Here is a 40,826-nt window from a genome sequence, read left to right as displayed (position 1 = left end):
TAGCGAGGAAGGAGTTCTTTCCGGCGGATTTAGCGGAGATCTACCGCTGTCGGTGGGAAGTTGAGTTGCTGTTCCGGGAGCTGAAGACGCAGTACGAATTGGACGAGTTCGACACGAGTGACGAACATGTGGTGAGGATCTTATTGTACGCAGCGCTGCTGTCGCTGCTTGTAAGCCGCGATCTGTTGGATCTAGTCACTGAGCAGGCGGATGATGAGCTTGTGTTTCCGACAGAGCGCTGGGCGGCGACCTTCCGGTCGCACGCCCAGCTCATTCTCCACGAACTCGGTGAGTTCCTCGGCTATTCACCACCGCCGCTGCTCGACCGGCTGATCGAAGACGCTCAAAAGATCCACAAGCAACGACCAATCTTACAAGAGACGCTCGCTACCACTACACAACCGAGGTGTGAGGCTTAACTAAAGACGGATGCTCGGGTTGACAATCCCGCTGGCTGCGTCGAGCTCTGCTCCCCTGTTTCGCTCCAAGACTGATCCCATTCTCGTTGGACGTCTGCCGACCCCGGCTACTCCCCGCCGCCGCGCTGACACCTGGCTCCGCCCCGACGAGCTTCCTGGCTCCGCCCCGGTTGAACCGCCGGCGGCAACCCATCGAGAATTCATCTCCCGCCCACTCCCTTCTTTCTCCATCCACCAATGCCCCCGCGCTCTTTCGCTCCCCGCGCCTTGCGTTGGACGTCTGCTTGCACACCCACCCCTACTCCTCTCGCTCACTCAACCTCTCTCGCTTGACGTCGTCCTGTTCGCTCCACCTGCTCCTTGTTCGACCTTCTCCTTCCTCGCCCAACCCACCACCCTCCTTCCCTGTTCTTCCTCCACCCACCGTCCTCTCTGTTCGCCCCTCCCGCTTCCTATTCTCCCGCTGCCCAATCCTCCCCTCCCTTCCTGTTCGTCCCTGTTCGGTCTGGTCTCCAGTTCCCTTCGTTCGCAGCCTATGTTGTGTTGTCGTTGCTTCCCGCTCCTATGTATGGTCTCCAGCTGGCACTTGCTATCGACACCACCGTTCCTGTCACACTCCCATCCCCCCTCCCCCTGGATCTCGTATTCGTACCTGTGCCTGATCGTCGACGGCCCCACCCCTCGCTCTCACTCTCACTCTCACCCTCACTCTCGCTCCCACTCTCACTGTCGCTGTCATCGCTGCCGTCACCCTCAACACCCACCTCTCATTCTCGCACTCTCGCTGTCGCCCCACGCCTAGTGTATCGCCGCCGTCTCCATCTCCAGTGGCGCCCGCCCCGAACCCATCGCTGTCGTTGTCGCTGCCGCCCCACCACTTGCCGCTCCACCAATTCTGTCACTCTCCGCCCACCGCCCTCCCCTCACCCCCACCTCGCATCTCGCATCTCGTCTCGCTTTCCACCCCGCCGACACCTCGCTTCCCGTCTTGCTTCTCGCCCTTCCCCCAACCCCCTTGCTTCCACTCCACCCGCCAACTCGTCGTCCCATCCACAGTCTCCTCTCCTTGGCTTGCCGACCACGTCGTCGTCGCTCCGCCGCCACTACTCCAAGCCACCCCTCCACCATTGCCACTCGCTACTCGCTACTCGACTACCGACCACGTCACTCGCCAAGCAGTCGCTCCCAATCCACCTCGCCAATCGTCTATCGCCCACCGTCCACCATCAGTCGCTCATCGCCTACCGTCCATCGCCAATCGTCAGTCGCCCATCGTCTATCGCCCACCGTCAGTCAAATCCTCGAACCTGCGTCGCCAAGACACACCCCGCCGCTAACACCCCCACTCCACCTTCGCCAATCCACCTCCTTCATCCTCGCCAGTAACCAACGTCCAACTCCACCAATCTCAATCCAACCCCACCACTATAACGAATCGTCAACTCCACCACCAATCCCGATCCCCAACTCCACCTCCATAACCAATCGCATCACCCAGGGTTCCCCACTGTCAACAATCTGGGAGTCCACTCCCTCGCCACGCACCCATCTCCCCCACTCGCTACGCCCATCCCCCGGCTCCGCCTGACTCATCCGATATCCGACTCCCACCTCAAACTTCACCCCCTTGAACCCTAATTGTGTGAATTCCGCTGAACATGTTACACAAGCAGAGATTAGCGTATAGCACCTCTAAAGACCTCTCGTTGCGTGGCTGAACGTGTGTACTCGATTTCGGGGGTGGTAATTTCATGACAATCCCCCTGTAATGGCGCCGCCGTCCTGTCATTATGCGAGTTATCGGATAGAATATATAAGTACGTATGGATGCCCGGAATTCCACTGCCGTCCTGTAATGACAGTGGATTTTCGCGTAATTCAGGGTGTCAGTGCCACCCCCATGAAATCGGGCGCCGTATTGTCATTACAGTATTCAGTGTCAGCCCCCCGAGTCCGACCGCTATCTGGTGATTATACGATGGTAGTTGCTGGTCGCGGAGGTGCCATAGCGTTCAGTGTCACCCCCATGAATTCGGACGCCATCCTGTATTTATTGGTTTCAGTACTCACCCCCCCTAATTGCACTGCCATCCTGTCATTACGTGATTTTGCATGTCTAGATCTGCGTCGATTTGTGTGTCAATATAACCACCCTGAATTCGACCGCCATCCTGTCATTATGCCGTTCAGTGTTGCATGGTTGAATCGTACTCCCGTCTTGTAATTAGCCCTCGAAAACACCACGGAAACCATATTGAATCTGGTAGATTCGGCGATTGCGGTGGGGGTTGGTTGCCGATAGTTACGAGCGAGACAGCCAGAGATAGTGCCGGGTGAGCTCTGGAGATGGACTGGCGAGAACTCGCATTCGGTCGTGGGCGTGTTCGTGGGCGATTGTCGTTCGTTGTGTGCAGGTTGTGGAATCGGGGTGTCGTTGAGGTTTCTCACGTCCGTCGTCGTTGAAGAGTCGTTACTGTGTTCGGTTCTCGTGCGTACGGGAGCGTTGTGGGAACGGTGTACTGCCAGAACTGGCGGTGCAACTGCCAGCTCAGATTCGGCGGGTTCGATCTTATCGCTCGCGACTAGTACACGCCAGCCGCATCGTGTCGAACACTGGATGGTGGCTGCTGGAGTACGGGCTCGGCATTCTTCTGTGCGGACTGCGCCGTGCATCGCCCCCGAAGTCGTACGGAGAACCATCGACTGTGCTGGTGGCGTTCATTCGTCGTGGTTGTGGGGTCGTGTATCAATTGAAGACGAAACACGGGATTCGCTCTTGTAATCATCTCCTTCTCATTCCGCTTATTCGAGAGATATGCCAGTAGATGACCCCTTACTGCTGTTTGACCGATTGATACGTCCTCCACGCGCGTGCAAAGCCGACCAACTACAGAATCCACGCCCGAAAGTAGGTAGAGACTGCCAATAGTGAGGCACTCAACCTTACCAGGTCGTTTCAACGAAAATTGGAAATACTTGGTAAGGTGCTTAAAAAGTGGTTCTAAAAATATGGTAGTATTGGATAATAGACCACATACACACAAAATACTTGTATTCTAGTTTTGAAGGATAAATATGGGGAAAATAGAAGTCCCAGAAAGTGTTCTGTCGTTAGTCGAGAAGTCTGATTCGATTACGGAAGAACGCCTGATAACCATCTGGGCAATCACGCTCTGGTACAACGGTGTCGGAATCCAACACGGCTCAAACCTCTACCACATCAGTACCTCCAAACCACCGACGCTTCAGGCGTTACTCGACTGCTCCGACAAAGAATGGGAGACAATATTCAAGCCTGAACTCGAATTTCTCTTGCAGGGCGGTGCGGTTACTGAGAAGACAATCCTCAGACGCAACGTCACTTGGGCACCAACAGACACTTTCCTTAAATTGAGTGCTGGATTCTTTGCTGACTATCTTGAACAAATTGTCGTTCCGCATTCCGCATTTAACATGAATAAGGGCCATATTGGGGATCCGCTTGAATCATTACCTCATCGTACTGCTGTTGAACAAGCGTTATCGTGGCTTAATGCAGCGGGATATCAGTGGGCGCTCTACCCGGGACAGACCGGACATCCACGAGCAGACGTCCACGGAAAAGGCCCGATACATCCTTCTCTTCATGACACAATGATGGATTCAGAGATTGAAGTCATCTCCAATCACAACAATAAGGAGATGTACGTCAAAAAGTACGCGATGTTCGCGGAACGATCCGGAAATTCAACTTGGATATTCGAAAATAGAAAGGTAGCCACTAAAATCATCAACCACCTCTCCGAAACTAATATATCCAATTGGGTAGATGACGAGTATCTTCCCTGTGATATTGATAACGCCCCGCTAAGCAATCCAGAGAATTACGCCATTAAGACACTGAATCGGTACCTCAAGCAGAGTCGAGAAAACCCACAACTCGCGTGTCCGGGAATGGATCATATTCAAACTATTACGGGAATCTACGAAAGTCGTCATGACGAATCCATACGGCGCCCCGTCACCATCTGGAATACGAATACCAATGAGATCGAGCTTCTTATGCCGGATTATCGGACGACAAGCATTACGCTCGAGGAACTAAATGCCGGCGCTAAACTACGGTTGACATCCTCCTCCGCCTGAAGCTGGAGGAATCCCAAGCGTTGGGGTCTTAGGGTTTGCAGACTTCCTGCTCTCTCGGTGTGAACCGGCCGCTCTCGCGATCGAACAGGGAGACACCGGGCTGTACCAACCAGCCGTTACTCATATCCCCCGTTGGGGGACTTTGAGTTATCTTTCGCCGACGCTCTTCCGTAGGAGATTGTTGATACAGTTCCCCCAAAGGGTTCGAGGATAGAAACTGACCGTTAGACTGCTTAGCGACCTAGTTCGTATCTAGTTCGGTCTGTAGCACAATCGCAAGATAGCTCTACATCAACAATGTGCTACGCATGAGCGACATGCGATTATCAGCAGACGTCCGTTCGACATTAACTCCCGGATATCAAAGAGATTTAAGATGTCTAAGAAAACTAAAGCCGGCGGACCGATCCAAACGGAAACATCCCGAGTGGATTCGTCGCGAACTAGAGACCCCCAACAATCGGTGACCATTCCTCATCGACCCTATGCTGGGGCCTGGGCCAGTAACCGGCCATTCCAGATTCTATCATAATTTCATCATACGCTCCGCTCGGAGTTTCTCGTGGACGTTCAAACCTGTGTTCTATTCTAATATATTACTTACTCTGGATTTTACGGAGTAGGCTAATCCATCGATTTCGACGAGTATCAGCCTGCTATCAACGATATGGCCCATAGATATGTCCGTATACACTTTACGTGGAATTTCGAGGGTTTTCGCAGTTGCTCAGACGCTTTACAGAGTTCCAAAAAACAGATTACGGAGTTTCCAAGATCAAATTGCGGACTTTTAGTAATATATGTGTCATAGATTTCGTTCGATAAAGCAGACTGCTACCGTTACACTTCATTTGACGATAATGGGTCTTTTAGACATCTAAAATGTCTTCTAGGTCTTTGCCGGTTAATCCTGCTTGTATCACCGCTGGATAGTAATCCCGATTCTTCTCAAGTCCTTCGTCATGCTGGCGCTTGTGTTTTGCATTTAGTTCATCATACCGGATGTCGAGTTCGCGCCAAACATCATCTGGTAGATACATTAAAACACTCTTCCGGTCCTTAATGGGTTCTTCAGGAATCGTGGGATCCAATTCCTCTACATTACTGTTCTGATCTTCGTTATTATTCTGATCTCCAGCATCGTCTCCGCTAGACGTGTTATCCGTCTGTCCCTCACCACTCTCATCTGTGCTTTGTGACACGACAGAGGTTCCAGATGAGAATTTATTGAAAAGATCTGAGCGCTCATCACGATCTGTCATAGCACACCCTCCAAATTCACTACAGTATCTGAAGAACTATCTTTCCGGAACATTAAGCGCGCGTTGTCTATTAGATTCCTCACTGAATGCGGGTAGTTCACAAGGATAAAGTCATAGTCTTCTTTGAAAGCTAATCCAAGTTGTTGATGAACGCGCATCGTATCTGTAAGGTATGTTTTTAAATCGAAGTCATGCTGCAAGCAGTGGGGTGTCGTAATCTCTAATTCCATGTATCTTAGAGATCATAGATCCCTGAGATAGTTTAATCCTTCGACCAACCGTTTACCAGTTTATTGATGCTTAAATGAAGACTGTTTTTCAAACTAACTACTAAGTTGAGTACTTCAAACCAAACGTTGTTGTCTAATTATATGTTGGGCAAGTTTTAACTTGTCTATATACAATTGTCCAATATGTATGGAGAAAAAGACCTAACCAATTTCATTGACGGACTTGATGAGCTGGAGGGCAAAGAGAGGGTTATGGCAGATATTAGCCGCTGGGCCTCTAGTAGTCAAGTTGACATTTTCTGGAGGCTAGATACGAACCGATACCCTTCATTTACTCCAGTAGGGAAACCTGAGCCGGATATGCTGATTAATAGCGCGAAAGAACTCTATGCAGTATGTGTGGTTCACGGCGAAGGAAATAGTGAAAGCATACGCGAAGCCTTTTGCAAGGCTGTCAACATCTGGGAACGAATGGTAACCGATCCTCCCAAGTATAAACAAGAGAATATCGATAGAGTCCCATCAGCGGTTCTTGTTGCGACAGAACAGAGTCTAAATGGACATCTATTTAGTGGGGATAGAAACAGAGAACATTTTGTGGAATTTTCGGAGGATCGGCAAGAAGCAGCTGATCGGGGATTCCTTCCACAACGCGAATTTGCTGCAACTCAGGAAGCCACTCGCTCTGCGTGGGCATTCACCAAAGATCGCGGTGAGTCAGACAAAACCGGTGTGGGAGCATTACTATCTTCCCGTCTTGATAACAAAGAAGATAATCAGAATGAAGATCCTAGTCCCGCCGCTTTTTACTACTTGGCTGGGGAATCACAACCTCATAGATGGGAGTCTATTCCATGGTTCAGGTAAGCACCTCCAACGAGTTGATCACGAGATCAAACAGGGGGCAGGTCCCACGACCTGATGGGCGTCTCCCCTTGAACTCGTAGATTCGTCCAGAGTTCGAGGATATTCGAAGGGCTGTAACATCAGGCGAAACTCCTTGATGGAGAGTTTCGAGTAGTGTTACCGCTGCTGGAGGAACGTTGTGAGTGGTTGGTTTACGGTTCGCTCTTATGTAGAGCTGTGGAAAGACGATTTAACCGGAACTAATTCTGCTATTTTCTGGCGGTTTGAACGCTAACTAAGTCGCGCAGCGTAAAGCCACTACACGTAGACGGCCTCTTTCCGTGTTTCTACATAAGAGCGTACGGTTTAACCAACAAAACCATGCTTCTTGCCTCTATGTTGGTTAATACAGATCGGCCCATGTCCTACGAGCCACCGACGCCCCCAGCGGACCTCCCCACGGATGTCGTCGACACACTCGACGGTTACTCGCCCGAACTGCTCCGAGACGTTGCCTGCTATGCCGAGGAGCTCGCCGAGCATCGCAAGCGCGAGGCCCGCCTTGCCGAAGCGGAGGAGGAAGACGAGGTTGACGAGCAACCCGATGATGTCCCGACAAAGGCGACGATCACGATCAAGGAGATCAACGACAACCGCTACTACTACTGGCAGTGGCGGGAAGGCGAGAAGGTGCGCTCAAAGTATAAAGGACCGGTCAGTCCAGACGGTTAGCTAGTCTGGTTCTCTCGTGAACAGCCCCCCTGATTCGAAGTGAGCTTATTCGCTTCTCAGAAGATTTGACACCCCTAATTTGGAATGAGCTTCAGTAGAAGGGTTATATGTGGAACGAACCTCATAATGCTGGATTAAATCTCGTAGGTTCCGTTGTGAAGTTCTGAAAGCCGTTCATCGCTCTCTACAACTGCCTTCATCACTACATCTTTGTCCTTGATAAGCTGGTGTTCCAGATAGACACCCTGCTTGTGTCCACCACCGATCTGGTGAGACTCAGAGATCCCCATTAGCGCGAACGTGCTGAGAATCTGGCTCACTCGATCATATGAGAGAGGATCAACACCGACGTCACCACAGGTCGTCTCGTATTGACTGTAGATACCAGAGGTGCGGAAGCGGCGATTATTCGAGCCAGTCAAGCGGCCGAGAGTGTAGAGAACGAGTTTAGACTGTGGTGAGGTACTCTCGATCGTTTCCTTGACTCGATTAACCTCTGCACGCTTGACTGCTTTGTCGACATGTTCTGGACTAACGACCTCGGCACCGGCGTCGTCAGCGATGTCACCAGCAATCCGTAGGACGTCAACTGCCTTTCTCGCATCACCGTGTTCATCCGCCGACCGGTCGGCAGTCTCGGTTATGACGCCGTCTTGAACGACACCATCATGGAACGCGTCTCGTCGATATTCCAGGATCTGCTCGATTTGATCGCTTTGGTATGGTTCAAAGACGAAGTCCGTCGTCCGCATCGAACTCTGAACGCGTGCGTTGAGTTTTTGTCCGAAATCGATATCGTTGCTGATAGCAATGATCCCGATATATGCATCGGTGTGACCAGCTTCTCGAGCCCGCGAGAGTTCATGGAGGAGCCCCTCAGCGTTATCAACCATGTCGATCTCGTCAAGGATGACAATGAGCCCATCGTAGTACTCGTCGATAATGTCGTAGGCGTAATCGTAGTACTCGGCGGAACCTAAACCGATACGAGGGATATCTATATCAGAATCAGATTTGTCGCTTAGCGCACGAGCGATTGTTCGGGCCACTCGTGTTTCGGTATTATTCTTCTTGCACTCAACGTAGACGCTAGCAGCAGGAACGTTACGTGCCGTGGCAGTATCAACGAGACGGTCGGACACGTGACGGCTGACAAGTGATTTTCCAGTCCCGGTTTCGCCATAGATGACGACGTGGTTTGGTTGTGATCCGTGAATGAGGTGTCGGATTTCTCCAGCTACCGATTGGATTTCCGTGTCACGACCGACGATGCGATCAGGGCCAGGAACGGTTCCAATTGAGAGTAAATCTCGATCTGCCCAGATATGAGTTGAAGAACCGTCTTCATCGCCCTCCCGAACGAACAACGGGTCATTTGCCGGATCGTCCGAGTCTTGTCGTTGGATTTCCTCCGAGGCCGACGAGATTTCAGAAGTAGAACGGCTCTCTCTGTTTGTATCGAAATCATCCAGCTGCTGGTCCGTGATAGACGAATCACCTCCACCACCTGGTTCTTCATTGTCTGTCATAGATTCATCCTGGGAAGGAACCTACTTAGTCGTTACTCCCCTCGTTCGGAATGAGATTTGTTGGATATCGGGACTAAACAGCGGAAAGTCGATAGGTGACACCACCATACCCGATGGTACCCGATTCAGAGTGAGCTATTTCCTATAGTAGTATCTGGAAGTCTTTGTAGTGGCAGCCATCGTAGATAGGCGAGCTTAGTCGGTTCTTGAGGATATGGTGAGAGATGTGAGTAGACACTTCTGGAGATTACTATAGAACGAGAGGATTGCCAGCAGCTCAAATGATCAGCGGGTTCAGATCAACCCCCTCGTTCGGAATGAGGTAGTACGAGTTGGTCCATCAGCCAAGGATTGGGAATGCTGTAGAGGCCCCCTGATTCGGAGTGAGCTATACACCGAACTAATGGGCTTAATCAGGATAGATGTAGATTGGAGTTGGAAGGACACACCCCCCTGATTCGGAATGAGATCCCGTAAGACTGACCGTATGGGCGCGATCTTCTAACAACCAACTAGGCGGTCCTTAACTAGGACGAGTCATTCTCTCCAAATCGTAAGACAGCGTAGGCTTTCAAGGATTAACCGCCTAGTTACAACCCTAGCTTTATTACCTAGTTAGACTAAAATCTCACTAAGTAGAATACAGCACTAGTCAGAAGTATTCGTGAATACGCCTAACACTGGAAGTATAGCTCTTCTATCTCTTGAATTGAAATAGTAAACCATACGTCGAGGGCGTATATCCGATTAATCCATTACTGCAACCTTCTTATCGGGTGGAAATTCGCCTTCTAATCAGGCGGTATGGAGGGTATCATCTCATTCCGAACGAGGGGGGTGTGTGGTTCCACTCGTATCTTGTTGTAACTACAGGGGTAGAATGAGGTGATCTTAGTCGTTCGTGTCTTAGCCAGCCTTCGTCGAGTATCCGACCGACCCCATTCCAGAAATGAAATGATACTCTCGACAGCTCGGACCAGTTCCACCTCATAATACGATGAATCATACTGGTTCATATCTTCGTGAGCAAGGGCGACACGCTCTTGTGACGCCTTCTCGTCGTCGACGCCTACGAGATTTCGACGCGGGTCAACAATCCCGGAAACGACAATCCGCGGGTCATCGAACCGCTGGACCACGAGCAGTCCGGACTCGGTGAATTCAGTTCGGGGTAGCTGTCGAGTTCCTCGTCGTTACTGCATTGGCGATGCAGCTACCGAATCGACGAGTGAATACTCTCGATCTCGACTCGTCCCTTCCGCTTTGAGGAGGTTGTACTGCTCCATCTTCGAGAGGTACGTCCGGACGGTCCGTTTCGTTTGAGGGTCATCGACGTCCTCGGAATAGCTCTCGTGGATCTTGCTCGGCCCGACCGGGCCGTGCTCGCGCACGATGTCGTAGACGACGCGCTGATGTGGCGTGAGTGGATCGATGCTCTTCTGCTTAATCTGGGCCCGGGCATCCTCGGCGGCGTTCAGGAGGATGTCGTCGGTGATGCGCTGAACTCATACACCCAAACATACAGAGAGAACATTAAAACCCACTAATGTAGCAATAGACGCGCTCTAGACTAGGATTTCCTAGATCGGTATCCTATATATCTCACCTAAACCATTCGTCTCTGCGGATGTAACCGTGACCGCCTTGATGCTGGTCATCGGATGTATATCCAAGACAACCCTCGTAGGAAGGGCCATTTTAACCCCCACATACGGGGAATAGTTCGGCGGTGAGTGCCGTTGGGTCGTATTCGGCGAAGACGGTGGTTTCGAGGTATGTTCGGTAGTCGTCTTTCCAGGTTTCCCAGTGGTTTGCGCCCCAGTGGTCGCGGGGGTTCTCGGTGTCGTAGGCGTCGTTGTCTGCGGCGGTGTTGAACGCGTCAAGCACTGGCCGGAGACCGGACAGTTCGATCTCATCGCCGTGTGCGGCCATGGCGTCCCAGCCGGCGAAGGCATCATCCGTGGGGGTGTCCATGTCGAACGCTGTTCGGAGGGTGGGTTGGTCGAGTGTCTCTGTTAGGTAGAGGAACTGTTCGAGTTCTTCCGAGAGCGGGACTTCATAGGCCGTGTTTGCCGTGACGTGGCCGACGGTGTCCGTGTAGCAGTCTCGGACGGTGGCAAAATTGTCAGCGCTCGCGGTGTACGTCTGTGGGTTTCCGAGACCGAATGTAGTGAATGCGCTCCCGACCCAGTTATTGATGATTGGACGGTCTGATGGGTTGAGTCGGCCATACAGCTCCCAGAGGCCGTGTTCGGCAAACGCTGGGACGTGGCGTTCCCAGGCGTCGTCGTAGGCTGTGGCTGTCTGCATCGATTCGATGAGACTGGCAAGCTCGTCAATAGAGCCGCGCCAGTTGTCTAGAATTGCGTCAGCCCCGCCGTAGATTGCGTTCCGAAGGATATCCGGCGACCAGACGCCCTCGAATGTTTCCGCGGACGGAGTGTCGATAAATTTCGTCGCGCGGTCTTGGAGTTGCCTGGACCGCGTAGGCGCGGTGAAGTCGTAGTGGTCTCCGGCTGGGGCGTTACTGCCGGTCACAGCCCACGCGTTGACGAGGGCTTCGTGGCGAGGGCCAAACCGAACCATTTGAACTCATAAGCATCACCGTATCAGCCATATAACTAGCGATTACCAGAAACCACCAGAAGGACTCAATTGGCCGGTTGGTTGTGACAGGTGTGGCTAAGGCCACCAATCCAAAACACTCCCCACAGCGCAGCAGAAACCCACCTTGACGCATAAATTCCCTGCTAGTTCTAGTGAAATAATAATGGGGTAGGGATGCGTATCTATTCCCAAAAGTTAATTCTCTCCGCTCCCGGCCTGATAGCTATGGACTGGGTGAACGTGATTGTTGCCGGCTTATGACTTGTTCAAGCTGTTTTAGCGGTAGCGAAGCAAAATTCCACTTATTTTACTAGTGGGATTAAGCCGGTATCTGGGAATCCATCCACGATCGTACTACGGCTAAGGTAGGTATTTCTACTTCATTGGGTTATATAGATCAATTAGTACCGCTGAAGGCCCCCCTCTCTCATCTGAGGTTAATGCCTGACATTAGCCTCCCGGAGTCAGCATTTCGATGGGCAGTAGAACCAGGTGCCTCTCCTAACGATCCGTTATTCGTTGCTCACCTCTCGCGACCGAGGACTGACGATCCGACGACTCTCGCCGTTATCGCGGATTCACATCTAACCTCGTCTGATGACGGAACGTGGAAAGTATATCATCGAAGTAAAAAACACCTCAAAGACGCTATCGTTGATATCAATCACCGGAACGTTGCTGGCGTTCTCATCGCCGGTGATCTCACGAAAGACGGGACTGCATCCGAATTTCGGCACGCACGGGAACTGCTGGATACGCTTCGGTTCCCCGTTGTAGCTATCCCGGGAAACCACGATGTACCGGCCTCGAGGGGAAATGCGCACGCAACACCGCCGATTGCTCGGTTCGATTCCGGATATGATTGCGAACTCGCCCCGTTCGTGTATGATGTCGATAATATCGATCTCGTTGGTCTCGATTCCGTGACGGCGACTGACAAGTCTTCGGATCGCACACATGGTGGATCTATTCCGGCAAATCAGATCTCGTGGATTAAGAACGTCCTTGCGCGCGTTAAGTGTCCGATTGTCGCGAGCCATCATAATCTCACGGACCGCCTGCGTGAGATCAGTCCCGACAGTCCCGATATCTATCAACTAGGTAACGCCGAAGCGGTGGCCAACGTCCTTAACGAGGGTGGCGTTAAAATACTGTTGAGTGGTCACGCACATTATCCGACGGTAGCGCACACCTCTGGAATCTATGAAATCATCGTCCCAGCGACGTGTTCGTTCCCACAGGGGTATGCCCTCGTTCACATCGGGACAGACGGAACAAAGATTGAGTTCGTACCAATCGCCGACAGAGCGGGGCTCAAAGAGGCTTGGCGGTTCGCACGCGCTGACAATCGTGAATACTTATTGCGCGCTGCAACGGCGACGTACCCGATCCGCACGGAGTGAGTATTACGGTATTGAGTCCGAGGTGCAGAGTTCGATCAGACGCTCATATAGGGCCTGTTCCGTGCCGACCGTCTCGTCCGCGTGTCGGAGCGGTTGTCCGCGATGGTGTGCGTATCCAAGACAGTACAGCCCAGCCCGAGTTGCGGCGGTGACCCCGTGTTCAGAATCCTCAATGGCGATACACGTGTCGGCGGTCGCGCCGAGCTGGGTGAGAGTGTGATTATATATCGCTGGTTCAGGCTTGCTTGGACCCGGTACGTCATCGCCTGCGACGACAATATCGAAGTACTCGCCGAGATCGAACCGGTCTACGACCATCTCTACCCACCGCCGATTTGAGGCGGAAACGAGGCCGAGACGTACGTCTTTCTCGATCGCGTTGGTGAGTACTTGCTCGTAGTCGTCGAAGAGAGAAACCCGTTCGCGGTAGATCTCCTCTGCGTGTTCCTCGAGCAGGGAGACATACGTTTCCTTCAACAGTTCTACGTCGTTCCGTTCGGCGAGATACGCGTATTCGTCGTGGGCGTTCAGGCCGACGAGGTTGGAGACATCGACCTCGTTGACCCCAAGCGCTTCGGTGATCACTCTTGCCCTAACGTCGTTCCAATAACCCACGGAATCAACCAAGACACCGTCCATATCAAAGATCAGCGCATCCATCACGTCAAACGGTAGTCCAGTCGCCATTAATATTCGCTGGGATTAGGGTTATAATATACTATATTCGGGCACATATACCACGAACCGTTCTGAGAGATATATGACATTCCCCAGCACAATGTAGATATATTATAAAATCTCTACATATAGGCCGCTGTCGATTCAAGTGATGGGAGACGAACTCACTCGTCCCTGGAATTTCGTATCGCGGCGGAAATTTATTACCTCGATGGGGGGTGCGAGTGCGGCAGCACTCGCTGGGTGCAGCTCGGGCGGAAGTAGCGAGGGGGGTGATGACGTTGCTGATGAGGTCATAATCACCGGGCCGCTGGACGGCTGGGCTAACTACGGACAGCTCCGGGAGCGGTTCATGGAAAAGTACCCGGATATTGAGTGGCCCGAGGGAACGAAAAACAGCGGCCAGTCGCTGAACGCGCTCCGAAACGAAGCGAACAATCCGAACCACGATGTCGCACATCTAGGAACTACCGACGGTCTAAAAGCGGCAAACGAAGAGCTACTCCAATCCTACGCACCTGCCAACGTCGAGGAGGTTTCCGACGGGCTGGTTGACGATCAAAACCGATGGACGACAGCCTACTTCGGGACGATTGCGATGGCCGTCAACACCGAATTGGTCGACTCGGTCCCGTCCGGGTTTGAGGATCTACTCGATGAGGCGTACAACGACACGATCTCGTTTTATAACCCGAGTTCGGCGTTCAACGGGTTTGTCGCCTTCACCAATATGAACCTCGCGATGGGCGGCTCACTGGACGATTACGATCCCGGAATCGAGTACCTCAACGAACTTCACGAGATGGGGAATATCGCTGGGGTCCCTAATCAGGGGCTCCAGACGAGCTTCCTCCAGGGACAGTTCCCGATTTACATCGCCTACGATTTCAACATGTATCAGGCGAAGTACCAATCGGACATGGATCCCGACCAAGTCGAGATCGTTATCCCGGAGGAGGTCTCGATTCAGGTGCCGTACGTGATCGGGTTAGTAAACGACGCCCCCCGCCCGGAAGCCGGAAAACGCCTTATCGATCACCACCTGAGCGATGCGGGGCAAACGATCTTCGCCGAGGCTTTCGTCAATCCGTCCCGTCCCATTGAATACCCCGACGAGATCGTCGAGCAACGTCTCCCGGATTCGGCGTATGAGTCTTCGGAGGCGATCGACTACCAGCGCCTCGTGGAGGTACAGGAAAGCGCCCGCGAGCGATACGTCAGCGAGGTAGCCTGAGCGGGCTATGCCCGGCCAATCTGTCGGTACCGAAACAGTCGAGTCCCCACGGCTTCGGCAGCGACTGCGATCGCTCGAATTGGCGCTGCCGTTCGCGCTCTCGCTCCCCCTGGCCGCGTTATATCTGCTGTTCTTGGGGCTGCCGATCGCGACGGTCGTCCAGTTGAGCCTCCAAGGGGAGACACCGTGGAGCAACTACGTGACGGTCTTCACCGAGTCGGCATATCGAAATTCCATTTTGACCAGCCTACAGATAGCAGTTACCGTCACCGTCATCACGACTGTACTCGGGCTTATCGTTGCGTACTTTCTGGCGAAAAACGAGTTTCGCGGAAAACGGATTGTCATCTCGATTATCAACTTCCCGACGAGCCTGCCGGGAATCCTCATCGCGTGGGGGATAATCGTTCTTGTCGGACGACAGGGAGTATTCAGCCTGCTCGGCAGCGCGATCACCGGGGCTCGTTCCGGTGCATTCGCGTTCGCCCTAGGGTACTGGGGGTTACTCCTCGGGTATACGTATTTTACGCTCCCTCGTGTCACGATGACGTTGCTCTCATCGCTCGAAAATATAAACCCAGAACTCGAAGAAACCGCGTACAACCTCGGCGCAAACCGGCTTCAGACGTTCCGATATGTGGTACTCCCTGAGATCATGCCGGGCATCGCAAGCGGGGTCGTGCTCGCATTCAGCATCAATATGGTCGCATTCGGGACTGCTCTCCTCCTTGCAGCCGGGAAAGTTTCTGTCCTCCCGTTACAGATTTACTCGGTGGTCTTGGGGTTCGGTGATTACAATTTAGCATCGGCGATGGCAATCGTACTGACGGTCATCACCCTCGGCGTCATCATGAGCTACGGGTACGTGTTCGGAGGTAGCATCTATGAGTGAGGCTCATTTCAGCGGAACAGTTCCTGACCGTTTAGTATCGCTGTTCTTCTACACTGTGATCGCACTTACCGTTCTGTTTGTTTTGCTACCGATCTTGGTGATTGTTCTGTACTCATTCGTCGGATCGCTTTCGGGTAACCTCCTTAACTCATTCACGACGAAATATTACCGGGAGGTGTTCTCTTCGGGGTTGGATCCGCTGATCCTCAGCTTCCAGTTGGCGATCGCGACAACCGTTATCGATATTCTCTTGGGTGTTCCCGCGGCATACACACTCGACCGCTACGATTTCGCGCTCTCGGATCGGTTACGTGAAGTGTCGATACTTCCGATGGCGATCCCGGGGCTCGTCCTCGGTATCGCTCTCGTTCGAACATGGGGTGTTCCCAAGTTTGGGGTCGACATCTCGGGAACGATTTATCTGTTGTTGATCGCCCACGTCATTTTCACTGTCCCGTTTATGATACAGACGACCACGTCGGCCCTCCAGTCAATCGATTACAGAACGCTCGAGGAAACTGCCCAGAGCCTAGGTGCCAGTTGGCCACAGAGGTTCCTCTTTGTCGTCGTCCCGAACGTCTACAACGGAATTCTCAGCGGCGCGATTCTCACGTTCGCTCTTTCGATGGGGGAGTTCAATATCACGCTCTTCGTCTACAATCCGACCGATAAGACGCTCCCAATCGAAATGTTCGGTGGATTCACGACCTCAGCTGTCGGCCAGGCAAGCGCGTTATCAGCCGTTTTCGTCGCGATCATCGTCATCTCACTTTGGTTGATACAATATGTCAGCAATCAAGGTATGATAAACGTCGGAAACGTATAATATGTATACGGCCCCGAAGCAGCCTGCCTGCACAATTTACTCTCGAGATGGGCCTATTCGGCCGAGGATTCGAACCGATAGCTAACAGATGTCCAATAAACATTCACAACAATGAATATTCAACTCGAAGAACTCACGAAACGCTACGGTGAAACCGAGGCAGTAGATTCCGTTTCCCTCACTATTCATGAAGGCGAAACGTTCGGCTTGATTGGCCCATCGGGATGCGGAAAATCGACGATGCTCCGTATGATCGCGGGCTTTGAAACGCCGGATCACGGCGATGTCATCTTCGATGACAGTTCCGTCGTTGATATCCCACCGCAAGTCCGTGACGTGGGCCTCGTGTTCCAGTCAATTGCCCTGTTCAACAACATGAGTGTCATCGAGAACGTGGCGTTCGGACCACGGATGCGCGGCGTCGAAACAGAGCAACGTCGAGGCGACGCGCAGGATATCCTCGAACTGCTAGATATATCTGAACTCGCGGATCGAGACCCCCAAAACCTTTCAGGCGGGCAGAAACAGCGAGTCGCGCTTGGTCGCGCCCTCGCAATCGAACCGCGGGTACTCCTTCTTGATGAGCCGATGACCGGACTCGATGCCACACTCAAGCGGCGCCTCCAAACCGAGATGGTTGCCCTGTTTGATGAGTTGGATATGACGGCGATTCACGTAACGCACGATCAAGAGGAAGCGATGGTGATGTGCGACCGAATCGCCGTCCTCAACGACGGGCAAATCGAGCAGGTTGGCACGCCGACCGAACTGTATGAATCACCAGCGAACGAGTTCGTTGCTGACTTCCTCGGCACCTCGAACATACTCGATGCCACAGCAAGAAACGGTATCCTCGATTTCGGGTTTGCAGAGGTTCCGTTTGAGTGTGCAGAATGCGGTGACGTCGCTGTCATCGTCCGTCCCGAACACATCTCCCCCGGAAGCGGTTCATTACGAGCGAAAATCACGAACCAGTTTTATCTCGGTGAGAAGGTCCGAACCTTCGGGCTGCTCCCGGACGGCGGAAAAATAATCTTCGATGTGGATCGATTTGTCGCTCAGCCCGGGGACGAGATTTCACTATCGATGGATACAGATCGTATTCGAGTTATAGGCTGAACAAGAGCAGGGTACCACCTCCGGAAGCTGAAAGGGGCAGAGATGGTCAAGTCCCGCAAGAAAGGCAAGTGGAGCTACTACCGTATCGTCGATACCGCGGTTTTCGAACTACTTGACCTCTCACAAGCTGTCCAAGAGGACCCCTAAGATGCTTTCACCAGGTCTTGTCGAGGCACTCTTTGATTCCTGGACTATTTCCTCCACCTCGCCGTTATTCTCATCCCGTTGTTCATCGGGGCCTCCCTCCTCGTAGGCCTTGCTCAGGAATACCTCCCATCGGAGAAAGTCAAGCGCAAGCTCCGCGACCACGATGAGGTGGACCGGTAATGTTGCTGCCGCTAGCCTAGGTGCTGTCACGCCGTTCTGCTCGTGTTCGACTGCCCCCATTCTCGCCGGGTTGTTGCAAGCAGGAGTACCGCTTGGACTCGCGTTCTCGTTCCGGCTTGCATCCCCACTCGTCAATGAGATCGCTATCCTCCTGCTTATCGGCCTCTTCGGAATTGAGGTCACTGTCTGGAGCATCACCGGTGGTATTGTCTCGCGGTCCTGCGTGAACTCCTCCCGGAAGACGCCAACAGCTATCGGAACATCGCTGAACGTTTCACCAACACCCTTCAACTCGCGCGTGACGCTGGCTTCGACCTTCTACTTGGCTTTCGAGTAGGTCACAGCCTAGCGTAGATGGTTATTTCTCTGTACTTAGCGATTCATCGAATCCCGAGGAAACGAGTTTCCGCGTGAACCCACGGGGTCACACGCGACGAGAATCTGTTTCCCGAATATGCACACGAGCCGCGGTATCCCGTTCACACGACGGCAGCCACGATTCGGGTGTTCGGGCGACCAATACGTGGGCTTCCACAAGTTGAGGTCCATGTCAGTGTTCTCGTGAGCACGAATCCCAGAATAGTGTGGGCTCAACAGGAGCAAACTCAATTCAGGAGCTTGGACTACGGTCCTCACGCAGTCCAGGTGAAGAGCGTAACGTGAACCGCCTGTAGAAATCACAAAGATGGTCCCCGGCTAGCGACGGCGAATAGCGACGACACAGAGGCTACGTCTCCTCGATGAGGCCGTCTGTGCGCTCGATCTTCGCCTCCAGCTCCTCGGCGTGCTCGACCGTTTCGGTGTAGCTCTCCAGGCCCTCGCGGACGTCGTCGACGGCGACCGGAACGAACGCCTTGATGAGGTCGGCCTCGGTCTCCGTGAGGTCCGTGATACGCAGCGCCGTCAGCGGCTCCGTCTTCGTGTACCCCAACTGGTCTGTCTCATGGTCGTCCTCGTCGTCGGGCTTATAGCGCGCCGTCAGCCGTATCTCAACGGTGTTCGGGGATTCGCGCTCGATGGACGGCTCGCCGACGCGGAGGTTTGACCGATTTTTGACATGGTCTAGGTGGCGGCACAGCGAGTACGGTGAAGACGAGTAGGAACTTGACCGCTTGTTCTCCATCGGGAACAGGCAGAAGCCGCAGGACCACCTCACCGTCTCCGAGCGGTAGGAACTTCGACAGGCCGCGCTCAACTACGGGGAGATTCCCATGTACAAAACGGTCAAGTGTAAGGAGGAACGCCGTGAGCGACCAGAGCCCTACGTGGCCTAGCGGAAGGGTATCCCATCGGCCTGTTGGGCGTTGACGATTGGGGCGGTATCAATAGCTGGAAGTTCATCTCTCCGGTGTGGACGAGCTGCGATGCGGGACTCCGGACCACAGTCGAGGGGCGAAATTTTCCAACAGGTCACCCCTCGATGTAGCGTCCCCGTGGGATATCAACCGGGCTGTTGCGCTTCTGGAGGGAAGTTTTCCCTCTCGGATACTGTGGCGGTCGAAGAACTGACTCAAATCACCAATTGTCGGAGAACTCTATCTCCAGATCCACCTTCTCCGGAAGTTCTGATACGTATCGTTTCTTGTCTTCAGAACTTAGGTTCGTGAGTAAGTAGTAGCCACCCGACACTCTCTGTTGTCCCCGCATTTCCGAACCGTTCGGATGCGTGGGTTCGTCGTTGAGAAGCGCTCGACTTCCCTGTCCTGTACCGGGAATGTAGGGTATATCGATCTCGTCAAGAAGCCCCTCCTCTCCTATGAGGTAGTTTACGAGTGATCCAACTGCCTCGGATTGGACGTCCTCAGCCACTCGAAAGGCGTCTCTCCCGTTTCGGGTGAGCCGAATCACATACTCCCCATCCTCTGATCCGTCACCTCTCGGGGGGTCTTGAACAACTGCCGTCCGGTGGGCCTGTTCTTCCAGCGTCTCGACCAGATCATCGACGAAGGCTTTCGCTTCATCCTCAACTTGCTGTGACACAGCATTACCAGCGACCGCCGTAACCTCTCCCGTCACATCTTCTGCGAGGGTTTCCTTGTTCTCCCGAAGTGAAGCGACTGCGTTCTGTACCGCTTCAATCTTTTTGGCAATCTGTCGTGACTCCCCCGAGTCGATATACTCCTGCGAGAGTGCCTTTAGAGGGTCTTCGTTGTTTGGCACATCCTCGATGGAGAACTCCGCGAGAGAGATTTCGTTAGGCCGGTTGCTGGATACGTCACGGCGGAATATCCCGAATTTCCGTCCATTCGTAAGGAGGCCCCAATCGACCCCGACCTGACGCATATAGCTTTTCAGCTGATTCTCGTGGCTTTGGTCGAGGGGCGTATCACATCCCTTTGCCTCCACGAAGACAACTGGCGTCCCTTCCCGTTTGAGCGCGTAATCGACCTTCTTCGTCCCCGACCCCATCTGGACAGAATACTCAAGCTCGACGTCTGACGAGAGAATATTCCACCTGAGTAGCTCGATCAGCGGTTCGATGATCTTCCGCTTGGTGTTCTCCTCGTCCATCTGCGGGGAGTCATCGATCAGGCCCGCAGAGCGTTCCGCATATTCAGATAACTCCTCACGAAGCGTCATTTCGAGTTGCTTTTTCTGGCAACCGGATAAAGATACGGAGAATCTGATTCCGCTAAGATTTGACTTGCTTCTGGATGACTAATCAGGAGTTATCCTCAAACTCCACGTATTCGTTCTTCGAGTCATCTAAGTGGTCGCGAGCTGGCGAGGAATCCCCGGCAGATCGTACTTGGCGGGCTTCCCATACGTGATTCAACTTCTGGGGTTTCCCGAAGTTCCGACGATAGTAGAAGGACGACCCATACTTAGCTTGAAGCTCGTTTTCCGGTTCGTAATCTGCGGGTGGCTTCGGAGGCACATCAGGAAGTTCGTCCAATCCTGAAAGGCCGCCGTTCGAGATATGGTCTTCAATATCTGTCCCGTCACTTGATTGGAGTTTGAGAGAACGGGACTCGGAGGGAACCATCGTGTACCCATATTGGTCAACATTATCAACACCCGCACCGGAACGGTAGACCCAATTCCCGTTATAGAGCGAACTAAACCCATCTACCCCGGTATCAGTTGCCCAGAGTCCAAGCCACTCCGAACGCGGGCAGATTAGGGGAAGGCTCTGTTCTTCCGCGAAAGAACTGAGGTTTCGGAAGAACGTCCCAACGCGGGGGGCCGTGCTGCTCTCGAACACTTCCTCTCCTTTGTAAACCGTAAGCGCAATTCCAGCATAATCTCCCCTCTCAACTTCACTTCGAAGTATTTTCAGCGCTTTTGAGGCCGTATCTTCTTCATTGCCACTTCCGTCTGAGAAGGCGGAATAGTGCAAGTACAGATGGAAGAAAGAACGCGGTTCTCCATCCGTTCGAGCAAACTCCGACATTTTGGAGTTCGCTTTACAGACCGCTGAAATCAGATCACTATCATACCGCCTAATGAGGGGTACAGGAGGGATGACAACGGAACTTGGAAGACCCATCGCTTCATCTGCTATTTGGCTAAAGAACCCGTCATAGTGCAACTCCGGAAGATTCTTCCAGATTTCACCGGGGTCTTCTCCAGTATCCGAGACCGCGCCCTTTGCGACGCCAAAGTCTCGTAGTATCGGGTTGAAATTCGACCGGATGAAAGGCCGAGTGAACTTAGGGAGGTAGTCAAGAGCAGTTTCGATTTTACCCTCTTGGAACGCAGTCTTAAACTCGGACTTTGCCTCCTTGTCGTGCTTCAACAAGTACGTTCGCAGTATGTTTGTTTTCCCGCGAAAGGCGAAAAGCTCTGGCGGGAAGAAATGAATCAGGGGATGATTCTCTTCCAGTTTTTCCACCTCGTTCTCCCCGATCGGCGTCTCTCCATCCTCGCCCGTTCTCTGGAGGATTGCATTCTTCTCCCGGAGACGAGGCCAGTCCCAAGCCGGCACTAAAATCGGATTGTAATCGTCGAGTGCTTCTCGATAGTCGAGGGTTACGTGGAGATCGTAATGCCAGTTCTTGACCTCAGGGGCAAAGAACGGGGTTTCGATTCCCGTGTGATTGCCGATCTGAACGGTAGTCTCGCCGTTGCTCGTCGTCTTGAAGGAATTGCTATCACTCATAATGACCTCCTATTGTTTTTCTTGAGAGGCAGTTGTTGGTACGGGAAGACACACAAAAGTCCTTCTGATTATATAACGATTCCTGATGCCTGTGGATTCGAGTACCATTCACGGGTTCCACGCATCAACTTCTTTGTGTAGCCCAACGTACAGTAGGACGAGAACGCCAACGGCACCCGCGAGTGGATTAGTGGCGAAGAACCCGTAGAGCATCGGGCCAGCGAAGAACCCGGCTACGGTAGTGAAGGCGATAGACGCTGCTTTTCCGAACATGGCATCCGATTTTGTTCTGAATTGCCCACTCCGACCGTGGTAGCCCGCCCTCGACGTCTGCCCGAACAGCCGAGCGTTAAACAGAACGCCGACAACGAATCCAACAATCGCACCGAGATAGGCGACGGGAAGCGACATTCGATTTTACCCTCCGCCACCACCGAAGACCATCGCACCGATGCCGACCGCCGTAAGCGTGTAGGGCAGAGCGTCGGTCATCGCGTGCTTGACGGCGTTTCCGTCATCCGGGTTGTGCTTGTCCATCTGTACCGTGTAGTAGTCGTCGTACTCTCGAATCTGGAAGCTATCCGTGGCCTGCTGATCACGGTACACCTTATTCGCCCCCATGTGGAGTGACATAGGAGATCCCGTGAACCGTGAAGGGACGCCACCGACGGCCCGCTTCGAGATCTTGACTTTCTCGCCGTACTCCTGCTGAGCCATGTGGAAAGCGGTGTTCCACGAATGCACTCGTTCCATCACCTTGGGGTATGTGAGGGTTTGACTTAGTATTTTTCCTGATATTCCAGATATAGAAGTAGCTATCAACTACTTCTGAGTAGTGGTGTAGGCCACCACAGAATTGATGTTGTCCGGCTTTGTGAGATTAGTAGTAGGATGGAACAACTGGGCGATGAGTTGAGTCGACTCGGATGGGGAAAGTATGAATCAGCTTGTTACCATGCTCTCGTGAAGTTTGGAGAAATGAAAGCGAGTCAAGTAGCGGCTCGTATTGACGCGCAACCCGCAAAGGTGTACCAGCCGCTAAACAGCCTTCACGAGCAAGGGTACGTCAAGGTTAGAGGCGAAAATCCGAAGCGGTACATCGCTCAGAACCCGCGTCACGTCATCGAAAAAGAGCGGGAACGATTTGAATCTGAATCGGACGAGATTCTCGAAAGTCTCGAAGAAGCGTGGGAAGTACAAATCGAACGGGGGCCTGACGCCGAGGACTCTGCGTGGGTACTCTCCGGACAAGATGGGATGAATACCGAGCTTTGCAACCTCATCAAGGAGGCCGACGAATCCATCGTCGGATTCGACACCCGATTAGCGTGGGCTACCCGTGATGTGATCGAAGCAATCGAGAAAGCCCTGGAGAACAATATCGATGTTAGAATTATCGGCACCCCCCACTCCTCAGAGACGTTAGACAGATTAGAGAAGTCAGGTGCTACCACGAACGTTGCCGACGACCACAATCGGTCTTCGTACTATGTCATAGACGAGGAGCGCGTCCTCCTGAATATCGGCACTCAGGACGCAACGCTCTCATTTGAAGACTCAGACGTTGCAAGTATTATAGTGAATGACTTTCAAGCACACGCGCAAGAAGAAGTAGAGGCCCAAACATGAACACCAGAAAGATGCTCCCACTCGCGTTGTTGTACGCTGATGAGGAACATCAGATTGATGGGCGAACCCGATTCCAAAAGCTCATCTTCCTGATGCAGATGGAGGGGAACTTGAACGGCCTCGACCCAACAGACACCTATCGATTCGAACCCTACGATTATGGGCCGTTCTCAAGTACCCTCTACGACGACCTGGATAGCCACATCGAGCGAGGGTTAATCGAAGACTCGAAAGAGGAATTGGACGAGGAAGATGATATTGTAAAGTACGAATATCAGCTCGAATCAGATGGGCAGGAGTTCTTTGAAGAGCAAGTCTCTGAGAATGAATTTGAGCGTATTGTCCAAGAAGCCGAGAGAATCATCAAGGAGTACGGCGATATACCGCTTCCCGAACTGATCGACCTAGTCTATTCCAAATATCCGGATTACGCGGAAAACAGCGTACTCAGGTAATTAGAACACTTCGAGATAGTCCTCGATAACCTCCCGCTCTTCGTCGGTTAGGTCGAACATCTCGTACACCGTTTGGTCGATCTCCGCTTCGAGGTCTTCGATACTAGTTTCCTCGACTGTCTGCCGGTCGGATTCCAACGCCTTAATGAGTTCTTCCACCCCCTCGCGAGACTGGGGAATCGGAATCATCTGCTCCTCCCCCTTCTTCATACTCCGACCGTCAACGGCGGCGAGAACGTACTGCGCTCGAAGTTTCTGCTCCTCGCGGTCGCCCCTGTCCATCAACGGGTCGGTAATCTCGTCGGAGCGGCCAGCCGTCACAGCGAAACGGCCATCCGTCTTCTCTTGGATGTCGGCGTTCACCGGATACCGTCGGGTCTGCCACTCGTAGTCGATGTACCCGAGATCGCCGTCGAAGTCCCCGAGGTAGGCTTCCGGGAAACGAGCAGTTCGACTATTCAGGTCGATGGTATCCGTAATCTGTCCGGCGTTATCTCTGAGTACATCGAACGCCTCGTTTTCTTCTGTTGTCACGCAAGGGAGTTTCTCGATGTACTGTGAGCGATATTCGTAGTACCCTCCTGCTTTGACAGTCGTGATGTGTTTGAAGTAGAAATCGAGGGCCTTCGAGTTCAACTGACAGGCCACCACTTCGGTCAACGGAAGGTAGTCCTCAGAGAGTAACGCAGAGTACGCAGTCTTGTAGTACCACGTTCCCACCTCATCCAGCATGAACGTAGCTTCGCTACTCAGATGAGCGAAGATGATTTTGGGAATCTCGAACTTCTCCAAATTCTGTGGGCGTCCAAACTCCCACCACTCGTCGCTTTCAGCCCATCGTCCCCCCTCTCGACCTCGGAGTTTTTCTTCGTGAGCCTTGAAGAAGTCCCACGCGTGGGGGAACTCCTCTTTCATCTCCTCCTCTGGATACAATTCAGCGGTCAAATCCCCCGCCGGGCCTTCTTCAATACGGTAAGGGAGTACAACGTGCTGTCCAGACCAATCTGCACGCCATCGTTCAACGTCTCTCCCGCTCAGCCACGGGCGAAGTAAATCCGTCTCGATCTTGTACTCCTTCGATTCTCCTGACGGAACAATCGTTACAACATCCCCTTCATCCTCTGATTCTATCCGGCCAGCATCCAGAACATCGACGACATACACCGTATTCGCGCTTGTCTGAGTACCGTGGGAAACAGAGTCGGTTATCTCCTCAATTCGGTATTCTGCATTAGTTTCGAGTTTCCGGAATACCTCCAACTCTTCCGGCGGCATCATCGACCAGTAGCCGTCGCCAAGTTCCCCTTGTGGGAAGTCGAACACGTCGATGAACTCGTCAGAGTATCCGGGTTCGTTACGGTGGTCGCGCACGGCGGCGACGATTTCCTCGTCTAACGCTCGCCCGGTGTCCTCATCGACGTTTGCTTTCACACGCACGCATCGAATCTGGTTCTCCTCTCGGGCCTCTTCGTCCGGCTCGTCTTCCGCAATTACGATGGCGGGGTAGTTCGTTGCGTCCTTGAACACGCCGGAATCCCGGAAGTCGTACACCTCATCGAGAGCCGCTTCTCTGCGGAGTACACGACGAAGGCCATCCCCGTAGTCAGTCACCATGAACTGATTCGGCGTGATATAGCCGAGTTTCCCCGTCCCTTCTTCCAGCCAGTCAAGCCCTCGCTCGTAGAACGGACAGTAGAGGTCGTAGTTGCCCGTCGTGGACTCGTACAGTTCATCGAGAACTGATTTCTGCTGGTCGGGAAGGTTCTGGATGCGAACGTAGGGCGGGTTCCCGACGACGTACTGGTAGTCCATATAGTTCTTGACGACGAGCGCGAGAACGCTGTCCTCGAACATCTTGAACAGTCGTCCGTCGCCGTGTTCTTCCCGCAGGTAACGCACCGTCGCGAGAACGTCGTTAACGTACGGCTCGAAGAAGTCCTCGACCCCATCGTATTCACGGGTCGTGTAGCGGTGGATACCTTCTTCGAGGCCGCCGCCGTACTCCCACCAGCCTTCCTGCATGTGGAACTTCACCACGTCCAGAACGCCCTGTAACGCCGCATAATACTCCCCGAAGTTCCGCACGCCAGCGTTCACCTTGGCCGTGTCGTACTTCGGCATCCGCACCCGCTGAACGAGGAAGCCGTCCTCCAATTCTGAATCGGCCACCTCGTCCTCATCGACTTCGATGGGGAGGGGTACGGGAATCTTCACGTCTTGGTTGTCCTCCGTGATCGAGTCTAACGTCATCTGCGTCTGGCCCTCATCCCCGAGGTCGATACCCGTTAGTTCCCGCTCATTCCGCAAGGAGTCTGTTCGGAAGATCGGGAGCCGGCGAATCGTGAAGTCCTCGTCCTCCTGTTTCGCCTGCTTGTACTCGGGGAGGATGGCGACCATGAAGCGAATCTGTGCCATCAACACCGCGAACGGATGGATGTCCAGCCCGACGATGTGGGGTGTCGTACACAGTTCGGTGAGGTGTTCCGACCAATCCGGGTCGTCGTTGTACCGGCGGACGTCGTCGAGGTAGCGGTTGACGGCTTCCACGAGGAACGTACCGGAACCACAGGATGGGTCGATGATACGCTCCTGAGAGACGCCAACATCGTAATCGACGCCATCCATGATGTAGTCGATGACCGGCTGTGGCGTGTAGAACTCCCCGAGGGCCTTCCTTGTCTCCGGGTCGAAGTATCGCTGGTAGAGGTCGCCCAACGGGTCGCCCTGAACCTCCGCGAAGTCGAACTTCAGCACGGCAAAGGAGACGTGCGCGATGGCGCGACTGAACCGTTCGCGGGTCGCCGGGCTGACACGGCTCACATCACTCCCCTCTTTCGCGACAGACTCGAACCGACTGTACGGATTCTTGTGCTGGCTGGCGGTTTCTTTGCCATAGCCGTCCGTCCACCAGATGAAAATATCGTCCTCGAAAAGGCTCTGAACGAGGTGGTTGCGCATATCCTCGATCATCCCGTTCGCCGCAATCGGGTAGGCGTCCAGCTCGATGGAACCACTGAATCCACCAAGTTCATCGAAGTATCGGCGGAGCCCCGTCTTGTTGGGGAAGAAGTCGTGGTCATCTGTGGCCTTCGCCAAGAGGAGCCGGGCGAGGAGTGCGTGGCCGGATTCCAAGCAGAACATGAAGTCGCGGAGGGACTGCTGGCCGTCGATGAAGGGTTCCCACGAGTCGGGTGTCTCGTCGGGTTCGCTGGCGTAGCTGGCCTCCCAGAAATCGTACGCGCCTTCCACGAACTTCGCCTCCTGCTCGTCGCGGAGTTCCACGAGCAAGTCCATCATCGCTGTCACGAGGTCGGCAAACGGACTGTTCTCCTCCAAGCGGAATGTCTCGAAGAAGTGTTCCTGTCCGAGTTCGCCGTCGAGTTCCACTTCATCAAGGCGGTCGAGGAATGCCGTGACACTTTCCGGATCGGTAATGTCCCACTCAGGTTTCTGGAGTGCCGCTTCGAGGTCGGCGGCATCACTATTCGTCGCGTCTTCGAGGAAGACACGTTTCATCCGGGAATGGCCGTCACGGCTGTAGAGGCGGAGTTCGTCACCGTTGGTGAGGACGCCGTAGTCGGCTTTGAGCTGGTCGACGTAGTGGAATAGTTGGTCTTCGTGAGGGTCGAGGTCGCGGTCGGTGGTCTTGAACTCGTAGACTACGGTGACGGACTCGTTGTTGTCGAGAGTGACGTAGTCAGGGCGTCGGTCGTCGGGGAGTGTCCATTCACTTCGGAGGTCGTAGCCCGCACCATCGTAGCCGAGGAGCGTATAGAAGTTCTCGTTGAGGAACGCGTTCTCCACGTCTTTCTCGCTCATATCCGCACCGAGGCGTGATGCGATTCCGTGGAGGGCATCGAGAATCGCAGACGTATCAGACATATCCGTCTCGAAACAGTCGGGCGTCAAAAAGGTTGCATCCCTGTGCCTCTTACTCGCATCCCCCAACCAGATTCGTACTGCGTCTTACTCACGTCCCCCAACCAGCTAATCGCCAGCCAGCGCTCCCATAAGCGTCTGCTGTCCGGGTGACGCGCCGGGTGGTGGTGACCCGATTCTCGCCACCACCTCCTCGTCGTCCTCTTCGACATCCTCGAAGTACACCCGCAGGAAATGTTCGTACTGCGCGATCCCCGGAACTGCCTCGATGACACGCTCGAAGTCCGTGTCCGTCCAGAACACCGGGTCGTGGACGTTCACGGCGTCAACGTCTTCTGGCAGGTCCGGGTCCAACCGATCCGCAGCGCCATACAGGACGTCTCGCCACCGCACCGTGCCGAGTGAAACCTCCTCGATGGTGCTTTCGTGGTCCTCGTTGTACGGCTCGTCGGTATCGCTGGCTGGTGTCCACCACGGCTCCAAGTACGCACGGTACTCACCCCGCCCGACACGCTCGACGATATCCAACGCCCGCAACCGCTGCAGGTACCGGTCGACCGAATTCTCCGATGAGACGTCGACAAGCTCCTGGCGTGAGACCGGGGTGTCGCTCGCCAGCAGCAGCTTCACCATCTTCTGCATCGCAAGTTTCGGCCGCTCGCCCTCGAACAGCGACGGCAGCAAGCGATTCGCCGGGAGCGTCGCGACGCCAGTCGCAAGCGCGCTGACCGAGAGCTCGTCGCCGACGCGGTCCCGGGACTCGAGGGCCTGCATCGCCGCCGCGACGTCAAACGGCGACGGCCCCCGAGTGGAGGTCCCGAGTGCGGCGTGGACCACGTTCGCGAGCCGGTCGAGGTCTTGGCGTGCACCGGCGCCGAAGCCCTTCTTTATCGCGAACCCCTCCACGATCTCCCGGGTTGCCGCCACCGAGTTCCCCCTCCGGACAGGAACGTCCATGACGGCGGCGTCCTCGGTGCCGTCCTGAATGCGGTCCCGAACCCGGTCGTCTTCGGCGGTGAGGGCGGCCTCGACGTCATCAACGACATCGTCGCTGGCGTCGTCGACGGCGACCACCCACGAGCACGTCAGGTCCGCCCGCGGGTCTCCGGGATCAATCTCGTAGCCCAGCCGGCTCTTCAGCTTCTCCTCGCGGCGCTCGCGCTGCATCCGATAGATGGAGTGAACGCCCTCGGGGCCACGGTAGACGCCCTGTTTCGCCACGACACTCCGGAAGAACCCGAGGAAGCGGCCGTATCGGCCGTCGTCGCGACGTAACTGCGTCGCGTCCGGCACCCGGAGGTGGACGGTGAGGTCGTAGCCGGCCGCGTCGTACAGCGCCGTCGCCGTCGTGAACAACCCGATGAGCTTCGAGACCAGTGCCGAGCGCTGGTCGTAATCGAGCTCATCGAACTTCCCGACCTCCTCGAGTAGCGAACACCGAACGCCCTCCAAACGGTCACGGTAGCTGTGGTAGTTGTTCTCCTCGCCGCTGCTCATCCATCCCATCTGGGCCGCGAACTTCGCGACATCCGCGAGCGCCGCGTCGAACGCATCGGCGCCGCCCCACAGATTCTCGAGTTCACTCCCTAGCCGGCTGCGGCGGAGAATCTTACTCCACGCCCGACTGCCGAGTAAGGAATCAACGAGACGTGCCAACGTCGCCAGGGGATTCCCCCACTCCAGAACCACTGCGACATCATCGTCGAACGACGGCCCGCCGGACAGGTACGAGACACGGCCATCGTCGAATTCCCGGAGGTTCGCATCCTCTACGACGGTTACGCCCTCAGTGCGGCGAGCGGACTGCAGCTGATGGTGGAGCGTCGCGGGTTCGATCTCGCGTGGGGCTTCACCGCCGCTGTACCGGCCGAGGAACCGCGTATAGCCGTCCTCCTCAGCGTCGCCGGTATCCGCGAGGAACGCCTCGGCGGCGGTGGTGCGGGGGCCGACGGCGGCCAGGCCGTCCCCGGGCCGGTCGTGCCGGTTTTGGGGAATACACTCTCTTGTATCGCGGTTGGGGGACTGAGTAAGACTCGCCTGAACGGGAGACTGGACAGCACCCGAAGAATCGACATAACCGGCGAGAGAGGCGCCAAGCTCCGTTAGGACAACCTTACTCGGGGTGGTGGTGCCGTCAATGGTGACGAAGCCGGCGTCCACAAGCTCCTGGACGTACGCGTAGATGCTGCCCTCGGAGAGGCCGACGTCGTCGTCGGCCGCAAGGTCGCCGCGGGTTGCGCCAGCGGCCGAGAGATTGCCGAGGATGCGCGTGTAGCCGGTGCCCGACCACTCGCGGTCACGGATGATGTCCCACGCCTGACTCGCGAGTGCCGCGTCCTCATCGCTGTCTGTGTTGGTTCCAGACGGGTGGGAGGTATCTGCGTCCTCGGTAAGATTGAGATGCCGGCTCGTCCAGTCAGCGTGCTCGTCGACGAGAATGGATTCCATGCGTGGTGTCGAGAACACCAACTGGATGTCTAGCGCGTCCGAGAGGCTGTCCAGCGCGCCGAGAGAGCGGGCGCGTGTCTCGCTGCGTGTGCCAACCCATTCGCCTTCGTTGAGCGTCGCAGCGACCTGTGGCGTCACCTCAAGAGCATCGAGCAGTGCGACCGGGCCAGCTCGGAGCGCTGCACGGCCTGCGTTGAGCAATCCACGGCCGGTCCCGATCCGCGTCAGCGATCCTGGGGCGTCGTCAACAGTGACGTCTTCCTCGACGGCACGGACGGTGAACGCCACGAGGTCACGGACCCACGCACGCACTTCGACCGGCGCCTGGCGGTCACCATCGATCTCAACGGTCCCTGGGTCGATCTCAAGCTGGTCGAGCAGCGCCGTCGCAATCGCTTCTGTGCTGGCGGCCTCAAGGTCGACGCCGTCCTGGTCGACTGTCCACTGAGCAACGGCAGCCGTGAGTGTCGGGAGAAGTTCCTCCAGGAGGGTGGGAATCCAGCGCCGCATCTGGGGCTGCAACCCACGGTGGACGACCGTCGTCGAGAGATCCGTCTGGCCATCCTGATCTGGCGGGATACGCGAAATACCGGGGGTTGCGGCCACGGGGAGTGGAGTTCCAAGCGGGTCGAAGGTGGGGTTCGCGTGCTCGGAATCGGGTTCCTCCGCGTCCGAGCGCGAGGAGGGTGTGGGCGTCGTCGATTCCTCGTTGGTGTAGAGGAGATCGGCGGCATCGTCGGCGCCGATATGGCGGAGGATTGCCTCTTCGTCGATGAGTGACGACCGGGCGGCGTCCTCGAGCGAGTCGTAGTCGGCGAGGGCGTCGTCGACGGTGGCGCGGTACTGCTCGCGAGCACGTGGGTCGCTCCGGCTCGAGAGGATCTGGGTGCGCTTCTCGATGAGTGCGTCGCGGTCCGTGTCCTCGGCGAACTTTCGGAGCGTACGGGTCCTGTAGGTGGTCCCGCAGCGTGGGCAGTCCGTGGTGTCGCGGCCGACGGGGGTGAGCCAGAGCTCGTCGCAGGTCGAGCAGCCGACGAGCCAGATGGTGTGGTGTCCGGACATAGGGCGTCTGTCCGGGAAGTTGCGTGCTGACGACTCCCGAGTTAGTCGTCGTACCCGAGACCGTTCGCGTTCGAGGACAGCCGCTGGTGACTCTCGGCCAAGAGAGCCACGGAGCCACGGCTAAGGGCGAAAGCTATTAGGTCATGGGCCCGCGAGAACCAGATGGTTGATAGGGTTCTCTTGCCGTCGGGGACTAGCCATCCTCGGCGGTGAAACCAATTATTTCACCGGCCAGAGGCATCCCCGACGACTAGGCACGTCGTGCGGTTAGCCTACCTTGGTTGCGTAGCCTTTGCCACCCCGGGCATAAAAAGCTGTGTCGGACATCTCTCGGTCACTTTTTGCGTGGATCGCCGACAGGCACGTCGCCGTACTCCGGACAGGAGACCCAGCCCTGGCCAAAAGCAGCGCCAAATCCCTCGTCTGGCCGCCACTCATGCTCCTCGCCACAATTCGGGCACTCCACGAACGGCGGGTCGACCTCAACCGCCTCTTGTTCCATGTAGTGGTTCCCTTGGTATGCCTCGCAGTGCTGGCAGACGTTTCCCCACACCTCTTTTTCAAGCGTGTTGCTGTAGACACGTTCGACAGGAGGGCACTGTCTAGTTAAGCCAGTTTGAGAAGTGAGCAGGTCGTTGAGTTTGTTTGGGATAATGCTCGCAGACCTGCTCAGCGAGTGCTTTGCGGCGGATTTAGAAGAAACTTGGGAGCGTGAACGGACGGCGACGCCCGTCAGGGCGTTCGCTGTCCGGCTTCACGCGACCGGTTGTTCGCTCAGAGAAACAACAACGATTCTCGCGGAATTAGGCGTTGAACGCTCTCATCAAGCAGTTTGGCAATGGGTACATCGGCTAGCTGACAGCGTTCCAGACCCGCCGACGGCGAAGCCGTCGCGGGTCGCGGTTGACGAAACCGCTGTCAAAATTAACGGCGAGTGGTCTTGGTTGTACGCTGCAATAGACCTCGACACGAAACTCATTCTTGACGTGGCATTGTTCGGACGCCACGGCACCGATCCGGCGGCTGCGTTCCTGTCTGGACTGGCGGAGAAACATGATCTTTCAGATACGACGTTTCTCGTCGATCAGTTCGGCTACCGGACTGCCCTTGCTCGATTAGGATTGAACGGTCGGGTTGACTATACCGACCGAAACCTCATCGAAAAATGGTTTCACACGCTCAAAATGCGCCTCGACCGTTTCCACAACTCGTGGGTGGGCAGTCGGCAGAGCGTTCGCCAATGGCTTGCATTATTTGCGCATTACTACAACCGCCTCAGACCGCATCAATCGCTCGATGATCGAACGCCAGCTGACGAGGTGCTAAACTAGACAGTGCCTCACAGACATTACTGTCAGTGACATCGAAAACGGGACAGGGGTTATCGTGGACGGTGTCGAAGATGCAACCGGCGGCCTCAATAACGCCACACAGTGTGTAGCCTCTGAGGGGAATTCATCGGAAGAGGACAATGGTGGCGGTCTCTTGGACCAAGTAGAAGATGCTGCAGACGAAGCAGCAGATGCGGTGAAGAGCTGTTCGCCTCTGACAGACGAGAGGTCTAACAGCAGTGAAGAAACCGCTTCGTCTAGTGAGGCGGTTGCTCGGGTAGCAGATTAGAAGACTACAACCACCAACGGTCTCTTTCGCCTAGTTCTGGGCGAAATCGCCGCACAGAAGCGATCTACCAGCAGATAGTTAACTAGCTAGAGTAGTCATGTGTTCTGGGTTCTCCATGGTGAGAAGATGTTGCCTGTGTTCTCTCCCCCATAGGGGGAGAGAATGGAGGGAATATTGCTCGATCTTCAGGAGGAGGTTAGTTTGCTTGGCGTTGTAGTCGTTGAGGTATTTGTGGATGTACTTGCTCCTCTACTCCACCTGTTGGTAGACACCAGCCTGGACTCGGTGAAGTTTGTTCTTTTCAACTAAACGTAATAGAGCGCGGCTGATGCTAGATTTGGGGCGGTCTGTAGCGTCAGCTAGCTGTACGGTCGTCAACACATCATCAGAGGTCCGCCGGAAGACCTCCATGATATCTGTCTCTACTGAACTCGCAATGTCCTTCAGAATCTAATATTCGAATGCGAGTTGAGTCAGTTTTGGTGCGTCAAGAGAAACGCTAGTTGATGGTTTAGTATTGCAGCGGTCAGCGCAAAACCGGAGAACCAAATCCGTTAGAGCTGATTCAGCAAATCATGAGAACTCTTCTATGACACGCTCTGGGGGTTGGTTTCTTGCTTGTGGTCTGGGGGGAGTAGAACACGAATCTATTTGTGTTGCTACTGTATAGTAGTAACCAGAGGTTCAATGAGCGTCAAATCATCCCCGGCCGATATCATCCCATCGGTCCCTCATACCAAAGACCACGGCAATCCCCCTATCATTCAGCCAGCCGAGCAACGCGACCGGGATGATGACGACGAACCTGCCCCCCGACTCATCTACATCGGAGAATACGCTGCCAAGAGCGCCTACTACAGCCCCCTCCGGAAATCGGTAATGCTGGGCAGCGTCCACGGTGAGAAGTTCACCGAAGACTCGTTCCTCGAAGCCCCAGACGCTGAAGAGCTTGACGAGCACATCGAACAGTTCGTCGACACTGCAACGGCCCACAACGTCGAATACACGCTCTCAGACCAGGCGTTTGGACTGCTCATCGCGAAGCGACTGGCTGACGCAGAAGCGATGCCAAAAGGTCAAGCCCAAGCATACATCCTCCGCGATTTCCTCGACATCTCTCGCCAAAATACGGCAACTATCTTGGGGTCAACCCCCAGTACAGTCGATACACAACTCCGAGCAGGCCGAGAAAAAGTCGAACGGGCTGCATTACTGACGCAGAACCTCACGGCACTCCAAGACGACTACTGAACCGCTGGGGTTTTTGACGGGTGTCGTGAACACCGCGTATTGAACGTGCGAGAGGACGATCTCCGTGAGTCAACATCCGACAAATTTGAGGATGATCTCATTGAGGCATTGGATGACGGGTTTGAACGACTCGGGTCAATAGAGTCGCCGTTTACGCTGCGAGTGCCACCGACTGGTTCGGAGCCACAGAAGTTCAAGGAAGCGCAGCGGCTCCATCAGGAACGGCAGCCGGTTGCTCTTCGAGCAGATGAGCTTCGAGTAGACCCGATTACCCGAAACCTTGACCAGTGGGTTCAGAATATGTCCTCCTACGACTTCCCGGGCGTGGATACGGTCCCGAGAGTGATTCGCCGAAAGCGGGCCGAAGCAGCTCTTGAGGTCGCTCGGTCCGTGTTTAGCTTATCCGAGTTTACGCGTGATGTGTCATTCGAGGATCCGGCCGTTCGCGGCCGCTATTGGACCGAGCCAACAACGATTGAGATCGGGACCGACACCGCTGATTTTCCTGGGTGGAGGTTTGCAGCCACGCTCGCCCACGAAATCGGGCATCACGCAGATAACCACATCAAGTTACACAGACACTTTTACTCGGAAACGGAGATCGGAGACGAGTGCCTCTTTGAAACTCAGACACAGTATAATGAAGCACGCACTCTGTCAGTCCGAATCCGTGGTGAAATCACGGATCGGGAGACGCCCGGAGTGAAGAACTATCGAAAGAAGAACTCCGAGTACGCTGCGGATGCCTTTGCAGCAATGGTTTTGGAACCACATAGAACGCGGCAACAGACACCTGCGATTGCCAGCAGATTAGAAGATGTCTTCAGCGAATTCTTTACTGAATTCCAGAAGCGGCGTCATCGTATTGATAGTGCGTGGATGCGTGTACCCGTTTAAATCAGTTAATAGATCTCCCCCAATGTGTGGCAGATTAGCGGTTTCGTCAGACTTTGCGCATACGTATTCGGATGTGTTTTCGTATACGCTCTGTGTTAGCGTTTTCAGGCCGTAAATTCCAATCATCGGTATTCAGGTGGTAGGACGAAGAATGTTAGAGTTGTCTTCTAACCGTTGTCGGTGTTACTCCTGCAGGGTGCCTGGGTGGACACCGCCAGTGATGTCGTCGACCTTCTCGTGGAGGGTATTCGTTGGGGAGACGACTTCCGCCGGCTCGTACTCCTCAAGATGCTCGAGGTATCGTGGTTTGAACTCAACGAGAAGCTGGTACATCTTCAGAATCACATCCTCAATCTCGTCGACGTCGACTTGCACATAAATATCTCGCAGCGAGCGATTCCCGCTATTTGCCTTCCAGCGGCTCAGCTGTGGGTCGTACTCTTCGAGTAGTGTCTCCGCGCGTTCGACCAGGTCCTCCGCCAGTTGGTGGAGCGCCTCGCGCGCCGGTTCCTCCGGCGGGTCAGAATAATTCAGATAATACCCCTGTCTCCCCGGTGGGTCAGTCAGGAGAACCGTCGCTGTGCCGTCCTCACGTCGGTTAACCAGGACGGTTGCATTCTCGATATCGTACCCAAGGTGGTCGTGCTTGATCGGGAACGTGTAGACTTCGTCTACCTCGTCCCGGATTCGATGACTCCGATTCGGAGACGCGGTCATCATCTGAACGAAAATAGGGTAGCACGAAAAGTATCAGGGGCACTCGATAGTCAGACGCCAAGGAAACCGAGTTCATTCAAAGGCGTTTGCGTATCCGTATACGGATACGTAAGCGCATATGGAGAAGCAGGCGCGTCATACTACCACTCCCAAGCCAGAACTTATCTCGGCAGTTGGTCTCGTCGAATCGTCGCGAGATCCGCAGCCAACCGCTGCGGCGACCCATTACCAGCTTGCTCGTTCCCAAGCAAAATCACACCCGGTGCAATCGTCACGGACGGCGTATCCCCCTCTCGGAGCCCTGCATCCGGCGCATTCGACACCTGCACTTGGTACCCATTCCCCGAAATCCCGACAGACACCTCGACCGACGTGTACACCGACCCCGTATCTTGGATCGCGGTCGCGACGATGTCCGCCTCCTCCTCGTCAGTGAGCTCGTCAACGTCGACGATAATCAGTAGACCGTCGACGGCGTGAACGCGAACCGTTGCGAGATACGTGGCGGTCCCTTCACTGTCTTCCTCGACGAGGCCGGCTTGTCTGGCTGGTCGCGTAATCTGGAGTGCCAACCCATCAGCAGGCCGCTTTATCGAGTTCGCCATATAGTTAGCAGGCACTGCTAACCCATAACCGCCACGGAGAATACGACTCCACCCATCACCGAACAGACAGACGACGAAGAACCACAGTTCAGGCGTCGAGTTGGAAATCAAGGACAGTCCGACCGTTGCGGTACATAGTTACGAGCACCTCGTGGTCCGTCGCGACCCCATCTTCGTCCAGCAAGCCGAGGTCACGCATCGGCCGCTTCCCGAAACTAACACCGGGCTGGTCGCCGCCAAGATCTCGCAGCTCTCGGTGCCCCTTATGGAGGACGCGCAGCATCGTATCCAACTCCTCAGGTTCTACTGCCATACCCAATCCAAGCACGACCCAACAAATAATCTAATACGAACAGCGGACCATGAGCCCCGGATAATAGCTTGAAAATCAAAGACCAGAGTCGTACCGGACTAAGCCGAAGTAAAATCAGCTAATCTCCGGAATTCTAATTGCAGTCCCAACCACTTTACGGGTTTCAGACCTGTAGCAGGCCCCGATGGAGACCTATTCGTTGACTGACGGTCAACGTGAGCTGGCTCAAAAGTTGCATAAGCAGGTTGGAGAAGGTAAGATTACGTCCCCCTCTGAGTTTCTTGACGAATGGACGTCTCGCCATCTGATTCCGGACGTCAATCCTGAGTCAGATATCGTTCCCTACCCCGAGCAAACCGAATTCATCGATCCGTCGAAGATTGCAGGGACCACTAAAACGAACGTCAACCGGTTTAACCACGGAAGAATCCAAACACATCTGGCGCGGTTCCATAACGGTGAATTCAGGAGAGAGGTCCCAGCTCCGCCTCGTCTTCAGAAAATCGAGGATAAATATTACGTCACGTCAGATGGTCTCCATCGTTCGATGGTAGCGAAGGCACTTGACCTCAAAGAAATATACGCAGTCTACTCGCTCCCCCCGAATTCTATCCTCGTTCCACCAGAAGACTGCTGAGTCTCACGCAGTGAGCCGACGATTCCATCAAGGGGGTCTCGTCAGAAGCAGACGGTAACATCTTGACGTACTGTAACCGGCGGGATTTCCCTGAAGAAAACTTAATTTGGCGGGGATACCCAAGCGTTCACGTCCAGTATCAACTTCCCGGAGTTTTCAATTGGGTTGAGCTAAACCCGATACATAGTGCCGTTTCGAGCGCGCTACGAGGACAGTATAGTAGTCCCAGCGATGGTCCCTAACGGGGAGACAGTCGAATGCTTGGACTGCGGGGCTTCTCTCTACCAGCGCGGTGGCCCGGAACGTTCGCAACACTTCTACCATCCACCAAATTCGACAAGTGATGGCTGTCTGGCTCAGAACGGCGTCTTGGGGGAGTCCGAGACGCATGCCCGTTGTGTCGCACTCGCTGTCGATGCCCTGATTGACGCATTTGACGGACAGTACGCTCGCTGCCAGCCCGAAGTCTCGCTTGATGTGGGGCGAACACCAACGTCACCGGATCGTCGTCGGGCAGACGCGATCCTCGATTTCACCGGCGAGAACCCCATCTTTGGCCGAGGCGTGATTCTCGAGATCCAGTACAAGCACCACACGAAGGACGTGGAGGGGACGACCCATGACTATCTCTCAAAGGGGTACTCGGTCGCCTGGCTGGATGCCGACGAGTTCGGGGAGAACCACCTGGACTACAGGGTTGTCGACGAGAAGTTCCGTGATCAAGACGCTGCTGGCTACGCGGTTCGTGATCACAACGCCCGTGAGTTCGACCCCTCAGGCCGCTCGACCTTCGATTGGGAACAAACGAACCGTGGTTGCTGGTACTACCAGGACTACGATACGCACGCCTGGTTCCGGGTCTCTTCCTACGTGCATCCCCAAGGTAGAGAGTATGAGGCTTGTGCGTACTGTGACGCCCGCCGACAGTACGATAATGAGCTTACGCGGTATATCTATGACTACGAAGGCGTTCTTGCGCCCGAATTTGATGTTGAGACGCTCCGAGAGAGCTACGTCCCGGTTCCCCAGGACGGTATCTCGTTCGAGGATTGGGTTGACGGTGAGGGGCGATATTCGGGCCTGACGCTTTTCGAGGACGCGCTTCGGCATGGCTCGTTTGAGCCGTGTCGCGGCGGCTCAACGTTCCACACGTGGGGTTATAATCGATGGCATGGTCGTGACGATGGCGAGCTGTTGGAGTGCCAGAGGTGTCCAGTGAACCTGTTAGTGAAACGGCGGCAAAGACGGTATATCGTATTCGGGGATTTCCCAGACCCGGAATGGGGTTTACTGCACTTGGAGGGGAATCCCCGGCGCTGCTCTCACCACTGCCATCGCGGCGATACGTGGCACTCAATGGATTCCTGTCCGGACTGTAGAGTCGCTAATCCAGGGCCATAACCCCAGCACCTCACAAAGCTCGTTAGTCGAGGAGGGCACTTGCTGAAGTGTAACCACCAACGAGCAAGCAGACAGTGAAGTCCACGGGCCTCGGTTTAATTCCTCGTCGACTCAGTCACAGGGGGCATTCGCCGTGAGTTTGGGGCACACACTATGTCTGACGAACCTTTACGTATCCGTATACGAATACGCAAGCGTATATGCCAGGGTCAGCGCTAAGAGCAGCTACATTCTTGGACAAGGGCGGCGTCGGAAAGACCACCGCAACCGCCCATCTGGGCGTCGCTCTCGACCGCCACGGCTACGATGTCCTCCTCCTCGACCTCGCCGGCAAACAAGGCGACCTCGCGAAACACTTCGGCCTCTGGGAGGACGTCCAAGCCGACGACGACCGCTGGCCAAACATCACCACAGTTTTCCAGGACGAATGGGAGACCATCTCCGAGAAACTCCCCACGGCCGTCGACGATCTCATCATCCCGACCGGTGAAGGTCCCGACCTCATCCCCGCACACGAAAGCCTCGATGGCCTCGACGCTACACTCGGAAACATCGACGAGGCCGCTGAACGATACAGCCGCCTCGACGAGTTCCTCACCGGCTACGTCGAAGATGACTACGACGTCATCCTCCTCGACCTCCCCGGCTCCACATCGAACATCGCATACAACGGCCTCTGGGCCGCAAAACACGTCGTTGCACCAGTCCGCCCGGGACCATTCGAAGCCGGACAGGCCGCGCAACTACGTCGAGACCTGAAAACCATCCGCGAGGAACAAGACGTCGACATCGAACTCGTGATGGTATTACTGAACGAGGTCGATGAACGAACGAAAGCAGGGCAAGCGTACCTCGAAGAGTTCGAGGAAGAGTATCCGAAGGCGCTCGCCCCGACGCAAGTCCCCAGCTCGCAAGACGTGCAGAACGCCCAGATGAACGGCGGGACGCTCTTCACGCTGGAGCGTCCGTCAAAGACAGCCAAGCGAGCCATCGAGGCGTACCAGGCCAACGCAGAGACCCTCGTCGAACGACTGGGTGGGAACCAATGACCGACGACGACGAACTCGAGCAGTTGCGCCAGCAAACCGACGTCGGCACCCGCGCTCAAGAAGCCACACCAAGCGACGAGTCGACGGACCTCGAAGACGCGATGGTCACGCTGCTGGCCGCCGTCGAAGCCGGCGAAACATCGAAGACACTCTCCGTCCGTGACGCCCGCCTCACCGCGCTCGTCCGTGCCCTCGAGGAGACAGGAGAACTCGAGGAGGTTGGGACGGACCTGCAGGAAGCACTTGACCGTGAAGCGGCACCTGATGCGATAGACCGTAGCGAAGTCCTGCGACTCGCTGTTCGTCTCGGACTCCAGGAGGCAGCTCCGGACTTACTTGAGACAGCGCGAGACGCGTACGGCCGTCACGCGTCTGAACAGTTCTAACCACCCGTATACGTTTTCGGTACGTGTTTACCCCGAGGTCTCGACAGTCGGCACAGTGTGAGCCCGTGAGATCATATCATTGTTGCTGACGACTCGACGAAGCTCTTCGTATGGATTGCGTCCCTGCTGGCGCCACGTCGCCAGCA

General features: G+C 55.0%; 33 protein-coding genes and 6 pseudogenes. 21 read left to right on the top strand and 18 right to left on the bottom strand.

Annotated elements, in window-relative coordinates:
- Together LPA44_RS16130 and LPA44_RS16125 are read left to right on the top strand one after the other, a co-directional pair.
- A partial coding sequence (locus LPA44_RS16130) for a transposase (protein ID WP_230890527.1) occupies positions 1–419 on the top strand: 419 nt, incomplete at its 5' end.
- A 3,075-nt stretch (positions 420–3,494) separates the two neighbouring features.
- Positions 3,495–4,544 (top strand): hypothetical protein, encoded by a 1,050-nt coding sequence (locus tag LPA44_RS16125; RefSeq protein WP_230890526.1) that lies wholly within the window; start codon positions 3,495–3,497, stop codon positions 4,542–4,544.
- Positions 4,545–4,572: 28 nt separating this feature from the next.
- On the opposite strand, the pseudogene LPA44_RS18510 reads toward LPA44_RS16125, so the two are convergent.
- Both LPA44_RS18510 and LPA44_RS16120 read right to left on the bottom strand, forming a co-directional pair.
- Positions 4,573–4,704 (bottom strand): annotated as a pseudogene (locus LPA44_RS18510) (RNA-guided endonuclease TnpB family protein); the annotation flags it as partial.
- A 709-nt stretch (positions 4,705–5,413) separates the two neighbouring features.
- Positions 5,414–5,806 carry a hypothetical protein gene (locus tag LPA44_RS16120; RefSeq protein ID WP_230890525.1) on the bottom strand — a complete coding sequence of 131 codons (393 nt, stop codon included), beginning with the start codon at positions 5,804–5,806 and terminating at the stop codon, positions 5,414–5,416.
- Positions 5,807–6,219: 413 nt separating this feature from the next.
- Here LPA44_RS16120 and LPA44_RS16115 point away from each other — a divergent pair, with 413 nt between their 5' ends.
- Both LPA44_RS16115 and LPA44_RS16110 read left to right on the top strand, forming a co-directional pair.
- On the top strand, positions 6,220–6,903 hold the full coding sequence (locus tag LPA44_RS16115; RefSeq protein WP_230890524.1) for a hypothetical protein: 684 nt from the start codon (positions 6,220–6,222) through the stop codon (positions 6,901–6,903).
- A gap of 399 nt (positions 6,904–7,302) precedes the next feature.
- Positions 7,303–7,614: a hypothetical protein gene (locus LPA44_RS16110; RefSeq protein ID WP_230890523.1), complete on the top strand. Its 312-nt coding sequence runs from the start codon at positions 7,303–7,305 to the stop codon at positions 7,612–7,614.
- A gap of 134 nt (positions 7,615–7,748) precedes the next feature.
- Here LPA44_RS16110 and LPA44_RS16105 read toward each other — a convergent pair whose 3' ends face one another.
- On the bottom strand, positions 7,749–9,143 hold the full coding sequence (locus tag LPA44_RS16105; RefSeq protein WP_230890522.1) for a Cdc6/Cdc18 family protein: 1,395 nt from the start codon (positions 9,141–9,143) through the stop codon (positions 7,749–7,751).
- Positions 9,144–10,204: 1,061 nt separating this feature from the next.
- Between LPA44_RS16105 and LPA44_RS18300 the strand changes: the two are divergent.
- Positions 10,205–10,318, top strand: a pseudogene (locus LPA44_RS18300) (SOS response-associated peptidase); the annotation flags it as partial.
- An 18-nt stretch (positions 10,319–10,336) separates the two neighbouring features.
- On the opposite strand, the pseudogene LPA44_RS16100 reads toward LPA44_RS18300, so the two are convergent.
- Together LPA44_RS16100 and LPA44_RS16095 are read right to left on the bottom strand one after the other, a co-directional pair.
- Positions 10,337–10,645, bottom strand: a pseudogene (locus LPA44_RS16100) (BlaI/MecI/CopY family transcriptional regulator); the annotation flags it as partial.
- Between the two features lie 196 nt (positions 10,646–10,841).
- On the bottom strand, positions 10,842–11,729 hold the full coding sequence (locus tag LPA44_RS16095; RefSeq protein ID WP_230890521.1) for a hypothetical protein: 888 nt from the start codon (positions 11,727–11,729) through the stop codon (positions 10,842–10,844).
- Positions 11,730–12,190: 461 nt separating this feature from the next.
- Between LPA44_RS16095 and LPA44_RS16090 the strand changes: the two genes are divergently transcribed.
- Positions 12,191–13,153: a metallophosphoesterase family protein gene (locus tag LPA44_RS16090; protein WP_230890520.1), complete on the top strand. Its 963-nt coding sequence runs from the start codon at positions 12,191–12,193 to the stop codon at positions 13,151–13,153.
- A gap of 3 nt (positions 13,154–13,156) precedes the next feature.
- Here the strand turns inward: LPA44_RS16090 and LPA44_RS16085 are convergent, their stop codons facing one another.
- On the bottom strand, positions 13,157–13,813 hold the full coding sequence (locus LPA44_RS16085; protein WP_230890519.1) for an HAD family hydrolase: 657 nt from the start codon (positions 13,811–13,813) through the stop codon (positions 13,157–13,159).
- Positions 13,814–13,982: 169 nt separating this feature from the next.
- On the opposite strand from LPA44_RS16085, the gene LPA44_RS16080 reads away from it, so the two are divergent.
- From LPA44_RS16080 to LPA44_RS18500, 6 genes and pseudogenes are all read left to right on the top strand, one after another.
- Complete coding sequence (locus tag LPA44_RS16080; protein WP_230890518.1) at positions 13,983–15,065, top strand: extracellular solute-binding protein; 1,083 nt, start codon at positions 13,983–13,985, stop codon at positions 15,063–15,065.
- Between the two features lie 7 nt (positions 15,066–15,072).
- A complete protein-coding gene (locus LPA44_RS16075) occupies positions 15,073–15,957 on the top strand; it encodes an ABC transporter permease (protein ID WP_230890517.1) in 885 nt (294 codons plus the stop codon).
- Positions 15,950–16,783, top strand: a complete 834-nt coding sequence (locus tag LPA44_RS16070) for an ABC transporter permease (protein ID WP_230890516.1) — start codon at positions 15,950–15,952, stop codon at positions 16,781–16,783. Before LPA44_RS16075 ends, LPA44_RS16070 begins: the two co-directional genes overlap by 8 nt.
- A gap of 111 nt (positions 16,784–16,894) precedes the next feature.
- A complete protein-coding gene (locus LPA44_RS16065) occupies positions 16,895–17,902 on the top strand; it encodes an ABC transporter ATP-binding protein (RefSeq protein WP_230890515.1) in 1,008 nt (335 codons plus the stop codon).
- Positions 17,903–17,917: 15 nt separating this feature from the next.
- Positions 17,918–18,049: pseudogene (locus LPA44_RS18505) on the top strand (ArsR/SmtB family transcription factor); the annotation flags it as partial.
- Position 18,050: 1 nt separating this feature from the next.
- A pseudogene (locus tag LPA44_RS18500) lies at positions 18,051–18,440 on the top strand (permease); the annotation flags it as partial.
- 522 nt (positions 18,441–18,962) lie between these two features.
- Here LPA44_RS18500 and LPA44_RS16055 read toward each other — a convergent pair.
- From LPA44_RS16055 to LPA44_RS16035, 5 genes and pseudogenes are all read right to left on the bottom strand, one after another.
- Positions 18,963–19,283, bottom strand: a pseudogene (locus tag LPA44_RS16055) (restriction endonuclease); the annotation flags it as partial.
- 461 nt (positions 19,284–19,744) lie between these two features.
- Positions 19,745–20,809: a type I restriction enzyme HsdR N-terminal domain-containing protein gene (locus LPA44_RS16050; RefSeq protein ID WP_230890512.1), complete on the bottom strand. Its 1,065-nt coding sequence runs from the start codon at positions 20,807–20,809 to the stop codon at positions 19,745–19,747.
- 82 nt (positions 20,810–20,891) lie between these two features.
- Positions 20,892–22,331, bottom strand: coding sequence for a hypothetical protein (locus tag LPA44_RS16045; protein WP_230890511.1), 1,440 nt, complete (start codon positions 22,329–22,331; stop codon positions 20,892–20,894).
- Between the two features lie 108 nt (positions 22,332–22,439).
- A complete protein-coding gene (locus LPA44_RS16040; RefSeq protein ID WP_230890510.1) occupies positions 22,440–22,742 on the bottom strand; it encodes a hypothetical protein in 303 nt (100 codons plus the stop codon).
- A 6-nt stretch (positions 22,743–22,748) separates the two neighbouring features.
- Positions 22,749–23,084 (bottom strand): hypothetical protein, encoded by a 336-nt coding sequence (locus LPA44_RS16035; protein ID WP_230890509.1) that lies wholly within the window; start codon positions 23,082–23,084, stop codon positions 22,749–22,751.
- Positions 23,085–23,222: 138 nt separating this feature from the next.
- Between LPA44_RS16035 and LPA44_RS16030 the strand changes: the two genes are divergently transcribed.
- Positions 23,223–23,960 (top strand): TrmB family transcriptional regulator, encoded by a 738-nt coding sequence (locus LPA44_RS16030; protein WP_230890508.1) that lies wholly within the window; start codon positions 23,223–23,225, stop codon positions 23,958–23,960.
- On the top strand, positions 23,957–24,415 hold the full coding sequence (locus LPA44_RS16025) for a SocA family protein (RefSeq protein ID WP_230890507.1): 459 nt from the start codon (positions 23,957–23,959) through the stop codon (positions 24,413–24,415). Before LPA44_RS16030 ends, LPA44_RS16025 begins: the two co-directional genes overlap by 4 nt.
- Here the strand turns inward: LPA44_RS16025 and LPA44_RS16020 are convergent, their stop codons facing one another.
- From LPA44_RS16020 to LPA44_RS16010, 3 genes are all read right to left on the bottom strand, one after another.
- Entirely contained in the window at positions 24,416–28,297 is a 3,882-nt protein-coding gene (locus LPA44_RS16020; protein ID WP_230890506.1) for an Eco57I restriction-modification methylase domain-containing protein, read from the bottom strand.
- 105 nt (positions 28,298–28,402) lie between these two features.
- Positions 28,403–31,804, bottom strand: coding sequence for a DUF5817 domain-containing protein (locus LPA44_RS16015; RefSeq protein ID WP_230890505.1), 3,402 nt, complete (start codon positions 31,802–31,804; stop codon positions 28,403–28,405).
- Positions 31,805–32,138: 334 nt separating this feature from the next.
- Complete coding sequence (locus LPA44_RS16010) at positions 32,139–32,306, bottom strand: hypothetical protein (protein ID WP_230890504.1); 168 nt, start codon at positions 32,304–32,306, stop codon at positions 32,139–32,141.
- Positions 32,307–32,457: 151 nt separating this feature from the next.
- Here LPA44_RS16010 and LPA44_RS16005 point away from each other — a divergent pair, with 151 nt between their 5' ends.
- Complete coding sequence (locus LPA44_RS16005; protein ID WP_230890503.1) at positions 32,458–33,135, top strand: IS6 family transposase; 678 nt, start codon at positions 32,458–32,460, stop codon at positions 33,133–33,135.
- Between the two features lie 538 nt (positions 33,136–33,673).
- Here the strand turns inward: LPA44_RS16005 and LPA44_RS18495 are convergent.
- On the bottom strand, positions 33,674–33,835 hold the full coding sequence (locus tag LPA44_RS18495; protein ID WP_442903409.1) for a hypothetical protein: 162 nt from the start codon (positions 33,833–33,835) through the stop codon (positions 33,674–33,676).
- A 276-nt stretch (positions 33,836–34,111) separates the two neighbouring features.
- Here LPA44_RS18495 and LPA44_RS16000 point away from each other — a divergent pair, with 276 nt between their 5' ends.
- Both LPA44_RS16000 and LPA44_RS15995 read left to right on the top strand, forming a co-directional pair.
- The gene (locus LPA44_RS16000) at positions 34,112–34,675 is read left to right on the top strand and encodes a sigma factor-like helix-turn-helix DNA-binding protein (RefSeq protein ID WP_230890502.1); all 564 of its coding nucleotides are present in this window, start codon (positions 34,112–34,114) and stop codon (positions 34,673–34,675) included.
- A gap of 45 nt (positions 34,676–34,720) precedes the next feature.
- The gene (locus LPA44_RS15995) at positions 34,721–35,572 is read left to right on the top strand and encodes a hypothetical protein (RefSeq protein WP_230890501.1); all 852 of its coding nucleotides are present in this window, start codon (positions 34,721–34,723) and stop codon (positions 35,570–35,572) included.
- A gap of 183 nt (positions 35,573–35,755) precedes the next feature.
- Here LPA44_RS15995 and LPA44_RS15990 read toward each other — a convergent pair whose 3' ends face one another.
- The 3 genes from LPA44_RS15990 to LPA44_RS15980 form a co-directional block, all read right to left on the bottom strand.
- Positions 35,756–36,289: a hypothetical protein gene (locus LPA44_RS15990; protein ID WP_230890500.1), complete on the bottom strand. Its 534-nt coding sequence runs from the start codon at positions 36,287–36,289 to the stop codon at positions 35,756–35,758.
- Between the two features lie 161 nt (positions 36,290–36,450).
- Entirely contained in the window at positions 36,451–36,894 is a 444-nt protein-coding gene (locus LPA44_RS15985) for a hypothetical protein (protein ID WP_230890499.1), read from the bottom strand.
- Between the two features lie 88 nt (positions 36,895–36,982).
- Positions 36,983–37,207, bottom strand: coding sequence for a hypothetical protein (locus LPA44_RS15980; RefSeq protein WP_230890498.1), 225 nt, complete (start codon positions 37,205–37,207; stop codon positions 36,983–36,985).
- A 184-nt stretch (positions 37,208–37,391) separates the two neighbouring features.
- Here LPA44_RS15980 and LPA44_RS15975 point away from each other — a divergent pair, with 184 nt between their 5' ends.
- From LPA44_RS15975 to LPA44_RS15960, 4 genes are all read left to right on the top strand, one after another.
- The gene (locus LPA44_RS15975) at positions 37,392–37,844 is read left to right on the top strand and encodes a hypothetical protein (RefSeq protein ID WP_230890497.1); all 453 of its coding nucleotides are present in this window, start codon (positions 37,392–37,394) and stop codon (positions 37,842–37,844) included.
- 564 nt (positions 37,845–38,408) lie between these two features.
- The gene (locus LPA44_RS15970) at positions 38,409–39,245 is read left to right on the top strand and encodes a hypothetical protein (protein WP_230890496.1); all 837 of its coding nucleotides are present in this window, start codon (positions 38,409–38,411) and stop codon (positions 39,243–39,245) included.
- 200 nt (positions 39,246–39,445) lie between these two features.
- The gene (locus LPA44_RS15965; protein ID WP_230890495.1) at positions 39,446–40,294 is read left to right on the top strand and encodes a ParA family protein; all 849 of its coding nucleotides are present in this window, start codon (positions 39,446–39,448) and stop codon (positions 40,292–40,294) included.
- Positions 40,291–40,680, top strand: coding sequence for a hypothetical protein (locus LPA44_RS15960; protein ID WP_230890494.1), 390 nt, complete (start codon positions 40,291–40,293; stop codon positions 40,678–40,680). Before LPA44_RS15965 ends, LPA44_RS15960 begins: the two co-directional genes overlap by 4 nt.
- Positions 40,681–40,826 lie beyond the last annotated feature (146 nt).

Source organism: Halobacterium sp. KA-4, assembly GCF_021028995.1.
GTDB lineage: Archaea > Halobacteriota > Halobacteria > Halobacteriales > Halobacteriaceae > Halobacterium.
Note: the sequence above shows the minus strand (reverse complement) of the source record. Positions and strands in the feature narration are given on the sequence as shown.

Excerpts from the sequence above, each read along its gene's own strand:
- LPA44_RS16010 (WP_230890504.1), bottom strand. The coding sequence starts at position 32,306 with ATGGAACAAGAGGCGGTTGAGGTCGACCCGCCGTTCGTGGAGTGCCCG.
- LPA44_RS16020 (WP_230890506.1), bottom strand. The coding sequence starts at position 28,297 with ATGTCTGATACGTCTGCGATTCTCGATGCCCTCCACGGAATCGCATCA.
- LPA44_RS16120 (WP_230890525.1), bottom strand. The coding sequence starts at position 5,806 with ATGACAGATCGTGATGAGCGCTCAGATCTTTTCAATAAATTCTCATCT.
- LPA44_RS16105 (WP_230890522.1), bottom strand. The coding sequence starts at position 9,143 with ATGACAGACAATGAAGAACCAGGTGGTGGAGGTGATTCGTCTATCACG.
- LPA44_RS15975 (WP_230890497.1), top strand. The coding sequence starts at position 37,392 with ATGGAGACCTATTCGTTGACTGACGGTCAACGTGAGCTGGCTCAAAAG.
- LPA44_RS16075 (WP_230890517.1), top strand. The coding sequence starts at position 15,073 with ATGCCCGGCCAATCTGTCGGTACCGAAACAGTCGAGTCCCCACGGCTT.
- LPA44_RS18495 (WP_442903409.1), bottom strand. The coding sequence starts at position 33,835 with ATGGAGGTCTTCCGGCGGACCTCTGATGATGTGTTGACGACCGTACAG.
- LPA44_RS15990 (WP_230890500.1), bottom strand. The coding sequence starts at position 36,289 with ATGACCGCGTCTCCGAATCGGAGTCATCGAATCCGGGACGAGGTAGAC.
- LPA44_RS16035 (WP_230890509.1), bottom strand. The coding sequence starts at position 23,084 with ATGGAACGAGTGCATTCGTGGAACACCGCTTTCCACATGGCTCAGCAG.
- LPA44_RS16005 (WP_230890503.1), top strand. The coding sequence starts at position 32,458 with ATGCTCGCAGACCTGCTCAGCGAGTGCTTTGCGGCGGATTTAGAAGAA.
- LPA44_RS15980 (WP_230890498.1), bottom strand. The coding sequence starts at position 37,207 with ATGGCAGTAGAACCTGAGGAGTTGGATACGATGCTGCGCGTCCTCCAT.
- LPA44_RS16025 (WP_230890507.1), top strand. The coding sequence starts at position 23,957 with ATGAACACCAGAAAGATGCTCCCACTCGCGTTGTTGTACGCTGATGAG.
- LPA44_RS15960 (WP_230890494.1), top strand. The coding sequence starts at position 40,291 with ATGACCGACGACGACGAACTCGAGCAGTTGCGCCAGCAAACCGACGTC.
- LPA44_RS15985 (WP_230890499.1), bottom strand. The coding sequence starts at position 36,894 with ATGGCGAACTCGATAAAGCGGCCTGCTGATGGGTTGGCACTCCAGATT.
- LPA44_RS16125 (WP_230890526.1), top strand. The coding sequence starts at position 3,495 with ATGGGGAAAATAGAAGTCCCAGAAAGTGTTCTGTCGTTAGTCGAGAAG.
- LPA44_RS16045 (WP_230890511.1), bottom strand. The coding sequence starts at position 22,331 with ATGAGTGATAGCAATTCCTTCAAGACGACGAGCAACGGCGAGACTACC.
- LPA44_RS16115 (WP_230890524.1), top strand. The coding sequence starts at position 6,220 with ATGTATGGAGAAAAAGACCTAACCAATTTCATTGACGGACTTGATGAG.
- LPA44_RS16030 (WP_230890508.1), top strand. The coding sequence starts at position 23,223 with ATGGAACAACTGGGCGATGAGTTGAGTCGACTCGGATGGGGAAAGTAT.
- LPA44_RS16070 (WP_230890516.1), top strand. The coding sequence starts at position 15,950 with ATGAGTGAGGCTCATTTCAGCGGAACAGTTCCTGACCGTTTAGTATCG.
- LPA44_RS15965 (WP_230890495.1), top strand. The coding sequence starts at position 39,446 with ATGCCAGGGTCAGCGCTAAGAGCAGCTACATTCTTGGACAAGGGCGGC.
- LPA44_RS16015 (WP_230890505.1), bottom strand. The coding sequence starts at position 31,804 with ATGTCCGGACACCACACCATCTGGCTCGTCGGCTGCTCGACCTGCGAC.
- LPA44_RS16085 (WP_230890519.1), bottom strand. The coding sequence starts at position 13,813 with ATGGATGCGCTGATCTTTGATATGGACGGTGTCTTGGTTGATTCCGTG.
- LPA44_RS16095 (WP_230890521.1), bottom strand. The coding sequence starts at position 11,729 with ATGGTTCGGTTTGGCCCTCGCCACGAAGCCCTCGTCAACGCGTGGGCT.
- LPA44_RS16080 (WP_230890518.1), top strand. The coding sequence starts at position 13,983 with ATGGGAGACGAACTCACTCGTCCCTGGAATTTCGTATCGCGGCGGAAA.
- LPA44_RS16000 (WP_230890502.1), top strand. The coding sequence starts at position 34,112 with ATGAGCGTCAAATCATCCCCGGCCGATATCATCCCATCGGTCCCTCAT.
- LPA44_RS16090 (WP_230890520.1), top strand. The coding sequence starts at position 12,191 with ATGCCTGACATTAGCCTCCCGGAGTCAGCATTTCGATGGGCAGTAGAA.
- LPA44_RS16040 (WP_230890510.1), bottom strand. The coding sequence starts at position 22,742 with ATGTCGCTTCCCGTCGCCTATCTCGGTGCGATTGTTGGATTCGTTGTC.
- LPA44_RS16110 (WP_230890523.1), top strand. The coding sequence starts at position 7,303 with ATGTCCTACGAGCCACCGACGCCCCCAGCGGACCTCCCCACGGATGTC.
- LPA44_RS16065 (WP_230890515.1), top strand. The coding sequence starts at position 16,895 with ATGAATATTCAACTCGAAGAACTCACGAAACGCTACGGTGAAACCGAG.
- LPA44_RS16050 (WP_230890512.1), bottom strand. The coding sequence starts at position 20,809 with ATGACGCTTCGTGAGGAGTTATCTGAATATGCGGAACGCTCTGCGGGC.